The sequence below is a fragment of the Flavobacterium sp. RSSB_23 genome, assembly GCF_051547145.1.
Taxonomy (GTDB): domain Bacteria; phylum Bacteroidota; class Bacteroidia; order Flavobacteriales; family Flavobacteriaceae; genus Flavobacterium.
This window is the reverse complement of sequence record NZ_JBPTTO010000008.1, coordinates 115,344-165,844: the sequence shown is the minus strand read 5'-3', so window position 1 is coordinate 165,844 and position 50,501 is coordinate 115,344. Positions and strand designations below refer to the sequence as shown.

Here is a 50,501-nt window from a genome sequence, read left to right as displayed (position 1 = left end):
GGATAGGGTTTGAGACGCATAATAAGTAGTACCATTTACTAGTGCAGTTGTTGGATCAAGAGGAGTTCCACCACTCGGATTGGCATACCAAAGTATAGAAGTTCCAGAGGCTATTAAGTCACCAATTGTTCCACTATTGCAAACGATTTGATTGCCTGAACCATTGGGAGCAGGCGTTTTTGTGATGGTTACTAATGTACTGGCTCTATTGGTGCTCTCACAACTTATGGCGCTATTCAAAGTTTGTGATGCATAGTAAGTGCCATCAGTAAGATCTGAAGTAGGATCAAGAGCTATGCCACCTGTACTTTGCAAATACCATTTTACATTAGTTCCTGTGGCTATTAAGTCGGATACTTTAGCAGTGTTGCAAAATGTTTGCGTTGCATTTGTGATAGGTACTGATGGATCTAGCACTGTAACACTTACTGGAGTACGTGTTGTGCTTACGCAAAGTGTAGCTGAGTCAGTTTGTTCAGCATAATAAGTCTGTGAGCTTAATGCTGTAGTACTGTTTAGTGCTGTGCCACCAGTACTGTTTAAAAACCATTGTACAGCATTACCAGTAACCATCAAATTAGCTACTGTAGGCTGGTCAATTTTACAAAACGTTTGATTGGCATCTGCTACAGGTGGATTGGTAAGATTAAAAACAGCAGTTATATCTGCACTTGATGATTGACATTGCCCATTGGAAATAGTCCAAGTGAAAACATATGTTCCAGGTAAACTTACAGTTGCAGTTGAGTTTGGAGAACTACTATCTTCAAAGGTTACAGTTCCTGGTCCAGTTTTTAAAGTCCAAATTCCTACTCCAGAAAGTGGTGTGTTCGCTCCCAAAGGATTTGAAGTTAAGCTACATAATGATTGATTTGGTCCTGTAGTAGCAACGGTTGGAGTAGCGGCCATTGGCATACTTAGGCTAGCAGAGGAGTAGCAAGGCGTCATTGCCGAAGCGCTTACTATCACTGGGTTTGGAGTTTCATTATTGTAGTTTACGGCATTTCGTCCAAAATCAATTGTTTTAGTTAGTTCTGGACTTAAGAATGAGTTAGTAACGTTGTAATTACTTACGTCATTATCTTGCATTGTAAAAGCAAAAAACTTGATATCATTTCCAGTATATCCAAGTTGGGATTTTAATAGTTCTATTTCAAAACCATTGCTATAATCTGTTATTCCAGTATTGTTTTTGTTAACTCCCATAACAGCAGAAGGAACACCTGTTGCAGCTGTTCCTAAATAGGTTTTTATGGAGTTTGGATTTTTTAACTCGATGATATCCGCATAATAATTGGTTTCTCCAATATCTGTTGCAATAGCTAGACAGTAGTCTGCTTCAAAATAACTGTCAAAGGTGCTTGGATTGTTATTGAAAAAATTATAGGCTCTAACAGAGGGGAGTGAACCGTTTTCGTCTCCGTAATTCGAGACGTTAAATCCTCCGGGTTTGGTATCCAAGAAAACTAAAATTCTTCGATAATTTATTAATTTTCCTGTGATACCAAATACTAGTTTGTCCTCTGTTGGTGTGATTCTTAATGAGTTGATATAACCATTTATTGCATTGGTTGACAATGCCGCACTTTGAGTGTTGTCTTCATAACTTCCGGTTCCCCAGGCATTTTCGTTGATGCTTCCATCATAGGTAACTGCATATCTTGAGCGGACGGTTACCGTTTGATTATTAGTTATAGTGTTGGTGGTAAAAGTTCTATTTGTAGAAAAAGCTTGACGTACCGTGCCATCAACAGAAAATTCAAAAACATCTCCGCCTCCGGTTGCAGTAAAAATAAGTGATGTTCCCTCGCAGAGCGGATTGGTTGAAAGACTAGTAGGGCTAACACTCAATGATACAGTAGGTGGTTGGTTTTGTATAATTGCAATAACAGGAACTCTAGTGCTTGTGTCTGTAGTTGATTTGGCTTGTACGTAATACGTAGTAGTTGCTGTTAAAATGGGAGTTGTGAAAGTAGGTCCAGTAGCAATAGGAGTAGTAGCATTTTGAGAAGTAAACCATTCTACAGTCTCGCCACTGCTCACTGTTGCAGTCAAGGTTACACTTCCTGGCCCGCAACTACTCCCTCCAGTAACAGTAGGAGGAAGTAGAAGAAGCGCTTTTTTGGGGGCAAAAAAGGGGGTTGGGTCGTATTTGTAAAGTGTAGGTTTTTTATGAACTGTAACTACTGATGATTTTGGAGAGGTATTTCTTTTTGTTGGCTTTCCTTCGGTTGTAAAAGCCAATAAAAAATGAAATACCAAAAATAATAGTAGTTTATTTTTCATAAATGTATTTTTTGAATTAAAAAATTATGGATAATATATTTTGGTCTAAAGTATAAAATAATTGTACTTTGAAAAATGCATTTTGTCATACGAAGACGTTTTCGCGACACTATAACGTTGTAGTCCTTTTATTTTTTGATAACTTTTTTTTAACACTAAAAAAGCTTTTTTTTAATGTTTCAAATGCAACAAAACAATTTGTTTTATTTATAAAAGTGTAAAAGAAAATAACAGAATAATCACTAAAAGTTATATTTTGATGAATGTTATTCTTTATGAGACACTTAATGTTGCCGTTTTTTGTTTTTTGTGGAATTTCATTAATAAAATGCATCCTATGAGATGACTTTTTTAGAATGACCAAATGAAATTTTATGTATCTCTGAAAGTTGTGCCAAAAAGTTGTTTTATTTTGACTTTTCAACTAAAAACAAGTAGAAATACTTAGGAGGAAGTTGGATTATTGGAGAGGAAATGCAACGGATAGAAAGTATAGCTGCACCTTGAAGAGCAGTATTCCTCTAAAAAGCTTTATATATGATATTTGTAATTAGTAGTGGCTATGTTTTTGGCTAACCATATAAAATGTATATTTGCAGTCACAAAAAAAATATACGAACTGTTGATCACTGATCGACCGAAAATAAAATAGAATGAAAGCAGGAATTGTAGGGTTACCAAATGTTGGAAAATCAACATTGTTCAATTGTTTATCTAATGCAAAAGCGCAAAGTGCCAACTTTCCTTTTTGTACTATCGAACCTAATATTGGTGTGGTAAACGTTCCCGATCCAAGGATTAATAAATTGGAAGAATTGGTTAAACCTGAGCGTGTACAAATGGCTACGGTTGATATCGTGGATATTGCTGGTTTAGTAAAAGGTGCTAGTAAAGGGGAAGGATTAGGAAATCAATTTTTAGGTAATATTAGAGAATGTAATGCCATTATTCACGTTTTACGTTGTTTTGATAATGATAATATTGTACACGTAGATGGAAATGTAAACCCAATTCGTGACAAAGAAACTATTGATATTGAGTTACAGTTGAAAGATTTAGAAACGGTTGAAAAACGTTTAGAAAAAGTAAATCGTGCTGCTAAAACAGGAAATAAAGAGGCACAAACTGAAAAAGCCTTGTTGGACCGAATTAGAGAAGCCTTGTTGCAAGCAAAATCTGCTCGTACCATAACGCCACAAAGTAATGATGAAGAAGTATTGATGGAATCGTTTCAATTGATTACAACAAAACCTGTATTGTATGTATGTAATGTTGACGAAAGTTCTGCTGTAAGTGGAAATAAATATGTGGACCAAGTTCGTGAATTAGTTAAAGACGAAGATGCTGAAGTAATCATACTTTCTGTTGGAGCTGAGGCTGATATTACCGAATTAGAAAGCTATGAAGAGCGTCAAGTTTTTCTTGAAGATTTGGGATTAGAAGAGCCAGGAGCGTCTGTGTTAATTCGTGCAGCTTATAAACTGTTGAAACAACAAACTTATTTTACAGCTGGTGTAAAAGAAGTTCGTGCGTGGACGATAAACATTGGTGCAACCGCTCCTCAAGCAGCTGGAGTTATCCATACCGATTTTGAAAAAGGATTCATTCGTGCAGAGGTAATCTCTTATGAAGATTTCGTTCACTACGGATCAGAAGCTAAAGCCAAAGAAGCAGGAAAGTTTAGAGTGGAAGGAAAAGAATACATTGTTAAAGATGGTGATGTAATGCATTTCCGTTTTAATGTATAAGTAAAGTAGATTGCCCATTCAAATCATAGCTACCTAATTTTGGTCTTTTTGATTTCAATTGAATATCTCTAGATAATAAAAAGTGGAATTACAACTTCAAAATTGTAATTCCACTTTTTTATTGAACAAGCTTTAGAATAGTAGTTAAAAGGAGAAATAGAAAATTTTCTATTTGTAATTTTTTGAATTTTTCTTAATGTATTTTATTAATTCATTAAACAAGGGATTAAACGTATTTCCGTCAAAAGCACCAACCCAAACAGTATCATAATAGGTATCTGCAACGAAAATTTCATCAAAATTTTCAGGATTGATAAGCTTTAATTGAATTCTACTGCTTTTCTCTTTATTATCATCAAATCTTAAGTACAAGAACTTCTTATATTTTCTATAGGCGTTATTGACACCAATTTTTCCAGTTAATGGTCCAACTTCATCTTGTTTATTATCTTTTATGATTTCTTTTTCCAAATCATCGAAGGTAATTACCCTGCCAAAATAATTTAACTTCTCGGCCATACCTTTCATGTATACACTATTTGGGACTACTAATAATTCTTTATTGGAATCCAAATCAAAATCAACACTTTTAATAGTTTCAGATTCTTTTGATGCGTAAAAAAAACCTTTTTCGTTTCGGTCTGTAACTTTCATTACTGAACCACAACTGTTTAGTGCTAATGTGATTAAGAGTATTGGGAATGCTTTAAAAAATTTCATTTTATTTTACTTTTTGTGTTAATTATTGTTGTTTTTAAGTTTTAAGTTTCTGTAAATTAGTTGATAACGTTTGTTTTGGTTGTACGTTAGGTTTGTGACTAAATTAACACGATTCTTCAGATTTACCAAATATTCTTATACTCAAATACAATCTAATTTTAGTTATAGTAATTACCAAAATCTATTGTCTTCTTACTGGTTCAACTATTTTTTGGTTAGTATTTTCTCAACAATAAAATTTTGAATTTCCATATCTAATTCACCAATAATATTAAAAGCTTCTGCTTGACTTAGTAGATGTGATATAGTTTTATAGTATCCAAATAAAATACCTTTATCAAATTCTTCTGTATCATAAATTTCTTGTGACATTGCAATTAGTTGTTTTATGGTATCATTTAGAAACCAAACATATTTTTCGCTCATCTTCTTGTTTTTTTTTATTAATAAAATACATTCTCATATGATATTAGTGTACTTCTTATTTTAAAAAAAATAAATGCATAAAGTAGTTTTGCTTTTTATTAGAGGATTTTAATGATTTATAAGAAGTATGAATTTTTCAGTTTTCAACTTGGCTAACTACTGACGTTATTGTAATTTGGGTATTTTAAACTAAAGTTATTCCTATTTTCTGATTTACAATTCCCAAGCTCCAAACTCAAACAGAAAACTTATTTTAAATGAACTCCTAAACCTCCAATTTCTTAAGATGGCTGGTATTTTACATCCTTTTAAGTTCTTTTTCTAATCTGTCGAAGTTCTCTTCGTTTTTAGGTTCAACGAACTTTCGCATTTTCTCACATTCTTCGATGGTATCGAAAATCATTCTAAATGTTATTTGCGTTTTATTTTCTTCTGATTTTTCAAAAGCTATTTCCATATCAAATAATGGTTGTGATTTTCGCTTCCAGCTTACTAGTTGATTTGGTAAAACTGATGTAAAGACAGATGAATTTTCATAGTTCCCTTTTTCCGGACCGTGCATAGTAAGTATCCAATTCCCACCAGGCCTCAAATCAAACGTATGTATTGTGTTTGTAAAGCCTTCTGGTCCCCACCAATTTTTTAAATGATTTGGATTTTCGAAAGCTTGATAGACCTTTTCTACTGACGAGTTTAAAATTCTAGAACTTATAATTTCACGATTTTTCATTGCATCTACTATGGTTTAAGTGGTATCGTTTTTACTTGTATCTAACTTTTGATACATCAGCAGGTTTAGGACTAAAGTAATCCCTATTTGTTGGAATTGCTATACCTGAAGCCTCCGGAAAGGGAAATTGCCCAAATATGTTTTAATTGCTCTTATCTGCAGTTTTTTTCATTACTAAAGGGATTAAATATTCCTGCATCATCTTTTCAACTTGTTTTTCTCCGTATGGTGTATTGTATGCTGTGGCTGTAATTACGATTACTATTGGCTGGTCTTTGAAAATGAAAATTCTATTTCCACCATTTCCACTAGAATAGTAAACTTCATAATTTAAGCCGTTTACAGTATAGGTTTTATTCCAAAATAGATAGCCATAAAACTCGTCATCAGATATTACCATTTGATGTGATAGACTTTTTGCAACCCAATCCTGTGATACAATTTGTTTACCATTCCATTTCCCTTCGTTTAAGTATAATTGTCCGAATTTAGCATAATCCAATGAACTTAATTGCAAGCTTCCGGCAGTATTTGCTATTTTTTGAGGCGTGAATTGCCATTTGTATTTTGTGATTGCAAGGGGCTCAAATAAATTTTTCTGTGCATATTTTTCCAATCCATTTGGTACAGATTTATGGATAATGTCGCCAAGAACCACAACACCTGCCGTAAAGTAATCCCACTGCTTATTTACTTGTTTTGTCTTGTCAATAGGAAGATTTAAAGTGAAGTCAACCCAATTTTTAGTAGGATACATATTTTCTTCGTTTCCAGGGGATTCAGAATTCATATCGGAACCTTCAAAAGTTGAACTCATTGTAAGTAAACTTTTTAAAGTAATACTGTCTTTTGCTTTTGAATAGTTTTGATAGGATTTTAGATTGTAAAATTCTTTTAAGTTTTGCGTTTCACTTTTTATGTATTTGTCCTTGATTGCAATGCCTAAAAGAGTTGATGCAAATGATTTTCCCACAGAACGTGTATCATGAAGTGTGTTTCTATTTGCTCCATTGAAATATTCTTCAATTAAAATTTTTCCGTCTTTTATTGCCACTATACTTGTTACATTTTTATAAGTTTGCTTTGCAATTTTTCGGTTTAATTCTTCAATTTTAGCAACATCAATTTGCTCTGATGCAAGCTGCCACTCTTTAGTTGGCTTAATCATTTGAATTTTAACTAGTTTTTCGTCGATTTTTATTTCTGGAACTATAATTTTTAATTGCCCTTCAGCAATTATGTCCCCTGTTACGACTTCGGTCAGTTTTAAATAGGGTCTGATTTCAATTTTAAGTTGATGTTCTCCTTCTGAAAGTGCTTCTTGTCCACCATTGCCAAAAAATCTATTCCAAAGAAATCTACCCCAAGAATCTTCGTTTGTAGTGCTTATCAATGGAACTCTAAACATTGTTTTGTGATTTTTGCTTTCGGCATTTCCTGCTCCAGCATTTAGATTTTCAACATAAATCTTTTTGTTGTCAACAATAAACGTAAATTGATAATTTCCATTTTTAGTCAATTCTTCAATGGGTAATTGAGGAGATAGTAAATGAAGATAATTTGTCAATGAATGGCCTAAAAAAACTCTAATGTTTAAATCGGTTTTCTCTTTTAATTCAAATGATTCTAGAAAATCAGTTGCTTTAAAATTTTCAATGGCAATTGCTTGACCCATAAAAGCAATTTTACCAATGTTTGATTGGTGAATAGGATAAATTATACTGTCGCTTTTTACAAATTCGGATTTTTGTCCAGATACATTCAAGTAGGTCAGTACACCTAATACTAAAGTAGTGATTTTTGATTTCATTGATTTTGATTGATGATTTTGATTGATGTTTCGTGAAATAAAATGTTAGTTGTTGTTGTATTATTTTATTGATTTTGAAGCTAATGTATGATTTATTGTTCAGTTATGAGTGAACATCATAGCTATAAAAACAACTTTTTTTTCCAAAATTTTGTGGATTGCCTATTGTTTACACTAGGATGCAAGACGAAAAGTCAATAAGTTGTAGTTGTTAGTGGTTAGCTTTTACGATGTTATTTATGAAGGTTTGTTCGTTTTTTTTATTTCTACCCATTGAAACTAATGAATCTTTTTTGTTTAAGTCGCAAATACTGTTTACAAGGATTTTGTTTTCAGTAAAAATTATTGTTATCTGCTCACCCCAACTTCCTGATGTAAACTTCGGATTTGTGTTCGCTGTCAAGTGTGTACTGCTTTTTTTATTTATTATCCATCCTAGTTCTTTTGCAGTATCGTCAACAATTTTATAAATTTCGTCAATGCTCAGGTTTGTTTCGACTATTTTAAAACGTAACCTTTTCTTTTGCAATAGATAAAGCAAAAAAGAAAGTAAAATTGGAATTGCAAATACGTAAATATCACCGTCTTGACTTGGTCTTTCTGTTTTATTAATTAGGTCTATAGTTTTATTAATGATGAACAAAATCGGAATAGTTAGAGCAAATATAACGGACCAATAATGATTGATTTTATCCCAATTACTCAATTGTAATTCGTTTTGTTCAATACATTTTTTTATAATTTGGTTATTCATTTTTTAAAGTTGTAATTACAATTTGATGATGGAATCATCACTAACGTCTCGCTACTATCTGTCTGTGTTGAAGTAAGCATACTTTGGGCTTTCTGTTAAAATAGCTTTTATTGTAAAGAAAAAATACTATGTTCATTACTACGAGCTGTCAGAAGCTCTGCTATTATGCTTTAATCATAACACTTCCACTAAGATAATCATGAATTGTTCTGCTTTTTTTACTTGAAAATACGGTTATGAAAGATAACCAACCAAGTAAAATTTTTATAGCAAATCTTATAACAGCTTGAAAGAAATTAATTCTTTTTGAGTGATCAGAGTTACTTCTAACTCGTATTTCCATCTTGTCATTTCCAATTGTTGCCCCAAACGAAGTTAAAATTGGTTCATACAACCATATTCCTATGAATACTATCATTCTGAAATAATTTGGTATATTTTCAAATGTGTTCAGTATTTCTGAAGCTAGATACATAAATCCAATAATAATTATAGTATCAATCGTTGTTGATTTTATTCGGTCTAATATGCTCGGATATTCTTTATACATGAGGTATAGTTTAGGTATTGTTGTTAATGTATTGGTGCTAAAGTGCGTTAGGGACTAAAATAATCTCTGTTTTAGGATTTGCCAATCCAAAACTTCTGGAAAGGCAATGGTTCAAATCCGGTGTGTCTGATGATGGTAATTGGCTTTTACTTGCATCTTTTTCTTAAATCAGCTATTTCCTTTGCTAAATCAGCCTTTGCTCTTTCTTTCCAAGCGATGCTTTCCTTTTCAATTTGAGATTTTGACGCATTTGAAGGCAATGGTTTTGGAGGTTTTGTTGCAGAAATAATATGTTCAGGATTTTTAAAACTTCTAGTTAATCCACAAACATTTACTTTAATGGTATTTCCTGAGGACAAAGTTCCATAAATAAGCCATGTTCCGACTTCATCAATGATTGGACCGCATAATTTGTCATATACTCCTCTATACACTTTTCCATTTTTTGCTCCCTTAAACGATTCGATAACTTTGACTTCAAAAGTGTGCTTTTTAGTGTCAATTTTTGAAATTTCTCCGATAAAAATATACTTTGAATTCGTAAATTCTCTATTTTGAATTTCTTTTAAATCTTTAGAATCTCTACAATCGCAAGCAATTGATTGATTGGAAATCAAACAAAATAGAAAAAATGCTGTTAAAATCCGTGTTCTCATTTTTTAAGTTTGTAGCTAATGTTATTTACTTCAGTGGATATGGCACTCGACCATTTGAAAGCTTGAAAATCAAGTCGTCAAAATAGTTAATCAATTTTAAATTAAGTCTTAGTTGGTAACTGCTTTTATTATGGCAGAAAAATTATTTCATCTAGTTTTTTGATTTTTTTCACACTATTGAGAATGTTTTCAATACTTGAATATTTTACTATCAAATTGGTAATAATTATTTCTTTCCCGTCGTGAGAATATAGTTTTGTGTATCCGAAATCATATAAAAAATTTTTATAATTTGTAGTCGACAAGTGAAATTCTATGCCTTTTAAATTATCCGAATTAAAAATGCTTGTAGTACCATTCTTGATTGTGGTAATTGTTTCATTATGATAATCAATAACGATTCTTGTGGATTTATCGTGCCAAAAATAGCTCAAATACAAATAAGCATATTGGGCACAACGATAAAGCAAATAGAAAAGAATAAAGTAAAAAACTACTAGAAAAAATTTAATCTTATAACCGGGATTAAAAAAAATAGAAAATAATTTTATTCCCGCGAAGACACAGAATACACTAACTACACTTAAAAGTATAAATAGTAATGACCTAAATAGAAATTTAGAATTTATTAATGTGTACGTTTTAACTTTAGGCATAAAAGTGATTAAAAATTGGAATTAATGTATTTTTATTTCAGTAGGATTGAAGCTAAAGTATGATTTACTTTTCTGTTATCGCTAAACATCTCAAACAAAAAAACTTTTCATTAAGCATAAGCTTTCTTATTATGAAACTTTCCAATCTTTCGTTTTTATTTCTCAATCATTACATCAACATTTATTGAGGGTTCACCTCCTGAATATTTTTTCCATTCTCCCAAATAATTTCTGTAATAAGTATCTTTTGAAAAGGCAAAAACATTTCCAGCAAAAGAAAGCTTTCCTTTAAAATCATCAGCTATTCTGACTAAAACAAAGAAATCTTTATTTGTCCAAATGTTTTGATTAGAAACATCTATCGACAATTTTTTGTTTTTTATGTCATTTTCGGTTACTGTCAATTTTAAAGTTTCAGTGACTAAAGATTGGGTATCATCTGGAAAACCATTTTTTTCATTTTGTATGTCGAAAATAATGGTAGCCGTTTTTTCGAATTTGAAATCAGCAAGATTAATGTTTATGTTCTTGATTTTTAATTTCTTTTTGTTTTTAATTTTTATGGCATGTTCGATAAAAACATCATAGGGGTCATTTGAATCAACTCCACAATAGGCTTGTTTGGTATTAGAAGTGCCAAAATTTTTACTGACATATTTTTTGGGGTTGATGATTACTGTTTCAAGAGTAATCATTTTTTTCTTTAGATTAATCGTGTAGTTTTGTGATTGGAGCAGGTCACCAACAGAAATTTTAAAGGGTTCATATTCATTTATGATTACTTTGAAAGTTTCGGTTTTGTCAATGTTTGTTACGTTAATAGAATAATTTCCATTACTATCTGTTACACCGCCAATTGCTTTGTTTTCAATTCCAATCCTTGCTTCAGAAATGGGATTGTTATTTTCATCCAAAATTTTACCTGAAATTATTTGAGCCTGAAAATTTATAGTGATTAAAGTCAATAGTACCGCAAATCTAATTTTTTTCATTGAAAATGGTTTTTGTAAAATGGCTCTTCATTGCACGAACTGGCTACTTAATTCGCCTTAACTTTAGTCAAAATAGTTGTTACGGATTTTTTATTACTCAGGTATAGTTCGGTTAGTTGTTGTGTTTTCTTTTCGTTTTTTACTGTGTTTCGTAATGTTGACAAAAGATAATCGTAGTTTGTAAACTCTGTTGTAGTAGTTAAGACAGAACGAATCCATTCCCACATTTTTTTTGAACCAATTTCTTTTTCTATGGCAATAAACAACATTGGCGCATAGTCATAAACAAAAGTTTCTCGGTCTGGAATGTCTGTTTCTGATTTGATTTCTGCAATTGGTAGGGTATTAAAATCATTCAAAGATTTGATTTTTTCTTCAATTTTTTTGAGGTAGATTTCTTTCCCCTGAAGTTCTTGGACTAATTTCAATGATAAATACTCTGAAAATCCCTCAGAAATCATATCACCAAGGACTGAATTGGGGACTTTGTAAGTGCCAAAGTAATAGTGCCCAAGTTCGTGAGCAATGTATTGCTTGAACCAACTTTGTTGGTCTTTATTAAACAAAGCGCCTAATCCATTATTACCCCATCCAATTCCCATAATGGTTGGGTATGAAACAAACAGCCAACCATTTTTAATGGAAGTAGGGGTAGTATTGACAAAAACAGGTGGTTCTGCAAACTTTATCTTAAGTTTTTGCTCATAATACGATTTAAATTCTGCTATTATTTTAGAAAAATCATTGATGTCTTGTTTGGAGAAAGTAGGATTCAATAAAATCAAATTTCCATCATTTTCCACTTCAAATTTTCCACAGAATAGCGCCAATTCATAGGGTTGTTCGCTTTTTAAAACTGTTTTTGTTGATTGAATAGGTTGATTTCCATTGATATAAATTGTTGAGCAATCCAAACATTCTATTTCAATTTCATAGGTCATTTTTTCATAGGTGATATCTTTTTTAGCATCGTATAAATAAGGATACCAAGCACTTTGTCTTCCATCTGTTCTCACTGAAAGACCATTAAAAGCAATGTTTCCTTTCCAGTCCTCTTTTGTGTAGTTTTGAAGGGTATCATTGGCTATTGGAAATTTACCCACATACCTAAATTGCAATTCTTTGGGCAAAAACTTCCCTTTTCCAGTATTGTCTGGGAAATAATAGGCTGAACTTTCTCCTGTTGCAGTGGAATCCTTATCGGATTTAGAATAGCCAAGTATGAATTCGTTTGGTTGTTTACTTTTTATGTTAAGTAAATTCATTCCAGAATTAAGTCGAATCCAATACTCTTGAATTCTGGGAATATTGCTTATGGTTAAATCGCAATCAAAAGTTCCTTCAGTGATGGATAATTTCACTTTACCTGTGATTTTTGGAGAATTTTCTTGGGCAAAGGATAAAAATGATATTCCTACACTTAGGAAGATTGTAAATAAATGTTTCATACTTTTTTCTAGTCTATTGAACGCAGCTATCGTTGATTTCATATGTAATGCATCGCTTTTCGCTTACTCAAATATATAGAACTTTTAGTACAATATCTGCTTTTGTAGTTGTTATTTCTTCCATTTTTGAAAAGGAGAGGGGCGAGGTTTTTGAAACACTTCAGGGTTTGGATGTTTCGGAGCGCAGTGGATAATCTATGTTTTTAATAAATGTTGCAAATCGTTTTTGAAAAACCTTGATAATGAGTAAATTTAGTTTTTAAAAAAGGATACGTTATGGATATGTCTTTTACTGATTGGGTAGGTTATTTGGGGTCATTTGTTTTGATGGTTTCATTTTTGATGAAAAATATCATAACCTTGAGGATTATCAATTCTGCGGGATGTTTTTTGTTTGTGATTTATGGTTTTATGTTGGGTGTTTCTTGGCCCGTTATCATTACCAATGCTTTTATTCTTGGGGTAAATATTTATTATTTGACAAGAAAAAAAACAGAAAAAACAACTCCGTGAAGGTTTCTTGATTGTTTCTTTTTTGACCTACGATTTGATTCGAGTGTCTTGATTTGTAACCTAAAAAAAACACCAAAAAAGCGCAGAGGTTATTTTTGGTGTTTTCCAAGGACAATCTGATTATAAATGGCGCGAAGTCGGAGACGTTCGCAGCACGCTTCGGTGGTTTGTATGCTTTGGAGAGCAGTGTTGTTATTTTTTCTCTGCTAAATACAAATTCGCAATTTCTTCTATAAAATTTTCAGGACGAGAACCTACTAAATTGGTCAAAATCACTACTGAAATACTATCTTTCGGATAAATGTATAAAGCATTTCTATTACCACCAAGTGAGGCAATTACTGGATTTTTTGCTCTTGAGGAGGAATAAAAACCAATCGAACTCTGATTCAGAAAACCGTTTTCTTCATATATTTCTCCGTTATCTAATCGTATAGGAGACCAAAGCGTATTTAGATTTTCGGCATTAAGTAATTGGTTGCTTTGTAATGCAATTACCCATTGTGCTATTTCTGTTGCGGTTGAATAGATTCCGCCAGCTGGATACAGATTTGAAGGTATCGGTTGATACACATTCGTTAGCACATTATTTCTAAAATACGAATAGGGCTTTGCAGAATGCTTAATTATACTGTAAAAATCGCCTACACCAGCTTTGATGGAATTTTTCATTCCTGCTTTTTTGTACTGATTTTCAGTAATGAATTTTTCAAATGACTGTCCGCTAATTTTTTCAATAAGCATTCCAAGCAGTAGGTAATTCGCTTGACAGTCTCTAAATTCTTTACCAGGTTTAAAAACAAGAGGCAATTCTTTTATTTTTTGGAATAAAGTCTCGCTATTTTCAGATAACATATTTCCTTGTGAATCCCAAATTTCAGGAAGTCCCGATTTATGAGTCAGTATTTGTTTTACGGTAATATTTTGCCAACTTTTAGGCAGTTTATCCAAATATTTTGAAATAGGTTCGTCAAGATTTAATTTACCATTTTCGACTAATTGCAAAATAGCAACTGCTGTAAATGATTTAGTTATGGAATTAATGCTAAAAATAGTCTGGCTATCAACTGCAATCGAATCTTCAACTGATGCTAAACCGTAATGACCTGTTTTAACAATTGCATTGTCTTTAATTACGGCTAATTGCAAACCCACAATTTTATTTTTTTGCATTAGGTCTTTTATTGCATTATCCACTTTGTCGACTTGTGAATAAGTAAAACTACTCACTACTAAAAGGGCAAGTAAAAACGCTGTTTTTTTCATATTTTTTTGTTTGTTAAATTTTTAATGCTGTGGTAGAATTACTGCCAACTTGGGTAAATACCTGATAAAATCTCAGCATTCCTACCAAATAAAGCGATTGGAAAACAACTTTAGTTGGACTTTCTTGTTTCTCAAATATATTCTTTTTCCTGCTAAAAATATAAATATTTTCTGAAATATTCGTTGGTGATTTTACTATCGCAGTTTGTGGAGGAGGTACTTTTACCGTATTTGCGTAGAACAACATAATTAAAAATGGCGCGAAGTCGGAGACGTTCGCGCAGCATACTTTAATAGTTTTTAATCTTCGAGGAGCGAGTTTAAATTTGCAGTTAACGTCTTTATCTTCTGTAGATTTTTGTTCTTTGAAGAGTAGGTTTTATCGCAAAAAAAATAATAATGAAATTGCTATTGATTTTAATTTTATTCCTTTTTTTATTTAATCACAACTACAATCAAATTCTTTAGCAATTTCTTCACAAGTCAGGTCACTTTGGCTTTGAATATTTAATTCAGAACAAGGAGTTTTATCATCATCTTTTGAGCAGGAACTATTAGTTACTCCGATTACTATTCCAAATAGTAAAATTAGTTTTTTCATAAGTTTATGTTTGATTAATAATTCATTTGGTTTGAAAAATATTTAGAATGTTTTTTATTTCAACATAGACGTTTTCGCCTCACACTTTAACGGTTTGTATGTTTCGAGGAACGGTGAAATAGTACTTAAATTTTTACTGTTTAGTTGTTAGTTCACGAAGTCTATTATATGTTTTTTCAAAAGATGTCAATCCTTTACTAATTACTGATTTAGTAACCTCATTTTTATCTATTAAAATAAGACTAGGTAATGCATTTGTCTGATATTTATTTTTGAAAAAATCATAATCTTTATAGACTTTTGAACTCATATTTATGTGTCTATCTAAATTTATCTCAAGAATTATTAACCTGTCTTCTGCAAGTTTTATAAACTCTGTATTTTGAAAGACATTTTTTTTCATTTTTATACAAGGTTTACACCATTCAGAGCCCGTAAGAACAATCAATATATCTTTATTTTGCTTTAAAGCTTCACTTTTTGCAACCTCATAATCTGTGTACTTAACAATTTGAGCTTCACTGTAATTTGATATTAAAAGAATAACTATAACTATTAAACTTGTTCCGAGTTTCTTCATTTGTCTGTTGTTAAGGTAATTTTGTTAACTTGGCTATAATGCCTTGGTAATAAATAGAGTATTTCAACGTACTTCAACGGTTTGTATGATTCAAGGAGCGGATAGTAGTTCTAATCATATAGTTCTTCCCCTTCTTTTATTGATTTATCAAATCGGAAATCGATTAAAGTTCCTTTTATAGTTTTATAATTTCCAGCAATATTTATTAAATTCTTGTTAAGCAAGTTAATAATTTTAATACCCGTTGCGTATTTTTCTCCATTTGCAAAATAAGTATTATAAATCACGTACTTATTTTTGTCTATTGTAAAGGCAACATAATTAAGGTCTATTCCTTCATTTTCTATACCGCCACCTCGCAACCAATAGGAGTATTCAAATGTATTCCAACTCGATTTGTCTTTGTTATTTGGGTATTCTAATTCAATGTTGTTTTTTGTTCCAAATCGATAAATGATGTACTTACCTTTTTTGTCACTACAAAGCGTCATTATTTTTCCTTTGTTAGTTTGAAAGGAATAAATTATTTTTTCATTTTTTAGCAAGTATTTCTGGCCATATAGATAGAAAGTTGAGAAGAGTAAAAAAGAGAATACTAGTATTGTGTTTTTCATTTAACCTTTATTTTTTTTACATTAATCGCCAACGGTTTTTATGCTTCGAGAAGCAGGGAGCTGAGCTGGTTTGTATGATTCGAAGAGCGGGGCTATACGCTTTTTACTTTTGGTCCATAATCTGCAAAATCTTTTGCTCTAAAGGCTTTTCGAATGTTTGTATGTGCATTCTGGAATTCAGAATTATCTAAAATGTTAGCTAGAATCGATAAATCTTCCTTTTCAGGCAGTAGAGAAGTTAATTTAGCAAACCAATATTTTTTACAAGAATTTTCTAAACTATCGTCTTGTTTGATTTTAGTAAGTAATTCCAAAACAGATATTTCTTCGCTAAAAAAGTCATTTAGATCATTTTCATAATCTTGGCTTAGACCTTTAAGTCCATTTTTTCGAAATATATTTTCAAGTTTTTCTATATTATCATTGAATGTATTTGTGTCCGAAATAATTTGTTGAATGAAAACAGATTGCGCATCAATGTATTGGTCTTGTTCTATTGCTTCTATTCCTCCAAGTACAATTGTGATATTTTTTTTCAAAGAACTGTTACCTAATTTAGCTGCTTTTTTTAGACAAGATTTTAATTGTCCTAAATCGTCAGTATAGCGTATTAGAAACCAATAAGGTGCTGGTGTATTGTTTTTTGGGACATCAATTGCAGCAACAATAAAGGGCCACGATTGATGTGCTGTAAATTTCTTAGTAGGTTCAAGTATTTGTAAATTCTCAACACCGAATGCAAACGCATAATATATAGATGATTTAGGTGGTAAATCAAGTTGTTTATTGTTTAATCTACCATTTGCAGTTGCTATATCAGCATAAAATTGATCACGAATTTGAGTGAACTCAGATTTTAAAAAATGTGCAGAAATGGGGATAGCTCCTTCAATATCACGCCCAACTATTTTAACATTAAGTTGACTACTAGTATCCGCCACTTTATTTAGCGCAACTGGATTAGCTTTTTCCAAAGCGTCAATTAAATATACAATATCATTTTTTTTCGGAGCTACTTTAATACTTTCAAATTTCTCTATCCATTCGGGCATATTTTTAGGGATTTCTGGCAAGATTAGAAATAAAGAAGAGATTAAGCTTTTTTGGTCTTGTGTATTGTTGGTGTCTTTTAATTGGTTATATAGGTCATCAATTAGTATATTTCTATCTATTTTTATACCTACCAATTCTGGAATTCTAGTTAAATATGGCTTAATGTTATTTGATTGAGAAATTAATTGAAAGAATTCTGAGACACTTTGAAACAGGGACGCAACAAGTTCATATTTTAAACCATAACCATTATGCAAACCATTTGCTCGACTAGTAATAATTAGTTGAAATCTATTGGTTAATTCTAATAACCTATTGATATGTTCCTGAGGGGTAGTTACTCCATTAATTAGGAATAAGGTGTTTGATGATGATTGGCGAAGTAATGTCCTAAAATCAGCTAAAATTTCAGAAGCCGTTTTATATTTTCCATTTTCGTAGTCTCTGTAAATACTTTTTTTGCCTAAAGCTTGAATAATTATAGAGCTCATCATTAATTCTATAGCACAACCAATAAGTCCAACTTCAGCTGAATATCGGACTTGTTCAATTTTCAATTGATCTCTCCTAAACGTACATATACCAAATTGTGCTAGTCCAAGGGTTTCCACACTAGCTTCAATTAATCTTACGGTATCATTTTTTAATAATCTTGGCATTTTTGTTCGTTTAAATTACGCTTAACGTTCTTGTATTACATTGTGGTTTGATTCTAGATTATACCTTATTCTCGGATTTGCCAAATTATATCAAATACAAAACAATTTCAAATTTAGTCTAAAACTCAAATCTTAAGTAACGGCTGTTTGTGGTTCTCACTATATAGCTCTGGACTAGGAGGTGGTGGTGGAATCATGAATTTTAATTCTGCCCAATCTTTATCCGATTTTAGTTTATATTTCTTTTGTTTGTCTATTAGCTTATTTAAAATGTTCGAAAATCTATAGTATTCTTTTGGTGCGTTAGTACCATAGATGAATACACGTTTTGGCTTATTGTTTTTTATTTTATAAAATTGAAAACTTCTGCCGTCAAATAAATTATTTTGCTCGTATGTTGAATCATTTTCAAAATCAATTTTATTTAAAATAGTATTAAATATTTTTTTATCGTCAGGGTTTATTATGCTATAATATAATCCCGAATCTTTACCTCTAAAATCATAAAAAATTGTATCACTTGAATTCAATTTCATAGAATAATTATAGTGAAGTTCGTTATGACTATAAATGAATATCTCGTCTGAGCTATTGTCGTTTTTACAGCTAAAACAAATTAAAATTATTATAATGAGAATCATTTTAGGGTTCATTTTAATCTTTTTAGATGTTTATTTGTCGTTCAATAATAGCCACTGACACTCCTACAATTTATTTATCTTCTATAGTGTCGCTTTTCTCTCCTTCCAAATATATTCTTTTTCCTGCAAAAAAGATAAAAAAATTCTGAAATATTCTTTAGTGCTTTGTTGCCTTAAACTCCTGTGATTGCCCGCGTGAGGGCAATGTCATTAAGTTAAGGATAAAGACTCTTGATTTTGTCATTCCGACAAAGGAGGAATCACACTTGCTTTTCACATTATGTGATTCTTCGTTCCTCAGAATGACAAAAAGAACGCTTAACTTAATGCTATTTCGCGTGAGGGATAGGAATAAACTACCGAAGTAGTATGGATAGCCCGACCGCAGGAACGCAAAGGGGCGAATAACACGCTTGCTATTCGCCCCTTTGTGGTACTGGGGTCACGCCCCAATTATGCTTTTTCTTTTTCGAAACGGTCTATGACTTCTTGGTAATAGGCCAAGGTGGTTTTGGCGATGGAGGCCCAACTGAATTGGTTGAGTACGCGTTGGCGACCGGCTTTTCCCATTTGGTTGGCCAAGGCTTCGTTGTCGAGCAAGAGATTGACTTTGGTGGCAAAATCTTGTTGGAAGGCTTGTGGATTGGCTGGGTTAAAATCGGTTCGGGAAACGGGGGCGAGGGGTACCAAAAATCCGGTTTGTCCTTCGACGATGATTTCGGGTATGCCTCCTACGGCGCTTCCTACTACGGGGGTTTCGCAGGACATCGCCTCGAGATTGATGATGCCAAAGGGTTCGTAGAGCGAAGGGCAGGCGAAAACGCGGGCGTGGCTGTAGAGCACTTTTACTTTTTCTCTTGGGAGCATTTCGGAGATGAGGATGACGCCTTCGCGGGTGGCTTTTAGCTCGGCGATGAGTTGTTCGGTTTCGGCGGCTATTTCGGGGGTGTCGGGGGCGCCTGCACACAATACGATTTGGCAATTGGCATTGAAATGTTGTGCCGCAGCGATAAGTTGCGAAATACCTTTTTGGCGCGTGATGCGACCCACAAACAGTACAAACGGTATGTTGGGGTCGATACCTAATTCGGTCAACAACGCATCATCAAAAGTGGGTTGGTAAAAATCAGGGTCGATGCCGTTGTGAATCACCGTAACTTTTTCGGGCGCTACGCCATAGGCTTCGATGACATCGGTTTTCATTTGTTCGCTTACGGCAATCACACCATCGGCAGAGGCATAGGCGTGTTGCTCTAACCAGCGCGAGAGGAAATACCCGTTGCCGAGTTGCTCGACCTTCCAAGGGCGGTGGGTTTCGAGACTGTGGGTGGTCAAAATGAGCGGTACTTGCAGCAGTTCGCGCGTAAATACGCCTGCCAAATGGGTGTACCAAGTGTGGCAGTGCACAATGTCGGCCTCGGGTGTGGCTTGTGCCATCTCGACATTTTTGCTCAGGTTATGAAACATTTTGATGTGCTCGTTGCTTGGGTCTTCCATTTTGGTCAAGCTGGAGGTGATGCCTTGCACGTGCATATTTTCGGTAGTTTCGGATTGTGCCCCAAAACAGCGGACTTCTACTTGGGCGAGTTTGGCCAGTTCTTGGCTTAAAAAATCGATATGTACTCCCGCACCACCATAAATGTGCGGAGGAAATTCATTACTGTAAAGGGCTATTTTCATACGCAGATATTATTTGTTTTTTAAAGGAATATGTAATTCGCATATCTCTTTAACTGTATTAACGACAAATTAACGGTTATGCTCATTTCATAAAAAAACATTTAGAGAAGTAAAAAAGCTTTGTTTTTTGTTTTTATAAAACTATAAAATTTAAGCGAGAAAGTAGCCGTGAATTTGATGATAATTTGAAACGGAATCGACTTAATTTGTAGTATTTATGATTTTTTGTGGTAATTGTTTTTTTTATGACAATTTGATAGCTGAGTGGGGGCTAAAACTATAGTACTTAAATCAGCCCTATAATTTGATTGGAAGAATTTTGATAAAAAAAATTAACCACATAGGGTCATAGATTAATAGCAAACAAGTAAAGAATATATAGAAATACTACTATTTTTCACATAGAATGTCTATGTGAATAGTAAAACGTCTATTTCTTTCTATTTAAAATCTACAAATTCTATGTCTCTATGTGGTTATCTTTTTTATTTCATTTTAAAGGATGTTTATATTTTTTGGATGCTTTTTTTGGGAATAAAAAAAGCCGCTTCTTTTCAGAAACGGCTTGCATTGTAATTAGCTTCTTTATTTTTTATCCTCAATCACTATGGCAGGAATCTGCTTTTGTTGGATAAAGGCATTGAATTCGGGTACTTTGACTGTTGCTATTTCGTTGACTTTCGCTACAGCGGCATCAATTTTTTTAGCCAAATCGTCGTATACTTCATAAGCGCCTTTGGTTGGTTTGGTGTCTCCTGAGGAAACATTCGAACCCAATCCCGCTATTTTATCGTTTAGCATAATAGGGTAGGCGAGAACGTCTTGTGGGGCTTTGGCTTTAGGCTGCATCAAAGTAGCTTCTAGTTCTTCTAAAGATTTGATGGTAGGCTCGGTCATTTTTTTCATTTCTTTGACCATAACCGAATCCTTCACGGCACCAACATACCCATTGATTTGTCCTTTAATCTTGCGGATTTTGTTGATAGCCAAATGTGCTTCGTTTACTTTTTTGTTGACTTTTTGGTGGAATTCGAATTGCTCTTTCAAGTCGGCATCGGTTCCTTCGGCTCTTGGGTCTTTTTTGATTTCAAAAGTTTGCTCACCGATGATTTTTTTGTCTTCGATAAAACGAACTTTGTAAGTGCCCGGAAGTACTTTGGCACCCACGCCAGAACCGGCCCACATTACATTCGTACCTTCTACTTCGCTAGCATTTGGATAACGCATATTCCAAACAAATACGTTCATTCCGGCTTTGTTAGGCACGTAACCTGCTTTTTCTTTCTCAGTATCTTGGTGGAATTCTTTAGCTACTTTTTGTGGTTCGCCTTTGGTGTTTTTAACCGAAGAATATTTGATGATGCTTTCGTTTTTGTCGTTCAAGAATTCGAGTTCTAATTCTTTGGTAGCTTTCGCTTTTTGATAGAAACGAACGATTACACCATTTGGAGCATTGGTTCCAGATGATTTGGTGTCGCTTTGACGCCCTTGTGTTCTGTAGGCGGTTCTCGGTTGGAAAAGGTGTTTTTCGCTAGTTACCTTTTTGTCCATGATTTCGTGTAAAGGCGTGATGTCATCCAAAATCCAGAAAGCACGCCCGTGGGTAGCCACAACCAAATCCTTATCGCGTTTGTGAATTTGCAAATCACGAATAGGCGTAAGCGGTAAATTCAAGTTTAGTTTTTCCCAAGAATCCCCATCGTTGAAGGAAACATAAATCCCTCTTTCGGTTCCAGCATACAAAAGGCCAGGTTTGTTAGGGTCTTCGCGCAGTACTCTGCAATATTCATCAGCAGGAATTCCAGCGGTGATTTTTTTCCAAGTTTTTCCGTAATCTGTGGTTTTGAAAAGGTAAGGAGTGCGGTCGCCATACATGTATTTGTTGGCAGCCACATAAGCTTTTCCTTTGGAATGTTCCGAAGTGTGAATGATGCTTATCAAAGAGAATTCAGGTAACATTGAAGTCGAAATGTTGACTTTGTCCCAGCTTGCTCCATTGTTTTTAGAAACATGAATATAACCATCGTCAGAGCCTGTCCAAAGCACGCCTTGTTCCGTTGGCGCTTCTGAAAAGGTAAAAATAGTAGCATAGACTTCGGCTCCCGTTTGGTCTTTGGTAATTGGACCTCCAGTGTCTCCAGTGGTTTTTGGGTCATTTCGGGTTAAGTCTGGGCTTATAGCAGTAAAGGAATGGCCTCCGTCTTCTGTAACCAACACATATTGAGAGGTCACATACATTCTTTTGGGATTATGCGGAGAAAAAACGATAGGGTAAGTCCATTGAAAACGGTGTTTTTTGGCTTTTGCTGGAGAACCAATATTGGATTCAGGATAAGGAGAAATGTCTTGTCCTTGTTTGGTTCTTGAATTGTATTTGCTTAATTGCCCATCATATTCTCCTCCATAAGTAAGGTCCGAATTGGTGGGGTCGGCTTGAATGTATCCAGCTTCACCACCCGCAACCGGAAACCAATCTTCTCTGTCAATACTAGAACCCGTGGTTCTTGAAGCAATTCTAACAGAGGAATTGTCTTGTTGGGCGCCGTAAATGTTATACGGGAAGTCATTGTCTAGCGATACATGGTAAAATTGACTTGTTGGAATATCAATATCCGAAAAATTGGCACCACCGTTAAACGTGATTTCTGCTCCACCATCATCTCCAATAATAAAGTTTTCTGGGTTTTTCGGATTAATCCACACATCATGCGTATCGCCATGTTGTACAGGAATTTTTTTGAAGTTTTTACCTCCATCGGAAGATTTCCAAGCGTCTACATTCAACACTATCAAGCCGTCTTCATTTTTTGGGTCGGCTTGCAAATTCATATAGTACCACGGACGTTGCCATAAGTTTTTGTCTTCGTTGATGAGTGACCAATGTTCACCGGCATCATCAGAACGGTAGAGTCCCCCTTTGTCGTTTTCTACCAAGGCATACAATCGGTTGGAGTTTACGGGTGATACTGCGATTCCAATTTTACCCAAAAGGCCTACTGGCATGCCAGGTTTGGTACTTAAGTTGGTCCAAGTGTCGCCACCATCGGTAGATTTGAAAAGACCAGATTCGGTTCCTCCAGATGACATCGAATGTCCATTTCTGTAGGCCTCCCAAAGCGTCGCATAGATTACTCTTGGATTGTTCGTGTCGATGCGCACGACCATTCCGCCCGTTTTGTCATTTTTGGACAATACCAATTTCCAGTTTTTTCCACCATCGGTACTGCGGTAAATGCCACGCTCTGGATTGGAATGAAATGGATTACCCATTGCGGCTACAAAAACAATATCAGGATTGCTTGGATGCACTTCGATATTTCCGATAGCATCGGCTTTGTCGAGTCCAATTTTGCTCCAGTTTTTACCAGCATTTACAGATTTGTACATACCGTCTCCAAAGGAGATATTTGAACGCATATCAGCTTCGCCCATCCCAACATACACCACATTTGGGTCTGAAGGTGCGACTGTAATTGCTCCCACTGAGGAAGAAGTAAAAGTGCTATCAGAAACGGCTAACCATTCGTTGCCGCCATCGGTGGTTTTCCAAACACCACCACCAGTAGCCCCAAAGTAATACGTTAAAGGTTGGTCAGCGTGACCTGCTACTGCCAATGAGCGACCTGCTCTAAACGGACCAATATTGCGCCATTTTAATCCATTGAAGTAAGCAGTGTTGCCAGAAGAAACGGCTGTTTTGTCCTTTTTCTTGGCGGTATTTTGTGCTTCTGTTGAAAGCGAGGGAAGTAAACAAAAGCTTAAGAGTAATGAGCTTAAGCGTAAGATTGTTTTTTGGTTTTCCATAAATTTATTTGAATTTAGAAAGTAATAGTTTCTAAAATTAAATAAATTCTTTCTTTTATTGTATTTTCTTTATGGATTTTTGAAAAAGTACAGTTATGACTTCATCATAACTCCTCAAAAGACGTACGTTTATTTCTGGGTATATTGTGCTTCGAATTTTTTAAATCGGTAATCCAAATCGTCTAGTACTTGTTCTTTTACTTTAGACGCTTCGATAAAACTAAAACGGATGCTGTTGTACACATATTCCTTGATGTCTTTGTAGCTTACTTGTGGGTATCTTTTGGCCAAAAGTACATATTGTTCGGTGAGATTGGTGCGCAAAATACCAGCATCGTCCGTACTAATTACGATGGGAACACCGAATTCTTTGTACAAACTAAACGGATGACGATTCTCTTTCACTTTCAGAATGAACTCGTTACTCGTCAAATTGATTTCGATAGCGATTTTGTTTTTCGCCATATAGCGCAATAACTCGTAGTTGTTTTTTTCGTAAGCCAAATCTACCCCGTGCCCAATTCTGTTCGCTCCTGCGGTATATACGGCCGCGTTGATGTGCCACGTTAGTTCTTCGGGTTGCACCAATCCTAAGGTCAATTCGCCCGCGTGCATGCTGTATTTTACTTTTGGGAATTTGGTATGGCAGTATTTATAGAGCAACATGTGTAATTCATAATCTTTCATGGCTGTAGCGCCATCTTCTGGCGAAACGATATTCACGCCATCGATTAGTGGACTATTATCAGCAGAAATAAAAGCAATTACTAAATTTTTGAATAAGTCTACCGGTTCCATAAAGCGCAACACAAAATTTTGATAGCGCATCGTGAATTGCGCATCATCAATCTTGAGGTCGTTATGCATTTTGGCTACAAAATTGGTATTGAAATTAGCAGCGTATTTTGCGGCCTCTCTTTTGGAGAAAGTAGCAAACAGTTGGTCCAATGCTTTGAAAACCGCTTTTTCGTCTTTTTTGGCGACCAAGCTTCGAAGTTCTTCGTTATAAGGAGTCAATTCCTCTGTGTTCATATCACACGGAATCGTTGATAATTGCGTTTCGATATAACTAACTTGTTCTTTGATGGCACGATTTTTTAGCTCCAAAAGTCCTTGTTCAAAAGTCCCTTTAATAGTCGCTTCAAATTTTCCGAAGGATTCAAAAAACTGTTTATCAGAAGGGTAACTTATGCCGTTAAAGTCTTTGATGGACCATTTTTCGATGATTTTTTGTTGGTAGAGAGGTATTGCTCCATTTTTCTGAATCATTTCAAAGGATTCCCAAATTCCATCGGTGCCTCGTTGGGGTTGTACTTCTAAGGTTTCTAAATTGAGGTAAAAATTATTTTTAATGGCGTAGGCTATAAGCGGTTCGGCATAAACAGAGCCAGAGTAGTGGTGGTGCAAATCGCCTCCTTTGGGCATTTGAGAAAAGAAAGCCGTGAGTTGGGCTTCGTTATTTCGGATGTTATCAAAATAAGTTTCAACGTTTTGAGCCGTTCCAAATGCAGTACTTAAAAGAAGTAAAAAGAGCGAAATGTTTTTCATACTTTTTATGGTTTAGTCGATTTGGGGTGCAAAAGTAGTTAAAAAAGCTCAGTTTTTAGCCGTAGTTGTTAAAATACCAAGGATTTACTTTTGAAAAGGGAAATTTGAAGTATACGAATTAGCACCAATTACAGCTGTTTTAAGGATGTTTTTTTGAAATAGAAAATCCGTTTTATCCGTGGTTTAATTGAAAAAGAAAAAAGTCAGTTTTCATCCAACTGAATATATTTTATACCAACCGCTTGAATAAAATTAAAAAAAAATAACCACATAGAATCATAGATTAAAGCAAATTAGAAAAGGAATCAATAGAAATAGCGCTATTTCACACATAGTATTGCTATGTGAAAAGTAAAACGTCTATTTTTTCTTTAATAACACTTTAGACTCTATGTTTCTATGTGGTAAAAAAAAAGAATTTTATCTTTAGTTAAGTCATTTTAGTACTACTTAAAAATCCGTTTCATCCGTTATATCCGTGGCTAAAATAAGGATTGACAAATCTATTTTTTAAACTACAAAATCCCTAACCCCAAAAGCACAGCAAACACCATAAGCAGTAGCGCAACTAGCAATTGAATACTCTTTAAGGTCACTTTTTCTAAAAGTCTATTCCCAATAAAAGCCCCCAAAAAAGCCGAAAGTGTGGCACAAATCACCAATGGATAAGCAATGTTTTCGGAGTTTTGCGACCAGTTTTGTGCATAGACACCCATTCTAGAAAGGTCAATCAAACAAGCAATAACGACTCCGGTTCCGATGTAAGATTCTTTCGTTAGTCCCGCTCTTATCAAGAAAGCGGCACGCAAAGCGCCTTGCATTCCCGATAATCCTCCAAAAAAGCCACTCAAAACGCCGCCTAAAGGCAAATATTTTTTATCAAAAGTAAGTTGCGACCAACTTGGAATGATTTCGAACAACGCAAAAAACAACAAAATAAGACCAATGCAAAGTTTGATTGGCAAAAGCGTAAACGTATGGCTCCCGAGCGTGTAACTCCCAATTGGCGGAATAGAATTTAAAAAAGAGAGCAGATACGCCCCCACAAAAGCAAAAACAATAGCCGGAATTCCAAAAGCCAGCAAGGCTTGTTTGTTGGCTTTTTGTCCTAACAAAAACAGTTTGAAAATATTATTCAAAAAATGCACGATAGCGGTCAATAAAATGGCCATTTCGATAGGAAAAAATAAACCAAAAACTGGCACTAGCAAGGTTCCTAATCCAAAACCAGAAAACAAAGTCAGTCCCGAGCCCAAAAACGCCACCAAACAAATCAAGAAGTAATCCATAGTTTTATATTGAATGCCTCAAAAATACAGATTCTACCATTTCGATGATTAAAAATCCGTTTTAATCTGTTGCATCCGTCGCATCCGTGGCTAGTCAATGTTAACTGTAAAACGTCAGGTTCTATTCCTTTCCATTCAATGATAATTTTTGTTTATGCTATGTTTTGAATCCATTTTTTACAATTACTAGATTTCAATCCTGTGGATTAGCAAATGTTATGCAGTTATTAAACAAATCAATACTAGGCTTCGGAAATCTAAAATTCAAATTGTATTTTTGAAAACAAAGAATAGTCAGTTATGAAATCGCCATTAACAAAAGGTTTGTTGCAAACAAACACCGATAAGAAAAAGGCGATACCATATATGACCGCTAACAAATATCTTTTACATATATGAAAATTGTTATATCGCCAGCCAAGTCCTTAAATTTCGAGAAAGAATTACCCGTTGAAACCTTTACGCAGCCTGCTTTTTTAAAGCAATCCAAAATCGTGCACGCCGAATTGCAACTCAAAACCCCCAAAGAATTAGCTAGCCTGATGTCGATTTCGGATAAATTGGCCGACTTGAATTGGCAGCGCAACAAAGACTGGAAAACCCCATTCAAACCCAGCAATGCCCGCCCTGCGGTGTACGCTTTCGATGGCGATGTCTACACTGGTTTAGACGCTTACACGCTTTCCGAAGACCAATTGCCACTGTTGCAAGACCGCTTGCGCATCCTTTCGGGCTTGTATGGCTTGCTCAAACCCTTAGATTTGATTCAGCCGTACCGCTTAGAAATGGGAACCAAAATGCCCGTAGGCGAGAGCCAAAACTTATACCAATTCTGGAAAACCACCTTGACCCAAGCGTTGAACAAGGAACTCAAAAAAGACGAACTGTTTGTCAATTTGGCGAGCAACGAATATTTCTCTGCCGTAGATGCCAAGGTGCTCAAAGTGCCCGTCATCACGCCCGAGTTCAAAGATTACAAAGACGGAAAACTAAAAATGATTAGTTTTTTTGCCAAGAAAGCCCGCGGAATGATGGTGCGCTACATCATCGACACCCAAGCCGAAACCATCGACGACCTAAAAGGCTTCAATTACGACGGCTATGCCTTTGATGCCAATTTATCCAAAGGCAACCAACTCGTTTTTACCCGATAACCTATTTTTTAAAATAATTAGGGCGTGACCCCATCCACCCAAAGGGGCGAATAGCAAATGTGTTATTCGCCCCTTTGTCTGGCTGCGGTCGGGCTATCCATACTACTTCGGTAGTTTATTGCTATCCCTCACGCGGACAATCACGGGAGTTAAAGGAATCAAAACAGTAATGAATATTTCAGAAAATTTTTATGTTTTTTGTAAGGAAAAGGATATATTTGGGAGAAGAAAAAACGTCACAGCATAGCCGTAATATCCAAATAGCGGTGTTGGTTTCTATTTTAGAGTGTCCGTAAACAAAAACTTAAACAGAATAAAATGATAAAGAGAATCTTAACAACATCGTTACTTTTGATATTTGCCCAAATCGGGTTTTCACAAAACTTTGACAAAAACAAATTAGACAATTACTTCAACGCACTTGAACAAAATAATAAATTTATGGGTAGCGTTGCCATTTCTAAAAATGGAGAAATTATATACACAAAATCTATCGGTTTTGCTGATGTTGAAAACAGCTTAAAAGCAACAGAAAAAACTAAATATAGAATAGGCTCAATTTCTAAATCGTTTACCGCTGTTTTGACATTAAAAGCTGTTGAGAATAAAAAATTAGACTTAAATCAAACTATTGACAAATGGTTTCCTTCAATCACAAACGCAAAGAAAATAACTATAAAACAATTGTTAAGTCATAGAAGTGGAATACATAATTTCACAAATGACGCAGACTATTTGACTTATAATACCCAACCAAAAACTGAAAAAGAAATAGTTGAAATTATTGTAAAAGGGAATAGCGAATTTGAACCAGATAGCAAAGGAGAGTACAGCAATTCAAATTATGTTCTTTTGACTTATATCCTCGAAAAAACATTTAAAAAATCATATTCTGACTTATTGCAGGAACACATTGTTAAACCAATTGGCCTAACAAGCACTTATGTCTTTGGCAGAATAAACCCAAGTAAGAATGAATGTAAATCTTACAAATTTACGGGAACTTGGAAATTAGAAACTGAAACAGACTATACAATTCCGTTAGGAGCAGGTGCAATAACTTCTACACCAAGCGACTTGACAAAGTTTGCCGATGCTTTATTTGGTGGAAAACTTCTGAAAAGCGAAAGCCTTGAAATAATGAAAACAATAAAAGACGGTTATGGAATTGGTTTGTTTCAAATTCCTTTCTATAAAAGTATCGGTTATGGTCACACTGGAGGAATTGACGGTTTTAGTTCTGTTTATGCTCATTTTCCAGAGGACAAAATTTCGTATGCATTGATTTCAAATGGAACGAATTTTAAAAACAATGACATAACAATCGCAGTTTTAAGTGCAGTCTATGGTAAGCCATACGAAATTCCAGTTTTCACAACTTTCAAGTTGACTTCGGAAGACCTAGACAAATATTTAGGAATTTATGCTTCCAAACAAATTCCGTTGAAAATTACAATTACAAAAGAGGGTAACACTTTGATTGCACAAGGGACAGGACAACCAGCATTTCCCATTGAAGCAACGGAGAAAGACAAGTTTAAATTTGACCAAGCAGGAGCAAAATTTGAATTCAATCCTACTGAAAAAACAATGATTTTATTTCAAGGCGGTGGACAAATTAACTTTACAAAAGAGTAAAAACAACAACCTACTACAAAATCAATCCGTTCCGATGGAAATCTAACTGCTGTAAAAAGAGCCGTAGACTATACTGATAGTGTAGGACTGGATTTCAATCCAGCATTACAAAGCGTTTCATAATCTGTTTTAAAATAATTAGGGCGTGACCCCATCCACCCAAAGGGGCGAATAGCAAACGTGTTATTCGCCCCTTTGTTTGGCTGCGGTCGGGCTATACACGCTACTTCGGTAGCCAGTTCCTATCCCTCACGCGGGCAATCACGGGAGTCCAAGGAACAAAAAACGTGAATTGTAAAGAATGAAATAGTAAAGAAAATTTTACATATTTAATTAAAAAATGAATACATTTGAGACAATAGAAACGCGACACAATAGTGGCTTTGCTTTCAAAATAGGAGGAATAGTCGCTTAAAGTAGCGACTATGTTCAAGTTAGCAAACAGTTTAAAAACCCACCGTAAATTGAATAACTTAATGAAACAAATTATAATATTTATTTTTGTGACTTTTTTCGTTTCATGCGATAAATCAAACAATAATCAACTTCAAGCAACTGCTGTAAAAAAAATTTTAGACTTTTACAAAGGGGAATATTTATTAACAAAAAATACTGAAAGCAATTGTTATGAAATTGAATTAAGTAAAAGTGAACTATTAAATTATGATGTGAATAGCATTGATTATCATGCAGGAAATATAGCCTACATATTTCATAAAAATCTTCAAGTTAAAGATTGTGATTGTATTAAAGTAAAAATAAATTTAAATAATGGAAATAGCTTTGATTTCAATTATTCATTTAACGAACTTGTTGAAGTGGAAAGTTATATACCAAATTTTGAAGAAGTAGCTAATTTAATAATGACTAAAGATTATGAAAAATTATTTTACCAATTTGATAAATCTTTTGGCGCTGATAGACAATCTATCGAAAAAATATTTAGTAACGTTGAAAACAAACTTGGAAAACTAAATCATATTTATAGTACTGGTTTTAAAAATTTTAAAACAGAGGAATGTGGAAAAGTAATCGAGTTTAAAGCTGTTTTGGTGTATGATAAAATGGCTGTAAACATGTTTTTGTGTTTCAGTAAGAAAAACAGAAAACTAGTCTTATTATTAATACCATAAAAAAAACCGATTTGCTAACACTTGCTACAAGAGATTTGGGCATTTGGCTTAATTTAAAGATGGTCTTGTATTTGGAAAGTTTAGGCAAATCCGAAAATAAGGCTTAATTTAAACCCAAACCTCTTATAGTAAGCGAACGTAGTGGCTATAAAACCTAAAAATAGCAGAAAAGACGAATCATGAAAGAGAAAAAAAATCTAATATATGTCATGCCTTCAATTGTGTTTTTATCAATTTTTATGTTTGGTTTCCTAATATTGATAGTCACACTTTATATAGAAGTAGAAAATTTTACGATCTATAAAAATATTTATGACTTAAGCATCGTATTCCTATTATTTTCCTCAATTACAATTCCAGGATTTATATTGAATTATCGCTATGAAATACTAAATAGAAATCGAAAAATAACTTTCAAACAAAATCATTTAGAAATTAAGACAGAAGCTGAAATAGAAAATATTTTATATGAAGAAGTCTTGGAAGTGGAAAAACATATTGTTTCGTGGAAAGGGCGAAATCCTTGGAGCGATTATTACTATGTTAAATTAAACTTGAAAAACGGAAAGAAAATATATTACAATTGTTTAACCGAAACGATAAATTCAGAAAATAATCTATTAAAACGTAAAAGAATTAAAAAGTTTACAATTGATAATTTATATCCTTGGTACTAGTTTACAGCCACTAACACTTGCTACAAGAGGAACGTAAGTGGTAATGCAAAATAACTCCTTAATTATGAAAAAATCATTATTACTTGTCTTGTTGTTTTTTAATTTAGTTTCATTTAGTCAAATTAGAAAATCCGCAGCTGAAGAAGTTACGATAAGACTGGACACAATTGAAAATTATCTTAAAGGGAAAAGTGGTATGAATGTAAAACTTTCAAATTCTATTGCATGTTTGACTGGAATTATTCCGAAAAAAAGCGATGGAACTTATTTAGGTTGGATTTATTATCCAACAATGGAAGAGGTTAAACTTTGGAGAAAATGGTTAAAAGTAAATAAGGATAAATTATTTTATGGAGTGTTGTCCGATAATACAATCGGATATGACGAAGTTATTGTGAAATTTGAAGACGGAACAACAAGATCATCATATTGCAAGTAGATGAACAGCCATTAATAGCTGTTATACTAGATTTGCGCATTTTGTTTAATTTGAAAATGGTCTTGTATTTTGGAAGTTTTGGCAAATCCGAATAATGGGCTTAATTTAGTACCAAACCTCGTGTAGCGGCGGGGACTTTATAAGCCATTTATGAAAAACCTGCAAATAAAGACATTACTTCTATTTTTTTCAATTTGTATTTTAAGTTGTATATCCAACAAAAAAATCGAAAGAGAAAATGAGCCTACAATTTATAACGTTGAAGAAAATGACGTTGAAATGAATAAGGCAATCGAAAAAGCCAAACAAACTTTAGATAGTTTTGATTATGCTTTTAAAACTAACACTAGAGTTTTTACTTTTTTTGGTTTGAAAAAGAAATTTGAAGAAAATAGTAATGTTGAACATATTTGGATTGGAAATATTCAAGGCGTCGAAAATGGAAAATATATTGGCGTAATTGACAATTTACCCGAAAAAATTAAAAGCGTAAAACTTGGAGATACCGTCCAAATAGGCAAAAAAGAAATAAGCGATTGGATGTATATTAAAAATTCCGAATTACATGGCGGATATACGATCAGATTGCTGAGAGAAAGAATGACGGAAGAAGAACGGAAAAAATTTGACGCAGAAAGTGGAATGAAAATAAAATAAACGGCTTATGACAACTACAACGGATTTGGGCAATTGGTTTAATGGGAAGTTGCTTTTCTATTTGGAAGTTTAGTAATAACCGAAAAATAAATCTTACTCAGTTAGAAAATCTATATTAATTAAAGAATGTTAGTTACAAGTCTAGAATGCTACAGTAAAATATAAACTATGAATATGTCAGAGCAAGAATTAAAAGAGCAAGAAACTGAAATTAGGAAAAACTTAGCTTATGTTTTTGTTCCAATCGCTATAATTCTTGTGATTATAGCTGTTTACCAAAACAATTCATTAGACTATAAAAGACAAAAATATCTAGAGAGCAAACAAACAGAATTCAAAGGAAAAATAACTGCAAAAAAAGAAGAAGGAGATTATGCTAGAGGTCCAAGGTTTATGATTTTGAATGATTTCAATGAGGTTAGAATTCCAAACGAGATTTATTATCAAATAAATGTGGGTGATTCGGTTTATAAGGAAATAGGAAAAGATTCGGCATATTATTTCTTGAAAAACGGAAAAGTACTGATACAAGACTGTAACGAATACCTCAGAGAAGATTACCTAAAGTTTAAAAGTAAAAAAAAAAAGTCGTTAGTTTCCAAAAATCGGATTAAAAATGAAAATAATACTAGAAAAAAGTTTGGATTTTAGACAGTTTCAAAATTTGATTATTTTGACTTTTATAACTTTAATGGTGTTTTTGGGTATGCTTAACTCAGTTGAATATAAATCTTACTACATTTTTGAATGGATTTTGCTCTTTTTGAATGTAATATTCATTGCAATTTTATTCCTTAAGAAAGGTTTGATAATCTACAATGAAAAACTTTACGAAGCTGTCTTTTTATTCGGTTTTGTATTGCAAAAAAAGCTTATTGAAACCTCAAATTTTAAACAACTTATTTTGTCAAGTGGAAAACGTTCAACAAACTATGCTTATTCAAATGCTAGTATAGATTTTCATCATTGGGAGCCAGATTTAAATCACTCAGAAACTAGTTTTACAATAGTTATGATTGATGAAAAACAGCTTAATAAAAAAAAGATATTGTTGTTGACAAAAGCAGAAAAAGTAAAACTTGCTATTGATTTTATTTCTAAGAATACAAATTTAAAGTGCTAACAAAAAGTCATTACACCCCAATCCCCCAATAACCTCTCCCTAAGCGTCAGTATAAAAACTGGTTTTGTATTCGAAGAATTAGTTTTAACCGAAAGATTGCGTATTTTTAACTCCAGCCTGCGTGCAAAGCGGGAACTAAATTTGACATTCACAGAAACGAACTTTGCGCTGTATGTTTTTTTTACTTTAAATGGATTTGTAAATTATCAAAAGTCTAACTTTGAATCGTATCCGCGTAAAGCAAGACAATTCGAAATACACAGATGAGTACAATGGAAGACAACAAGAATATCCCTTCGCAAATAGCCCCTTTGTTGGATTATTTTCAAAAAATGATTCCGCTTAATCTTGAAGAAAAGCAATTGGTAACCGACTTGTTTAAACCAAGACTTTATCGCAAACGACAATATGTGTTGCAAGAAGGTGATGTTTGTAATCAGTTTAATTTTATTGTGCGGGGTTGTTTGAGAATGTATAAAGTTGATGCCAAGGGGAACACTCATATTTTGCAGTTTGCAGCCGAAAATTGGTGGCTGAGCAATATAGGTAGTTTTCACGAACGCCAACCTTCAGAACTTAATATTGATGCTCTAGAGGATACTATGGTTTTGCAAATTAGCCACGCCAATTTATTGTTACTTTATACCAAGGCTCCAAAATTCGACCGTATTTTTAGAGTCTTAATGGAGAATAGTTTTGTGTCCCTCCAAAAGCGATTATTACAAAACATTAGTTCTACTGCCGAAGAAAGATATTTAGCTTTTCAGGATAATTATGCCCATCTCACCAACCGATTACCACAAACACAAATAGCTTCATTTTTAGGCATAACGCCTGAGTTTTTGAGTCGATTGCGAAACAAGCAGGCTAAAAAGTCTTAATCTAGATCAATACTATTTCTTGATGCAGTTCATTGTATAAGGCCTGCGTTTTGATGCAACTTTGCCGATGTAATTTATACATAATTTAAAAAGTAATAGTATGACAACAACATCAAAAGTAGCCGTAATTGGTCTAGGAAACATCGGGAAAACCATAACTCAAAATTTAATTAAAAGTAATAGACCTGTAATAGTCGCAACTCGTCAGTTAGAAGAAGCCATAGCTTTCTCTCAAGAACTAGGAAACTTGGTAACCCCAGCCGAAACCCGCGAAGCCATTCAGCAGGCAGATATAATTGTACTTTCGGTTTGGTTTCACACCATAATCGAATTTTTGGAGCAGTACCGCGAAGAACTAAAAGGAAAAATAATCATCGATCCCTCAAACCCTATTGCTCCAGATGACAAAGGCGGTTTCAAGAAAATTATTGGTGAAAAAGAATCAGCAGGGGAGTTGCTGGCGGCTATTTTACCCCAAGACGCAATTTTGGTAAAAGCCTTAGGTACATTAGGAGTGGCTTCATTGGCAAATGCTGCCTTTGCATCACCCGAAAAATCGGTATTGTTTTATGCAACCAATGATTCAGCTGTTGATGGCGTGGTAGCACAGTTGCTTCAGGACACAGGTTTCGAAGCCTTAAAAGTAGGAGGGTTGAATCAATCCATTCGTATAGAAGTTTTTGGAGATTTACACGAATTTGGAGCCATTGGCAAACCAGTGAGCGTGGCCGAAGCCCAAACAAAAATATAATCCAAAAAAGACCCGAAAACCAGCGATAGGGCAGACTATGATTTGCAGCAATCCACTATCAAAATCTCGATTTAATCACTTAATACTAGTAGCATATGAAAAAAGTAATTGCATTAGCCGCCATTGTTTTATGTTCCCAAATTGTTTTTAGCCAACAGCTAAAATTAGGGAAGCAAGTTTTTGAATTACACAATGTGACGGGTTCCATTGTTAACTTTCAAGGTAAAAAAGTACTGAAAATCGAAAGGGATTTAAAAGCACTTCCATTTGATGAAAACCGATTAGAAGCTACAGTAGACGAGCCACATTATGCCAAATTACTCGGTTTAGACGATTTTGAAAACGGGACAATCGAAGTGAAAATGTATAGTCAAATTCAAAATCCTTCGCCATACAAACCTGCCGCTGGTTTTATTGGTGTCTTTTACCGCATAGCCCAAAATGACGCAGCCTTTGAATCCATTTATCTAAGACCAAAAGTTGGAAGAGCGCAAAGTCAATATGCCAGAAATCATGCCGTGCAGTATTTTTCATATCCCAAATACAAATTCGACACCTTGCGCAAAAACTTTCCAGCAGGTTCCTATGAAGGTTCAGCTCCTGTGGCTTTGAACGAATGGATAACGATGCGTATTGAAGTAAACGGAGAGACCGCAGAAATGTTCATCAACGACTTGAAATACTCAAGCTTTATCGTAGACAAAATGCTAGGCACTATCCAAAAAGGGAGCGTTGGTTTGTACGTTGATATTGCCACAATTGGCTATTTCAAAGACCTAAAAGTCACCAAAAAAGCACTCAAAGCAAAACCCGTCAAAAAAGAAGATAACGGTTCGATTTAATAGTAAAAAGTGCGAAAAAAACGAAACAAGCGCCAAACAACATTTAAAACAATACAATGAATTCAGCAGCAACAGCAACCCAAAATGTCCTAATGCATCATTTAACTGCATTTGGCGAGAACAATATAGACGAGATACTTTTAGACTATACAGAAGCATCCTTGATTCTAACCGACCAAGGTACAATTCAAGGATTGAGCAACATCCGCCAGTTGTTCGAAGCAATGTTTCGACTAATTCCTTCGGGGGCAACATTCGAAATGAAAACCTTAACCATTAGTGACCGTGTCGCACACATTATCTGGTCAAGTCAATCCCCAATGGCAGAAATCCCCTTTGGTTCAGACACCTTTTTAATCGAAGACAATAAAATAAAAGTACACACCATAGCCACCTTACTCGTTTAAATTAGTATTTATTCTTCAGTAAATATTTACTGCTATCGAATGAATAAAGCGTTTGACAATTCTTGAAATAGAATTTTTAAATTGCACAAAGTAATGATTCACAAAAAAAAGCCGATTTCAGTTCTAGAAATCGGCTTTTTCGTTAATGCATTGCATCGGCGGGATTGATTTTGTTTTTTCCTTTTTTGACCAAAAGAATGAAAGGAATACAAAACAAGAACAAATACCCCAAATACAAAAATATATCCGAAAAAGTAAGTACTGCGGCTTGTTGTGTCACCATCATTTCGAGGGTTTTGTACGCTTTAGACAAGGCTTCGTTCATGGCATAGCCTTTAGACATAAAACCCATTTGCAGTTGGTGTACTCTCTGTTGAACTTCAAAGGAGGTGTTATCTAAATAACCAATCATATTCACTCGATGTTCTTGATTGATTCTAGCGATATAAGTAGTGATGATGGCAATTCCAAATGAACCACCCAATTGACGCATCATTCCTGTAAAGGCTGCTCCTTCGCCAATATGTTTACTGGAAAGGGTAGAAAGGGAAAGCGTTGTGATAGGTATTGTTATTTCAGCGCTATAAATAGTAAAAGTACCGTTGTCCTCCCACGTAGATTATTGCTTGATAAGAATGCTATAAGGGTTGGTTGGTCAAAAAATTTCATCAGCAATTTGGGTAGCCGACTCAGTGGAATGTTGGTTTTATATATAATAGTTTTGGTTAATCCGAAAATTAGTACTAATTTAGATTCGGAAACGTGTAACACTAGAACGTTAGCACCAATTTTGACTTTTTTTGAAAGAAATTTATAATAAACCTTCATAATAAAATACTGATTATATCAGAGATTTTTTCTTTTTACAATATTGATTAAATATGAATACTACCACCAAAACCATCTCTATTATATTTATATTATTAATATTTTTATTAAACTCCTGCAGTTCTGAAGAAACAAAATATATACCTCCAACCCTAGTAAACTTTCCTGAATCTGGATTATTAGGACAGCCAATAGTGATTGAAATAAAGAATTTTGAAATTGGAAAATTACAAGTCTTTTTTGATTTAGAAGAAGCTCAAGTGAATTATGTCTCGGATAAAGAAATTATGGTTATTGTTCCTAGAACAATCAAAACCAATACCCCAACACTCAAAGTAATTGATTTAAATGAAAACAAAACAATTCTTAATCAAACATTTTCTTTAAAAAAACCTATAATAAGTAAATATAGTAGTGACAAGATTACCTTTAATGAAACTTTTTCAATTTATGGTGAAAATTTTGACTTATTGAAAGATTTCATAACTGTAACTGTGAACAATGAAAAAGCCATAATTAAGAATGTTGATTATAATAAAATTGAAATTGAAATTCCTAATAAAATAAAAACAGCGAATCTAGAAATTAAAGTAAGAGCACAACTTCAAGAAGTAGTCTCCATCCTGCCTTTACTTTTAGAGTCACCAATGATTTCAGGTATTAATAATAGTTCTACTTGGATTGGAGCACAACTTATAGTTTTTGGAGAAAATTTCAATCCTAATTTAGGTTTTGGAGAAGTTTTTATAAATGATATTCCCTGCTATTTTACAGCTTCAAATAATAAATTAAGTATTGATGTTCCTCCTGGTCCACACAAAGATTTTAAAATTACTAATGTTAAATATAAAACTGCAGGTTTGACCACTAATTTTGATTGTGATGTTCCTATTTTAAATGATGTCATTATGGTAGATTATTTGAAAGATATAAATATTCAAAATCCAGTTATTGTATATAATAACAAAGCATATCAATTTAAATTTAAAAATAAAGCATCCTATGATTTTAATTTTAATTATTCTTTACTAGAATTTTCTCCGACTACTGAAAAGTGGACAGAATTATCATCATTTAGTTATGCTGGGTATCTGTCTAAAATTGCTTTTGATGGAAAAAAAACAGTTTATTTGTATAAAAGATCTACCGCAGGTAATTATTCATTATCAAAATTTGATTTGAGCACTATGGTGGAAACTCCAATTTCACTTCCGTTTGGAAATAAGATTGACAATCCTATTCTTTTTGCGTATCAAAATAATTTTTACTTTATAGGTGGAGTCATATACAATAACGGGACATCAACAGTAGTTCAACAAAAATATCAATATTCTGAAAGCACAAATTCTTGGAAGACACTACCAACTTCCGCTTTTTCAGCATTTCCTAATTGTGATACAAGTGGATGTGGCGAGAGTAAATGTTTTTTTGTAGGAGACGATATTTATATTACAATTTTTACGGGTATTTTCAGGAGCTATAAAATTAATCCAAACTTGGATGTAAAAGCTAACATACCCTATGAATTATTATTTGAATATTCGAATAAAATTTTTGGACTTCGCCCAAATTCAAATAATGAACTATACAATGTCAACACAAATGCATACAAAACACTAGACTATACTTCTGTATTAAATTACGGTTCAAGTTTTTTTTCGTTAAACAACGAAATTTATTTTACTAGAAATAGCTGGACTGTATATCATCAAAACACATTATATACTCAAAAATTAAGAAAGGAAATTTTAAATGGCTTATAGTAAAAAGAAATGCAACATAGTAATCACTTTGCTTGTATTCATTATCCTAGGATGCAGTACCGATGAAGATAAGGACAATGCACCATTAGAAATAGTTGTGACTAATTTTGAACCTTCTTATAGTCGGGTAAAAATTAATTGGGAAATTAAAAGACCTAATGGAGTTATTATTGAAGATTTATTAATATATAGACATTCTAAAAATAATGATTCAGATTATGAGCAGGAAAAACTGATAGCCAACTTACCTTCAAATGAAACAGCATTCGTTGATGATGATGTTCCCTATACGAAAAACGTAACTTATTTAATTAAAATTAATTATAGAGATGAGAGAAAAAAATCTTTAATTGTTGAGAATTTAACGAGTGAACCAAAAAAGTTTATTCGTGAATTAATTATGTTTGATAGAGTTCCTTTTCAAGTCCTAAAAGATCCAAATCAAGCGGATATTTTCCACATATTAGACAAAGAAGGTACGGGCTTTTTAAAAAAATACAACAGTGCACAAAACAAACTAACAGATACAAAAGTTTTTAAAGACGGAAGTTTATTAAATAATAAAATTCAATTAGTAAATAAGAACGAAATATTTCTTGCTGATACACAAGGCACAATTTATAGAATTAATGCCAATGATTATAAAACTATTTCTACTTATAATACAAAGATTGTCGATAAGTTAAATGCTTTTTCAGTATTAGGCAATCTAATATATTATATGGATAATAATATTTGGTGTTATTATGAAATGACTACTGGTGCAAATGTTAATACGGGTATGGTAGGATTTTCTGATTATTTAGAGTTTTACAATTCAAATAAATTATTCTCTTTAGTTAGTTATAATTTAAGTAGTTGGATAGATATTCTAGAATTTTCCACTACTAATTTAACTTGTTTTAGTTGTTTTTTTAGATCGTATAATAATTCAAACACTTTGTTGAAGCCAAATTCAACTGATGCGAATATATTTGCTTGGAACACATCAAAGTCTAAGATAATTACCTCAATTAATGGTTGCCTTTTTAATATCAATGACTTTGAAATAGAAAAAAACTTATATGAGCTTACCGGAAAACGTTATTTCCAATTTGCCTATGATAAACAAGATAATCTATATGCAACAGTGCAAGGAGAAAAAGTAATTCATAAATTCAATTCCAATTACGAGCTTATTGAAGTGATTAAAACTAAACTTTATCCATTATTTCCAATGATTACAAGTAGTGGTTTAAAAGTTATTGGAGGTTACGAACCAGTATCCTATTGGAGTTTCGGATATGGATACAATTTCAATTTTAATATAAAATGTGCTATCGAAACATTTTAATATGAAGAATTAAAGTACAGTTAAGGCAAAAATAATTTATTCATAAAACAAAAATCAACTAAAGAATTAATAGAATCAAATTTTTAAGCATAATTATGAAACCATTTAGGGTAATAAAACAATTTTTATCTTTAATCGTACTAGTGTTATTTATTAATTGCTCAAACGAAAATGAAGCACCTATTCCTGATAATGCTGTTTTTGAACCCCAAACTGAGTTAATAAGTTTGACAGGGAATAAAGATCAGTTAAAGTTGACTTGGAAACCAGTGGTTATTAAAAAATTCAGAAGTTACAAAGTATATAGGCTTAATTCATACACAAATAAGTATTTTTTCCCAGCAGCAATAGTATCGTCAGGCGAATTAGTATTTGAAAGTACAAACAATTTGAAAAATGAATTTACAGACAATAAAGTTCCTTTCGACTCCTTTTCAGGGTATGCGGTAGTTATTGAGTACTATAGTGAAGAGAATAAGATAGAGAGGTTGGTAAGTAAGAATTGTCTGTTTTATGAGAACAAGGATTTATCATTTTCGCTTACTTCCATAATGCAATTAGAGGACGGTAGTTTAAAATTAGAATGGGAAAAAGATTCAAATCTGAATTTTAAAAATTATACAATATACGCTGTAAATGAAGACTATTTAAATACTGAAGATTTTACTAATAATCAAAACGCTTTAAAAGTCAGCAGCAATCAAAACGAAAATAGTTTTATTGATGCCGCTTCCTACTTTAAAGGTCAAATATTCTATGCGGTATCAAAGCTAGTCAATGGGAAGGTTATACGTAGTAAAAACTATTTAAGCATACAAAACCCAAGAATTCTAAATTTTAAGCCAAGTCAAACTCTTAAAAATCCTTATAATGAAGATGAACTAATCATTATAAATAGTGATGGAGGTGAAGTCTTATTTTACAATATTAAATCTTTAACTATACAAAAAGTAGTCGTAACTGCTCCAATTTTCTTTTGTTCTATAGGTAAATATCAAGGAGTTGAAGATCTATATGTGCCAAGTAAAGATGGTAAAGTTTTTGTTATTGATTTAGCTACTCGTAAAATAAAGGAAACGATATTCCTAATTACAGATTATAATATATTATCAGTAATTCCGATTAATGATAATCTATTATTTCTAGAGAAGCATCCATATGCAGATGGAGGGGGACCGCTTGTCTATAACCGCATCACAAAAAAAGTTCTAAATAGAATAGGGGGATACAATATAAGTGGCACATCCAAATTGATCTACGCTAAAGAAAACTATTTTTTTAATGTATGGAGTGATGGTTTAGAGTATGGAAGCGAATCAGCTATTAGAAGACTAAACATAAATGGCAATAATGTTGCTACTGATTTTCTTTTTAATGAATCTAAATCTGATAGTAGATTATTTGCTTTATCAGGAGATAAAACTTTTTTTGTAAGTACTAAATATGGTTATCAATCTGATGTCAACTATGAGAATTTTACTGAGGTAACTACTAATAAATATTATCAGGATGCTTTTTTTGGCGATGTAAAAATTATTGAAAATAATTTTATTTATTTTACTGTACCAAATTACTCTCGAATTGATGTTTTCGAAAAAAACAACTTTAATTCAATAATAAAGCAATACAAAACAAATGGTATTCCAATATTACTTGAGGTTTTTCAAAATCAAATCGTAACATTAAATCAATTGGGTAATAATTATTATGTAGAGACTATTTTTAAGTAGAAAATCGTTGCTAACTAATAGCTCTTGTTCTAAAGAGGATGACAAAGTTCCTTGTTCTGAATTAGATATTCAAAGTGAAGTAAATCTGACTTTTTAAGAAATTGCTAAAGAATTTGATCTAATTAAAATAATAATTTTGTTGTTTTGAAATAATAGATATGGTTTTCTGGGAACTTATTTTGGAGTACTATAAAATCCAAAAAAAAATACTTCACTTTAGTCCTAAACCCAGCAAAAATAAACGCAATACTATAATCTCAGCAATAATGAAAAAACATACCACCCTACTTTTAATGCTATTTTTCACCACAATAGCATTCGCTCAAGGTGCAATAGAAGCCCATAAAAAGCAGTTTCAAAATTTAGTACAAGAATCGTTTGACGAAATTTGGTCAAAACTAGAAGCTAAAAAGATTGAGAAATATTACACCAAAGATTTCTTGCTTTTGGAACACGGAGAAGTTTGGAATAACGATACCATCGCAACTTATTTGAACAAAGCCAAACTCAATTTGCCCATCCCAAAACGAGTAAACAAAATTGAAATCATTGATGTCAAAGTCACTAATAAAACCGCTTGGGTGGCTTATCACAACTATGCAACCATTTCCATTGACGATAAAATCATTCGAAAACTGCATTGGCTAGAAAGTGCCACAGCCATTTTAACCGACAAAGGTTGGAAGTTCGATATGCTACACTCCACGCGAATTAAAAGTGAATAAATAGATACACCAAAAATCCGATTTCAGTAACAGAAATCGGCTTTTTCGTTAATGCATTGCATCGGCGGGATTGATTTTGTTTTTTCCTTTTTTGACCAAAAGAATGAAAGGAATACAAAACAAGAACAAATACCCCAAATACAAAAATATATCCGAAAAAGTAAGTACCGCAGCTTGTTGGGTCACCATCATTTCGAGGGTTTTGTACGCTTTAGACAAGGCTTCGTTCATGGCATAGCCTTTAGACATAAAACCCATTTGCAGTTGGTGCACTCTCTGTTGAACTTCAAAGGAGGTGTTATCTAAATAACCAATCATATTCACGCGATGTTCTTGATTGATTCTAGCGATATAAGTAGTGATGATGGCAATTCCAAATGAACCTCCCAATTGACGCATCATTCCGGTAAAGGCTGCTCCTTCACCAATATGTTTTCCAGTTAAGGTAGACAACGATAGGGTAGTGATGGGAACAAACAAAAGCCCTAATCCAACACCTCTTAAAATCAAAGGCCAATACATATGCTCTTCTCCAGAATCGGGAGTGATGACTAAATGCATCCAATACGTAAAGCCAAAAAAGACAAAAAATCCTGCGGCAACCAAGTACGTTTGTGGGATTCCTTTTTGAATCATTTTACCAATAAAAGGCATCATAATTCCTGTGGTTATCGAGCTTGGAATCAATAATAATCCCGCATCAGTAGCGCTCCATCCTAAAACTGATTGGGTGTAAATTGGAATGATAAATGTTGAACCATATAAACCAAATCCAAGAATAAAACACATAATCGTTCCAATTCTTAAATTGGAGTCTTTGAGTACTCTCAAATTTACAATAGGATGTTCATAAGTGAGTTCTCGCCAAATGAAGAAAAGCAAACCAAAGAACGAAACAATACTTAAAGCTACAATAAGAGAATTGTTAAACCAATCGTCTTGTTGTCCGTGTTCCAACACAAATTGTAAAGAACCAATAAAAGCCGATAGAAAAAAGATACCTAACCAATCGACTTGATTGGCCTTTAATTTAACGCCATATTTTGGGCTTTTTATAAAAGAAAGGGTAAGCAATGCCGCAATAATTCCAATCGGAATATTGATGTAAAAAATAAACGGCCACGAGAATCGGTCAACAATATAACCTCCCAATGGTGGTCCCAAGGTTGGTCCTACGATTACACCCATACCATAAATAGCTTGCGCCATACCTCGTTTGGCCAAAGGATAACTTTCAGTAACAATCGTTTGTGCGGTTACCAAAAGAGCTCCACCACCCAATCCTTGAATGAAACGAAAAGCCACCAATTCCCATATATTGGTTGCATTTCCACACAAAAAAGAGGAAACAGTAAATATAATAATGGATACCGCAAAATAGTTGCGTCGCCCAAATTGTTGCGACAACCAACTGGTCATTGGGATAATGATAACGTTGGCAATGGCATAGGCGGTAATTACCCAAGCCACATCCGTAAGTGTCGCTCCTAAACTGCCTCGCATATTGTTGAGTGCTACATTGACAATAGTAGTATCTACTACTTCAAGCATCGCACATAGCACACAAGTAATGGTAATTATTACGCGTCTAAAACCGTACTCAACTAAATCGTCCGCTTCTGTTTGTACCATTTTTTTACTCCTTAGTTTTTTTAGTGATTAGCTCTTATAGTCTTTAGTGATTAGTAATTAGTCATTAGTGAATATTGCTTGGCGAAAATCCCTTAATAGTCAACCTGCTAACAGCTAGGGACTAATTACTAATCACTAATTACTGATAACTAACAGCTATTTATTTCAAATGAACATCAACTTCGACATTCATACCAGGACGCAAAAGTTTGATTTTATTGGCATCATTGGTTTTATCTAAACTAATTTTTACAGGCAAACGCTGAATGGTTTTTACAAAGTTTCCAGTAGCATTGTCTGGTGGTAACAATGAAAATCTTGAACCAGTAGCTGGAGAAAAAGAAGTAATCGCTCCTACAAATTCATAGTCTGGGTAAGCATCAACTTTCATCGTTACTTTTTGACCAATCACCATTTTGTTCAATTGCGTTTCTTTGAAATTCGCTACAACCCAAGCTTCATCATTATTGATAATATAAAATAAGGATTGTCCAGCTTGTACCAATTGTCCAGGTTGAATGTCAATTTTAGACACTTGACCATCAATGGCAGCAGTAACAACAGTATAAGTTAAATTAAGTTTGGCAGCATCTAAAACGGCTTGTGCTCTTTTGATGTTGGCAGCAGCAACTTCCGTTTGCTTGTTCGAAACTTTTGATTTGGCTTCAATAACTGATTTTTGAAAAGAACTGGCTCGCTGTTGTTGTTGTAACACTCTCAATTGACTTTCAGCTTCTTGTTTCGTAGCCAAAGCTTGCTCGTATTGTTGCTTTGTGATGGTGTGATTCTTGTATAAGTTTTCATAACGAGCAAAATCACTTGTAGCTCTTCCTAATCTAATTTTTGCCGATTCGATGTTGCCTCCTGCAGAAAGTACATTGGCTTCAGAAACCGAAATACTAGCTAAAGCACTTCCAATATCTGCTTTGGCTACTTCAAAACCACCTTCAGCACCAATCAATGCCGCTTTGGCTTCTTCAATTTTAACCTGAAAATCTTTTTTGTCTATCGTAAATAAAGTATCTCCTTTTTTTACAAAGTCATTATCTTTTACATATACTTTACTTATATAACCTGCTACTCTAGGAATAATAGGCGTCATGTTTTTCTCTATTTGAGCATCATCCGTTTCTTCATGCGATTGTGCATGATTGTATTTGTAAATACCATAAATACTGCCAAGTACTAACAATGATACTGTGATAATTAGGAACTTTATATTTGTTTTTTTCTTTTCCATGGGACTGGTACTTATATTTTTGATGGGTTGAAAGTTGTGGTTAATTGTCCGGTTACCGATAGTAATTCGTAATATTTTTGAATGATATTGGCTTTGCCTAGGGCTTTATTAATTTTGGCAGTCAGTTGGTCTACATCAGCTTCCAATAAATCGTTGGTGTTAGAAAGTCCATTATCGTATTTGTCTTTTACAATTCGGTAATTTTCAGAAGCTTGGTCAATAGCTTCCGCATAAACAAGGTCTTGTTTTATAGCCAATTGATAATCTTCTATGGCTTTTTGTACTTGTACTTTGATGTAATCTGTCAAAATAGCTTCAGCGTTTTGTACTTCCATTGCCTTGCTTTCTGCAACTTTAACCAAAACATCATTTTTGAGCAAACTGGTAAAGTCATAGGAAATGCCAACACCTATGTTCATTGCGTTTTGTACACTAACTACATTGTGGAGTTCAAGTGCGGTGTAACCTCCTAATATGGCTATTGAAGGGAAATAAGCACTTCTTGCAATTTTGATATTCGATTGGCTGGCTTTTGCTTGAAAACGAAGGGCTTCTAAATCTTTTCTGTTTTCTAAAGCTGGCGTCTCATCTGAAGGGACATTGTTCATTTGAAAATTCACAAAATCACTTTCTTTGATTTCAATTTGAGTATTCGTATCCAATTTTAGAAGGTTAACCAAATAAAAGTTTACGATATTCAAATTGTTAGTGGCTTCGTCTATTGCGAGTTGTATTTTAGAAACTTGCAATTGTGATTTTAGTAAATCATTACGTGGAATAATACCGTTTTTCTCCAAATCTATAAAATCAACTACGCGTTGTTTGGCCCGTTTTTGATTTTCTTTGAGAATTTCGATTGTCTTTTGCGCTTTGTATAAGCTAGCATAATAATTAACGACTTTTAGCGCAATCTCTTCTTTAGATTGAACCGCATTGGCAGTTTCGGCTAAATAAAGATTGTCGTGTAAGGCAATATTATTTTGAATTTTGAATCCTGCAAAAACAGGAACACTGGCCGTAACTTGTCCTAATAGTAAACGATCCACAGGACCAGCTGCAAGTCCGCTTCCACCTGAACTGGATTTCATATCAATTTTGGCACTAGTTAGGTGCTGGTATTGGCCTGAGAGTTTTAAATCAGGATATTGATTGTTTTTGCTGGCTTGTAGCTCGTATTTTTTGGTAGCTACTTTTGAAGTAGCAAGGGATATTTCGTTACTCTTGGTCCAAGCTAATTGTACAGCATCTTCTAGCTTAAGATGTGTTTTTTCTTGAGCGCTTACCGTCGAAGTTCCCCAACACAAAATCCCAAAGACAAATAGTGGGCTAATTTTCATAAATCAAAAGGGCTTTAATTGTTTGTTGTATGTGCTTTGTCAAGTTCGTCTTGATATAATTATTGTACAAAGTTTCTGTAGTCAAGTTCAATAGATTTTCGAAGTAGGTTTTATTCATATGGAAATGAAAAAAGGTACCTAAAATCGTTGGTGTTATCAATGGGATAATGATATCTTTTCTAAATACACCTTTGCGTTGGCCTTCTTCAATGATGGATTCTAAATATTTGAGATTGCCTTTTCTGAACTCTGTAAATGCCTGTAAATTTTGTTCTCTTTTTTTTGAAGAGAGTTCAAAATGTAAAATGCGATAGATTCCCTTATTGTTATTGATGCGATTAATATAAATTTCAATCAATTTATTTACCTTTTCAATGGGTTCAAGGTCTTCTTCTAGTAAATGTTCGAGTTGGGTTTTGATATCTGTTGTTCGATAAACAATCAGCGACTGTAGTAATCGCTCTTTCGATCCAAAGTAATAGGATATCATAGCAACATTGATTTTTGCTACTTTAGAAATATCCCTAATGGAAGTGCCGTCAAATCCTTTTTCAGCAAAAAGAGTTTCTGCAACTTCAAGGATTTGGATTTGTTTTTCGGTAAATTCCGTTTTCAATACCTTGATTTTTTGTTAAACAAAATTAAACAACCGTTTAAATTAAACAATTGTTTAATTTTTATTTAACATAGTATTAACAAAATCAAAGAAATGAATCATTGTTGGCGAATCGGAATCCATATTTGTTCTTCCGAGTTAGGGTCTCCATTTTTGTATTTTTCGCCCAATAGTTCAAAATGAGGACGATGATCCAAAATATACGGAGCCTTGGGTAGCCACTCCGTAAAAATTTGCTGAAAAATTGCTGTGTCCATTCCTTTGTGTTCAAAAACAGCATAAAGCCCAGTGGGTAGGGTAAAGGACTCCATATCTTCGGGGATTTTTTCAAAAGCATTCACCGCTACAGCTGCCCATTTTTCGAAAGTCTTGGAAGGATTAAAATGTTCAAAATAATCCGGATTGTAGTTTTGAACCGAATAATAATCGTTGCCTATTCGGTTGGTAATGAGTTCTCGTCTTGGCATAAAACTTTGCCAAAGTGCTTGAGTTTGATTGTCGATTAACGACATACTTCTTTTTTTACCCACTAATTGGGTTTCTGGTAAAGTAACAATAGTTGGCTTTAGCATTGCTTTTCTTTTTTTAGACACACACTTGTAGCTACGCCTTCATAAGGGGGATAATTAGGGATGATTTTATACCCTAGTTTTTGATATAATGCACTGGCTACAGTATTGTTAGTACCGGTTTCGAGTACATAACTATTGTATTGCAGTTCGTTGGCCCATTGCTCAAGTTCTGCTATAATTTGATGGGCTACTTGTTTGCCTCGGAAAGATGCTACTACAAACATTCTTTTGATTTCAACACTTTTTTCGTCAAATGCTTTAAAGGCACCACAGCCAATGGCTTCATTTTCATAATAAGCTACGACCACATGCTTAATATGGTCGGTTTTGTTGTATTGGGCATAAAAATCGTGATCTTCATCGTCTTTAGATCGCAGAAATTGATCTAGCAGTAGGACTAGCTTTTGAAAGTCAGGATCGTTGGATGTGGTTCTTTTTAGTAGCATTTTCATGACTAGTTATCGAATGGATTCCACGAATGCTTTAATGTTGGCAGTTCCATTTTCTTTTAAATAGGTGATAAAGGCACTTCCAATAATGGCTCCTTTGGCAAATTGAGTAGCTTGTTGGAAAGTTTCGGCATTGTTGATTCCGAAGCCGATAACTTGAGGATTTTTCAAATTCATTTGAGCGATGCGTTGGAAATACGCTTCTTGTGTGTTTCCAAATCCTGCACTGGAACCTGTTACACTAGCCGAGCTTACCATATAAATAAAACCATCCGAAACACTATCGATAAAATGGATGCGTTCGTCTGAAGTTTGCGGCGTGATTAAAAAGATGTTTTTTAAACCGTATTTTTCAAAAATTGCTTTGTATTCGTCAGCATATACATCTACAGGTAAATCAGGAATAATCAATCCATCGATTCCTATTTCGGCGCACGTAGCACAGAACTTTTCCACACCATACTGTAGCATCGGATTAAAGTATCCCATAATCACTAAAGGAATGTTGACTGTTTTCCGAATGTCTTTTAATTGGTCAAACAATACTTGTGTGGTCATTCCGTTGTGCAAGGCTTGCGTTGAACTCGCCTGAATAGTTGGACCATCTGCCAAAGGATCACTAAACGGCAATCCGATTTCGATCATATCGACGCCATTTTTTTCTAAATCTTGAATGATTTGTACGGTATCGTTTAGGTTAGGGTAGCCCGCAGAAAAATAGATGGACAATATTTTTTTATCTTCTTGTAATTTTTGATTGATTCGGTTCATAGTTTATTCTTTCTATCTGAAATTCTATATTTATTGGTCTCAAATCTAATGCACATGAGACTTTTTAGTTAAGTTTAAAATTGTATTTACCTCAAATTTCCATTTTAAATTGTTAGCCACGAAAAACACAAATTGGCACTAAATCATCAATTTTGAAATTGAATTGCACCAATTATATGGTTCTTAAGGATTCGTGCAATAAAAGAAATGTTCTGAATTAGTGTTTATACGTGTAATTTGTGGCGAAAATTTTAAAAGTAAATGCCTTAAAATTTACGAATTTGCGGTTGTTTGTTTTTGTCTACACCACCAAACTATAAGCCCAAGCCTTTTGGTTGGATTGCAAAACTACTTCTACACGTTTATAATGCTTTCCTTCGTAGAGGTCGGCTTGGCGAAGATCATTGGTCGTCACATCATACACAATGCCTTGAATGGTATCTTCAGGATTTTCTGTCTCGACGATGATGGGGTAGTTGATTAAACCAAATTCTTCTTCGATTTGGATTTCTTTGACACGATAGCCCAAAAGCGTTTCTGGGGTTCCTTTGAGTGTTCTACCAAAAAGGTCTTCTTGCACCTCAGGATGCTGTAATGTTCCGTATGTAAATAGTTTTTGCATAGTGCTTTGGTGTTAATGACTACTTCATTTGTGGTGTTGCAGGATTTGCGTTAGGGATGGGAGCGGCATCCTCTAGGGGCGGGGTTCGCCCCTAGAGATATAGCGTACAGCCCGTAAAACGCCCTACTACAATTTAAAGTAGTCAATATACGTATTT

46 protein-coding genes and 2 pseudogenes (1 of these 48 only partly in view) are annotated in these 50,501 nt (G+C 33.8%); 18 read left to right on the top strand and 30 right to left on the bottom strand.

All coding sequences use genetic code 11. The features are described from left to right. Window positions 1-2,286 (bottom strand): immunoglobulin domain-containing protein (locus ACSVH9_RS13040; RefSeq protein ID WP_438064095.1); only part of this gene is annotated, 2,286 nt, incomplete at its 3' end. Between the two features lie 653 nt (window positions 2,287-2,939). Here ACSVH9_RS13040 and ychF point away from each other — a divergent pair. Continuing rightward, on the top strand, window positions 2,940-4,034 hold the full coding sequence (gene ychF / locus ACSVH9_RS13035; protein WP_315142404.1) for a redox-regulated ATPase YchF: 1,095 nt from the start codon (window positions 2,940-2,942) through the stop codon (window positions 4,032-4,034). 168 nt (window positions 4,035-4,202) lie between these two features. Here ychF and ACSVH9_RS13030 read toward each other — a convergent pair whose 3' ends face one another. From ACSVH9_RS13030 to ACSVH9_RS12990, 9 genes are all read right to left on the bottom strand, one after another. Then, window positions 4,203-4,754: a hypothetical protein gene (locus ACSVH9_RS13030; RefSeq protein WP_438064094.1), complete on the bottom strand. Its 552-nt coding sequence runs from the start codon at window positions 4,752-4,754 to the stop codon at window positions 4,203-4,205. 204 nt (window positions 4,755-4,958) lie between these two features. After that, entirely contained in the window at window positions 4,959-5,180 is a 222-nt protein-coding gene (locus tag ACSVH9_RS13025) for a hypothetical protein (protein ID WP_438064093.1), read from the bottom strand. Window positions 5,181-5,478: 298 nt separating this feature from the next. Next, window positions 5,479-5,910, bottom strand: coding sequence for an SRPBCC family protein (locus tag ACSVH9_RS13020; RefSeq protein WP_438064092.1), 432 nt, complete (start codon window positions 5,908-5,910; stop codon window positions 5,479-5,481). Between the two features lie 142 nt (window positions 5,911-6,052). Further along, complete coding sequence (locus tag ACSVH9_RS13015; protein ID WP_438064091.1) at window positions 6,053-7,720, bottom strand: serine hydrolase domain-containing protein; 1,668 nt, start codon at window positions 7,718-7,720, stop codon at window positions 6,053-6,055. 211 nt (window positions 7,721-7,931) lie between these two features. Then, a complete protein-coding gene (locus ACSVH9_RS13010) occupies window positions 7,932-8,474 on the bottom strand; it encodes a hypothetical protein (RefSeq protein ID WP_438064090.1) in 543 nt (180 codons plus the stop codon). Between the two features lie 163 nt (window positions 8,475-8,637). Beyond that, window positions 8,638-9,024, bottom strand: a complete 387-nt coding sequence (locus ACSVH9_RS13005; RefSeq protein WP_438064089.1) for an RDD family protein — start codon at window positions 9,022-9,024, stop codon at window positions 8,638-8,640. A gap of 146 nt (window positions 9,025-9,170) precedes the next feature. After that, window positions 9,171-9,680, bottom strand: coding sequence for a hypothetical protein (locus ACSVH9_RS13000; protein ID WP_438064088.1), 510 nt, complete (start codon window positions 9,678-9,680; stop codon window positions 9,171-9,173). An 811-nt stretch (window positions 9,681-10,491) separates the two neighbouring features. After that, complete coding sequence (locus ACSVH9_RS12995) at window positions 10,492-11,328, bottom strand: carboxypeptidase-like regulatory domain-containing protein (protein ID WP_438064087.1); 837 nt, start codon at window positions 11,326-11,328, stop codon at window positions 10,492-10,494. 47 nt (window positions 11,329-11,375) lie between these two features. Then, on the bottom strand, window positions 11,376-12,818 hold the full coding sequence (locus ACSVH9_RS12990) for a hypothetical protein (RefSeq protein ID WP_438064086.1): 1,443 nt from the start codon (window positions 12,816-12,818) through the stop codon (window positions 11,376-11,378). Window positions 12,819-13,052: 234 nt separating this feature from the next. Here ACSVH9_RS12990 and ACSVH9_RS12985 point away from each other — a divergent pair, with 234 nt between their 5' ends. Continuing rightward, complete coding sequence (locus tag ACSVH9_RS12985; RefSeq protein WP_438064085.1) at window positions 13,053-13,289, top strand: uroporphyrinogen decarboxylase; 237 nt, start codon at window positions 13,053-13,055, stop codon at window positions 13,287-13,289. Between the two features lie 192 nt (window positions 13,290-13,481). Here ACSVH9_RS12985 and ACSVH9_RS12980 read toward each other — a convergent pair whose 3' ends face one another. The 10 genes from ACSVH9_RS12980 to ACSVH9_RS12935 form a co-directional block, all read right to left on the bottom strand. Further along, entirely contained in the window at window positions 13,482-14,555 is a 1,074-nt protein-coding gene (locus ACSVH9_RS12980) for a serine hydrolase domain-containing protein (protein WP_438064084.1), read from the bottom strand. A gap of 439 nt (window positions 14,556-14,994) precedes the next feature. After that, window positions 14,995-15,156, bottom strand: a complete 162-nt coding sequence (locus tag ACSVH9_RS12975; protein WP_155959411.1) for a hypothetical protein — start codon at window positions 15,154-15,156, stop codon at window positions 14,995-14,997. Window positions 15,157-15,289: 133 nt separating this feature from the next. Then, entirely contained in the window at window positions 15,290-15,736 is a 447-nt protein-coding gene (locus ACSVH9_RS12970; protein WP_438064083.1) for a thioredoxin family protein, read from the bottom strand. 110 nt (window positions 15,737-15,846) lie between these two features. After that, complete coding sequence (locus ACSVH9_RS12965; protein WP_438064082.1) at window positions 15,847-16,350, bottom strand: hypothetical protein; 504 nt, start codon at window positions 16,348-16,350, stop codon at window positions 15,847-15,849. 92 nt (window positions 16,351-16,442) lie between these two features. Next, window positions 16,443-18,062 carry a hypothetical protein gene (locus tag ACSVH9_RS12960; RefSeq protein ID WP_438064081.1) on the bottom strand — a complete coding sequence of 540 codons (1,620 nt, stop codon included), beginning with the start codon at window positions 18,060-18,062 and terminating at the stop codon, window positions 16,443-16,445. A gap of 125 nt (window positions 18,063-18,187) precedes the next feature. After that, window positions 18,188-18,598, bottom strand: a complete 411-nt coding sequence (locus ACSVH9_RS12955; RefSeq protein WP_438064080.1) for a hypothetical protein — start codon at window positions 18,596-18,598, stop codon at window positions 18,188-18,190. 558 nt (window positions 18,599-19,156) lie between these two features. Beyond that, window positions 19,157-20,383, bottom strand: a complete 1,227-nt coding sequence (gene glgA, locus ACSVH9_RS12950; RefSeq protein ID WP_438064079.1) for a glycogen synthase — start codon at window positions 20,381-20,383, stop codon at window positions 19,157-19,159. Window positions 20,384-20,968: 585 nt separating this feature from the next. Then, entirely contained in the window at window positions 20,969-24,187 is a 3,219-nt protein-coding gene (locus ACSVH9_RS12945; RefSeq protein ID WP_438064078.1) for a VPS10 domain-containing protein, read from the bottom strand. Between the two features lie 129 nt (window positions 24,188-24,316). After that, window positions 24,317-25,735, bottom strand: coding sequence for an adenosine deaminase (locus tag ACSVH9_RS12940; protein WP_438064077.1), 1,419 nt, complete (start codon window positions 25,733-25,735; stop codon window positions 24,317-24,319). A gap of 515 nt (window positions 25,736-26,250) precedes the next feature. Next, on the bottom strand, window positions 26,251-27,024 hold the full coding sequence (locus ACSVH9_RS12935) for a TSUP family transporter (RefSeq protein WP_438064076.1): 774 nt from the start codon (window positions 27,022-27,024) through the stop codon (window positions 26,251-26,253). Window positions 27,025-27,419: 395 nt separating this feature from the next. On the opposite strand from ACSVH9_RS12935, the gene yaaA reads away from it, so the two are divergent. From yaaA to ACSVH9_RS12875, 12 genes are all read left to right on the top strand, one after another. Continuing rightward, entirely contained in the window at window positions 27,420-28,178 is a 759-nt protein-coding gene (yaaA, locus tag ACSVH9_RS12930; protein ID WP_438064075.1) for a peroxide stress protein YaaA, read from the top strand. Between the two features lie 318 nt (window positions 28,179-28,496). Further along, complete coding sequence (locus ACSVH9_RS12925; protein ID WP_438064074.1) at window positions 28,497-29,816, top strand: serine hydrolase domain-containing protein; 1,320 nt, start codon at window positions 28,497-28,499, stop codon at window positions 29,814-29,816. A 476-nt stretch (window positions 29,817-30,292) separates the two neighbouring features. Then, window positions 30,293-30,949: a hypothetical protein gene (locus ACSVH9_RS12920; protein WP_438064073.1), complete on the top strand. Its 657-nt coding sequence runs from the start codon at window positions 30,293-30,295 to the stop codon at window positions 30,947-30,949. Window positions 30,950-31,128: 179 nt separating this feature from the next. Next, window positions 31,129-31,626 carry a hypothetical protein gene (locus ACSVH9_RS12915; protein ID WP_438064072.1) on the top strand — a complete coding sequence of 166 codons (498 nt, stop codon included), beginning with the start codon at window positions 31,129-31,131 and terminating at the stop codon, window positions 31,624-31,626. Window positions 31,627-31,690: 64 nt separating this feature from the next. Further along, window positions 31,691-32,065, top strand: coding sequence for a hypothetical protein (locus tag ACSVH9_RS12910; protein WP_438064071.1), 375 nt, complete (start codon window positions 31,691-31,693; stop codon window positions 32,063-32,065). Between the two features lie 150 nt (window positions 32,066-32,215). Next, window positions 32,216-32,722 (top strand): YegJ family protein, encoded by a 507-nt coding sequence (locus ACSVH9_RS12905; RefSeq protein WP_438064070.1) that lies wholly within the window; start codon window positions 32,216-32,218, stop codon window positions 32,720-32,722. Between the two features lie 168 nt (window positions 32,723-32,890). Beyond that, on the top strand, window positions 32,891-33,373 hold the full coding sequence (locus tag ACSVH9_RS12900; RefSeq protein WP_438064069.1) for a hypothetical protein: 483 nt from the start codon (window positions 32,891-32,893) through the stop codon (window positions 33,371-33,373). Further along, the gene (locus ACSVH9_RS12895) at window positions 33,339-33,845 is read left to right on the top strand and encodes a hypothetical protein (RefSeq protein ID WP_438064068.1); all 507 of its coding nucleotides are present in this window, start codon (window positions 33,339-33,341) and stop codon (window positions 33,843-33,845) included. The genes ACSVH9_RS12900 and ACSVH9_RS12895 overlap by 35 nt, the downstream gene beginning before the upstream one ends. A 263-nt stretch (window positions 33,846-34,108) precedes the next feature. After that, window positions 34,109-34,726, top strand: a complete 618-nt coding sequence (locus tag ACSVH9_RS12890; RefSeq protein WP_438064067.1) for a Crp/Fnr family transcriptional regulator — start codon at window positions 34,109-34,111, stop codon at window positions 34,724-34,726. Between the two features lie 100 nt (window positions 34,727-34,826). Continuing rightward, the gene (locus ACSVH9_RS12885) at window positions 34,827-35,477 is read left to right on the top strand and encodes an NADPH-dependent F420 reductase (protein ID WP_438064066.1); all 651 of its coding nucleotides are present in this window, start codon (window positions 34,827-34,829) and stop codon (window positions 35,475-35,477) included. 95 nt (window positions 35,478-35,572) lie between these two features. Further along, window positions 35,573-36,319, top strand: a complete 747-nt coding sequence (locus tag ACSVH9_RS12880) for a hypothetical protein (protein ID WP_438064065.1) — start codon at window positions 35,573-35,575, stop codon at window positions 36,317-36,319. A 56-nt stretch (window positions 36,320-36,375) separates the two neighbouring features. Beyond that, complete coding sequence (locus ACSVH9_RS12875; RefSeq protein WP_438064064.1) at window positions 36,376-36,726, top strand: hypothetical protein; 351 nt, start codon at window positions 36,376-36,378, stop codon at window positions 36,724-36,726. Between the two features lie 142 nt (window positions 36,727-36,868). Here the strand turns inward: ACSVH9_RS12875 and ACSVH9_RS12870 are convergent. Continuing rightward, window positions 36,869-37,294 (bottom strand): annotated as a pseudogene (locus ACSVH9_RS12870) (MFS transporter); the annotation flags it as partial. Window positions 37,295-37,607: 313 nt separating this feature from the next. Here ACSVH9_RS12870 and ACSVH9_RS12865 point away from each other — a divergent pair. From ACSVH9_RS12865 to ACSVH9_RS12850, 4 genes are all read left to right on the top strand, one after another. Continuing rightward, window positions 37,608-39,317, top strand: coding sequence for an IPT/TIG domain-containing protein (locus ACSVH9_RS12865; protein WP_438064063.1), 1,710 nt, complete (start codon window positions 37,608-37,610; stop codon window positions 39,315-39,317). After that, complete coding sequence (locus tag ACSVH9_RS12860; RefSeq protein ID WP_438064062.1) at window positions 39,307-40,650, top strand: hypothetical protein; 1,344 nt, start codon at window positions 39,307-39,309, stop codon at window positions 40,648-40,650. Before ACSVH9_RS12865 ends, ACSVH9_RS12860 begins: the two co-directional genes overlap by 11 nt. A 95-nt stretch (window positions 40,651-40,745) precedes the next feature. Beyond that, window positions 40,746-42,380 carry a hypothetical protein gene (locus tag ACSVH9_RS12855; RefSeq protein ID WP_438064061.1) on the top strand — a complete coding sequence of 545 codons (1,635 nt, stop codon included), beginning with the start codon at window positions 40,746-40,748 and terminating at the stop codon, window positions 42,378-42,380. A 266-nt stretch (window positions 42,381-42,646) separates the two neighbouring features. After that, window positions 42,647-43,105 (top strand): DUF4440 domain-containing protein, encoded by a 459-nt coding sequence (locus ACSVH9_RS12850; protein WP_438064060.1) that lies wholly within the window; start codon window positions 42,647-42,649, stop codon window positions 43,103-43,105. Window positions 43,106-43,153: 48 nt separating this feature from the next. Here the strand turns inward: ACSVH9_RS12850 and ACSVH9_RS12845 are convergent. The 9 genes and pseudogenes from ACSVH9_RS12845 to trpB form a co-directional block, all read right to left on the bottom strand. Further along, window positions 43,154-44,740 (bottom strand): annotated as a pseudogene (locus ACSVH9_RS12845) (DHA2 family efflux MFS transporter permease subunit); the annotation flags it as partial. Between the two features lie 157 nt (window positions 44,741-44,897). Beyond that, entirely contained in the window at window positions 44,898-45,977 is a 1,080-nt protein-coding gene (locus ACSVH9_RS12840; RefSeq protein ID WP_438064059.1) for an HlyD family secretion protein, read from the bottom strand. An 11-nt stretch (window positions 45,978-45,988) separates the two neighbouring features. After that, a complete protein-coding gene (locus ACSVH9_RS12835; protein WP_438064058.1) occupies window positions 45,989-47,314 on the bottom strand; it encodes a TolC family protein in 1,326 nt (441 codons plus the stop codon). Then, on the bottom strand, window positions 47,304-47,930 hold the full coding sequence (locus tag ACSVH9_RS12830) for a TetR/AcrR family transcriptional regulator (protein WP_438064057.1): 627 nt from the start codon (window positions 47,928-47,930) through the stop codon (window positions 47,304-47,306). Before ACSVH9_RS12830 ends, ACSVH9_RS12835 begins: the two co-directional genes overlap by 11 nt. A 98-nt stretch (window positions 47,931-48,028) precedes the next feature. Continuing rightward, window positions 48,029-48,502 (bottom strand): GyrI-like domain-containing protein, encoded by a 474-nt coding sequence (locus ACSVH9_RS12825; RefSeq protein WP_438064056.1) that lies wholly within the window; start codon window positions 48,500-48,502, stop codon window positions 48,029-48,031. Further along, window positions 48,496-48,948: a GNAT family N-acetyltransferase gene (locus ACSVH9_RS12820; RefSeq protein WP_438064055.1), complete on the bottom strand. Its 453-nt coding sequence runs from the start codon at window positions 48,946-48,948 to the stop codon at window positions 48,496-48,498. Before ACSVH9_RS12820 ends, ACSVH9_RS12825 begins: the two co-directional genes overlap by 7 nt. A 12-nt stretch (window positions 48,949-48,960) precedes the next feature. Then, the gene (gene trpA, locus ACSVH9_RS12815) at window positions 48,961-49,722 is read right to left on the bottom strand and encodes a tryptophan synthase subunit alpha (RefSeq protein WP_159685666.1); all 762 of its coding nucleotides are present in this window, start codon (window positions 49,720-49,722) and stop codon (window positions 48,961-48,963) included. Window positions 49,723-50,023: 301 nt separating this feature from the next. Then, window positions 50,024-50,344, bottom strand: coding sequence for a gamma-glutamylcyclotransferase family protein (locus tag ACSVH9_RS12810; RefSeq protein WP_078211750.1), 321 nt, complete (start codon window positions 50,342-50,344; stop codon window positions 50,024-50,026). Window positions 50,345-50,470: 126 nt separating this feature from the next. Next, window positions 50,471-50,501, bottom strand: the 3' portion of a protein-coding gene (trpB, locus tag ACSVH9_RS12805) for a tryptophan synthase subunit beta (RefSeq protein WP_438064096.1). Its footprint extends 1,151 nt past the window's final position; only the last 31 of its 1,182 coding nucleotides appear in the window; its start codon lies beyond the right edge, outside the window; the stop codon is at window positions 50,471-50,473.

Bases quoted from the DNA above. Each gene is read 5' to 3' on its own strand.
- ychF (WP_315142404.1), top strand. From the start codon at position 2,940: ATGAAAGCAGGAATTGTAGGGTTACCAAATGTTGGAAAATCAACATTG.
- ACSVH9_RS13030 (WP_438064094.1), bottom strand. From the start codon at position 4,754: ATGAAATTTTTTAAAGCATTCCCAATACTCTTAATCACATTAGCACTA.
- ACSVH9_RS13025 (WP_438064093.1), bottom strand. From the start codon at position 5,180: ATGAGCGAAAAATATGTTTGGTTTCTAAATGATACCATAAAACAACTA.
- ACSVH9_RS13020 (WP_438064092.1), bottom strand. From the start codon at position 5,910: ATGAAAAATCGTGAAATTATAAGTTCTAGAATTTTAAACTCGTCAGTA.
- ACSVH9_RS13015 (WP_438064091.1), bottom strand. From the start codon at position 7,720: ATGAAATCAAAAATCACTACTTTAGTATTAGGTGTACTGACCTACTTG.
- ACSVH9_RS13010 (WP_438064090.1), bottom strand. From the start codon at position 8,474: ATGAATAACCAAATTATAAAAAAATGTATTGAACAAAACGAATTACAA.
- ACSVH9_RS13005 (WP_438064089.1), bottom strand. From the start codon at position 9,024: ATGTATAAAGAATATCCGAGCATATTAGACCGAATAAAATCAACAACG.
- ACSVH9_RS13000 (WP_438064088.1), bottom strand. From the start codon at position 9,680: ATGAGAACACGGATTTTAACAGCATTTTTTCTATTTTGTTTGATTTCC.
- ACSVH9_RS12995 (WP_438064087.1), bottom strand. From the start codon at position 11,328: ATGAAAAAAATTAGATTTGCGGTACTATTGACTTTAATCACTATAAAT.
- ACSVH9_RS12990 (WP_438064086.1), bottom strand. From the start codon at position 12,818: ATGAAATCAACGATAGCTGCGTTCAATAGACTAGAAAAAAGTATGAAA.
- ACSVH9_RS12985 (WP_438064085.1), top strand. From the start codon at position 13,053: ATGGATATGTCTTTTACTGATTGGGTAGGTTATTTGGGGTCATTTGTT.
- ACSVH9_RS12980 (WP_438064084.1), bottom strand. From the start codon at position 14,555: ATGAAAAAAACAGCGTTTTTACTTGCCCTTTTAGTAGTGAGTAGTTTT.
- ACSVH9_RS12975 (WP_155959411.1), bottom strand. From the start codon at position 15,156: ATGAAAAAACTAATTTTACTATTTGGAATAGTAATCGGAGTAACTAAT.
- ACSVH9_RS12970 (WP_438064083.1), bottom strand. From the start codon at position 15,736: ATGAAGAAACTCGGAACAAGTTTAATAGTTATAGTTATTCTTTTAATA.
- ACSVH9_RS12965 (WP_438064082.1), bottom strand. From the start codon at position 16,350: ATGAAAAACACAATACTAGTATTCTCTTTTTTACTCTTCTCAACTTTC.
- ACSVH9_RS12960 (WP_438064081.1), bottom strand. From the start codon at position 18,062: ATGCCAAGATTATTAAAAAATGATACCGTAAGATTAATTGAAGCTAGT.
- ACSVH9_RS12955 (WP_438064080.1), bottom strand. From the start codon at position 18,598: ATGAAATTGAATTCAAGTGATACAATTTTTTATGATTTTAGAGGTAAA.
- glgA (WP_438064079.1), bottom strand. From the start codon at position 20,383: ATGAAAATAGCCCTTTACAGTAATGAATTTCCTCCGCACATTTATGGT.
- ACSVH9_RS12945 (WP_438064078.1), bottom strand. From the start codon at position 24,187: ATGGAAAACCAAAAAACAATCTTACGCTTAAGCTCATTACTCTTAAGC.
- ACSVH9_RS12940 (WP_438064077.1), bottom strand. From the start codon at position 25,735: ATGAAAAACATTTCGCTCTTTTTACTTCTTTTAAGTACTGCATTTGGA.
- ACSVH9_RS12935 (WP_438064076.1), bottom strand. From the start codon at position 27,024: ATGGATTACTTCTTGATTTGTTTGGTGGCGTTTTTGGGCTCGGGACTG.
- yaaA (WP_438064075.1), top strand. From the start codon at position 27,420: ATGAAAATTGTTATATCGCCAGCCAAGTCCTTAAATTTCGAGAAAGAA.
- ACSVH9_RS12925 (WP_438064074.1), top strand. From the start codon at position 28,497: ATGATAAAGAGAATCTTAACAACATCGTTACTTTTGATATTTGCCCAA.
- ACSVH9_RS12920 (WP_438064073.1), top strand. From the start codon at position 30,293: ATGAAACAAATTATAATATTTATTTTTGTGACTTTTTTCGTTTCATGC.
- ACSVH9_RS12915 (WP_438064072.1), top strand. From the start codon at position 31,129: ATGAAAGAGAAAAAAAATCTAATATATGTCATGCCTTCAATTGTGTTT.
- ACSVH9_RS12910 (WP_438064071.1), top strand. From the start codon at position 31,691: ATGAAAAAATCATTATTACTTGTCTTGTTGTTTTTTAATTTAGTTTCA.
- ACSVH9_RS12905 (WP_438064070.1), top strand. From the start codon at position 32,216: ATGAAAAACCTGCAAATAAAGACATTACTTCTATTTTTTTCAATTTGT.
- ACSVH9_RS12900 (WP_438064069.1), top strand. From the start codon at position 32,891: ATGAATATGTCAGAGCAAGAATTAAAAGAGCAAGAAACTGAAATTAGG.
- ACSVH9_RS12895 (WP_438064068.1), top strand. From the start codon at position 33,339: ATGAAAATAATACTAGAAAAAAGTTTGGATTTTAGACAGTTTCAAAAT.
- ACSVH9_RS12890 (WP_438064067.1), top strand. From the start codon at position 34,109: ATGAGTACAATGGAAGACAACAAGAATATCCCTTCGCAAATAGCCCCT.
- ACSVH9_RS12885 (WP_438064066.1), top strand. From the start codon at position 34,827: ATGACAACAACATCAAAAGTAGCCGTAATTGGTCTAGGAAACATCGGG.
- ACSVH9_RS12880 (WP_438064065.1), top strand. From the start codon at position 35,573: ATGAAAAAAGTAATTGCATTAGCCGCCATTGTTTTATGTTCCCAAATT.
- ACSVH9_RS12875 (WP_438064064.1), top strand. From the start codon at position 36,376: ATGAATTCAGCAGCAACAGCAACCCAAAATGTCCTAATGCATCATTTA.
- ACSVH9_RS12865 (WP_438064063.1), top strand. From the start codon at position 37,608: ATGAATACTACCACCAAAACCATCTCTATTATATTTATATTATTAATA.
- ACSVH9_RS12860 (WP_438064062.1), top strand. From the start codon at position 39,307: ATGGCTTATAGTAAAAAGAAATGCAACATAGTAATCACTTTGCTTGTA.
- ACSVH9_RS12855 (WP_438064061.1), top strand. From the start codon at position 40,746: ATGAAACCATTTAGGGTAATAAAACAATTTTTATCTTTAATCGTACTA.
- ACSVH9_RS12850 (WP_438064060.1), top strand. From the start codon at position 42,647: ATGAAAAAACATACCACCCTACTTTTAATGCTATTTTTCACCACAATA.
- ACSVH9_RS12840 (WP_438064059.1), bottom strand. From the start codon at position 45,977: ATGGAAAAGAAAAAAACAAATATAAAGTTCCTAATTATCACAGTATCA.
- ACSVH9_RS12835 (WP_438064058.1), bottom strand. From the start codon at position 47,314: ATGAAAATTAGCCCACTATTTGTCTTTGGGATTTTGTGTTGGGGAACT.
- ACSVH9_RS12825 (WP_438064056.1), bottom strand. From the start codon at position 48,502: ATGCTAAAGCCAACTATTGTTACTTTACCAGAAACCCAATTAGTGGGT.
- ACSVH9_RS12820 (WP_438064055.1), bottom strand. From the start codon at position 48,948: ATGCTACTAAAAAGAACCACATCCAACGATCCTGACTTTCAAAAGCTA.
- trpA (WP_159685666.1), bottom strand. From the start codon at position 49,722: ATGAACCGAATCAATCAAAAATTACAAGAAGATAAAAAAATATTGTCC.
- ACSVH9_RS12810 (WP_078211750.1), bottom strand. From the start codon at position 50,344: ATGCAAAAACTATTTACATACGGAACATTACAGCATCCTGAGGTGCAA.